Here is a 56,520-nt window from a genome sequence, read left to right as displayed (position 1 = left end):
ATTAATTTTTATTGAAAATCTTAGCAATTTGTTGTCAAAACTCTATCCCATTACAAATGATCAGGATTTGAAGTGTTTTTGGCGGATAGACTATCTAAAGATTTAGAGTATACTCTGTGCACCATTGAGTTAATCTCTCAGGGTTTAATTCCCCGAAGCTCTGCTTCGTGATATCATAAGAAACAACTAAAACTTTTTTAGATACCTCGTAGCTCTGCTGCGAGGAGCATCATTCTTCTCTATCAATGGTTTTTGCCATGGAGAATAAGGATTGCAAAAATATACTTTTCGTTCAGATTTTGGCAATAGTTGTTCATGATTGGTAAATTCTTTGCCATTATCTAACGTTATGCTTTTGATTATATGCGACAATTGTTTAAGTTTTTTATCATGTTACCAATCACATCTTGTGTTCTTTTTGAACGGTTTAAAGTGAGAAACACTTTTTGTGTTCTGATATCCACAAGAGCGCCTATATTACGACTTTGATTACCTTTGTTAAAAGTTAAATCACCTTCTAAATGACCTATTGCTGCTATCTTTCTATTTATCTCTGGTCTTTCAGTAATGGAAACTCGATTTGGTATTGTAATTCTTTTGTTTCTGATTCTTGTACCATGATGCAACCTATTTTTCCTTTTTCTTGCTAAAGATAAATATAATTTTTGCCTTTGTGCTATAGGAGATGTATAAATAAACTGGTATATACTCTCTGTAGAAATATTGACAGTATCTCGTGATAGTTTACGTCTACCTGAAATTATATCTGGTGAAATACCCTGTGTTAACTGCTTTATTATTTCTGCTCGTAAATTATTATCAATATCTAATTTTCTTTTTCTCTTACCTTGCCTTAAACTGCAAGCAAGTGTGTTAGCCCTATCTGGTCTATAATTATGCCTCATTCTCTTGAGTTCATAACATATAGTGCTTTTATCACGGCCAATCTTTGTCCCTATATATCGCGAGCTATAACCACTCTTATTCATTTCGTATATTTTAAATCTTTCATCTATCGTTAAATGAGCCATGATATATCTATATTTAAATGATGCTCCTCGCAGCAGAGCTACGAGGTATCTAAAAAAGTTTTAGTTGTTTCTTATGATATCACGAAGCAGAGCTTCGGGGAAGTAAACCCTGAGAGATTAAAAATTGATTATATCTGGCTTAATTAATTATAGAACTTTCCTATACTGATTTATTAATAATAAGTTTATCTTGTCTTACTTTCACTACTAAACAGTCAAAATATACTATAGGGTATACTGATTCAAGAGGTCTACTCTGCCAAATCTTGACCTCATCTATTACTTCATCTGTAATCCTGCTGATTAGGCTCTCACTGATCTCAGCTCCATATAATTCTTGCAATTGTGTTTTAATATCAGACACACTCATACCCTTCGCATATAAGGATATTATCTTTTGGTCTAAGCCATCTATTCTTGTTTGTTTCTTTGAGACTATTATAGGTTCAAATTTACCTTGTCTGTCTCTTGGAACATTTATCTCTATAGTACCATTCTCACTAATCAGATTCTTACTAAAACTACCATTCCTCGCATTCTCAGTTTCAGCTCTATCATACTTGCTATAACCTAAATGTTCTGACATCTCAGCATGCAGTGCTCGCTCTAAAATACCCTTGGTTAATCTCTCAGGGTTTAATTCCCCGAAGCTCTGCTTCGTGATATCATAAGAAACAACTAAAACTTTTTTAGATACCTCGTAGCTCTGCTGCGAGGAGCATCATTTCCATTCTGACTTAGTACTGTTTTTAAATCTACTCCGCCTTCTATCAGCAAATCTATTGCTTCATTTATTTTTTTATTCTTCTCTATTTGCATTTCTGTTACCTATATTTTTAATTACTTCTAATATAGGCTCAACAAAAATTTACACAATCATTGCAAAAGACTCGACATTTTTTGTAAACATTTGTTACCATAGTAAAGCTCTATTTCTTCAGAATAAATATAAGCTTTTAAAGTATAACCTATTAAGCGACTAGGCACAGAATAAGCTACAGATAAAATACTAACTGTACTGCTTGGATTAACACGTACTGATAATATTGTAGGTGCATTCCATTTCCTGATTGGTAACTCTTTTAAATGAACTAATTCTTCAGCTAATTTTTCTTTTCTACAGCTATTTCGCTTTTCTTTAATTTGTGTAAGGAATAATTCATAAGCTTTTAAATCAACAAAATTACGTGATCCACGTAATAGCAGATGTTGATTCACTGCTTGCTTAAATGTATCATGACTTTTTTCAACAGAACCATTTTCATGACTGACGCCTGGATTATTTCGCGATGGTACAACATTGTAATAACCAAGCAATTCTTGCCATCTTTCTGTAAATTGTCTACTATTACCACATTGCTTGGTAGCTGCACTTAAATTATCTGTACGATGCTCTGGTAAAACTCCACCTAACTCCCATACAGCTTTTTCAAACCCTGATGCTAATGTATCAAAACTTTCACTATGGCATATGCTAAAAGTTTCCCAACATGAATAAGGCAACATAAAATGAAATAGTAAGTGAGGATATGGTTGCCCACCAATACAAATACCCAATTGATTCATATTGGTCCAATCAGACTGACTCTGTTTGCCAGGAAGAATATTTTGTAAAAAGATTACTGTCTTATCCTTACCATGTGCAGCTCTCCATTGTTTCAACCTTTTCTGCAAACAGCGTAATTGCTTCCCATTATAATTCCCATGATACTTTTCTGTCAAATATGCTAATATGGTAGTTGCTTGCAACTCCGGTGCTGATTCTAGCATTGATTCTATTTCATCCCAGTGCTTCACAAATGGATCCTTACGTGTCCTAATATTTACGTATTGTGCGTAATTCGCTTGGATACTTATTAATACGTAAATACTTACGTGCCGTTTTTACACTCATACCTGCTTTTGCAGCAGAAATTATCTGATTATATTTTTTGATCTTTTGCATTAAAATACCTACTTGGTTATTTGTACATGTCATCAGTAATTCTCGAATAATATTTAAATATTTAAAAATAAATTTTTATTCGATTTTACTGTCCATAGTTACTTCTTTTTTATAGGTAATTTTAATGTTCGTTGAGGGTAATTCTAATATTCGTTAGTCAAAAGGGGTTTTAGTGTGTATGATTATACAAGAAATGTTGCAAGAAATAAAAAATTTTTCCCTATAATCAAGATGTGGTTTTAGAATTAGTAGTACTATCACTAGTAACTAATGATAGCGTTAAAGCAAGATCTGTTGTTGAATTAACAACTAATAAATATTTTCAGCGTAGTTGGTCAAGTGTATACAGAGCTATAGAGAATTTTTACTGTGCTCGTGATGAATCATTAAATATAAGAGATAAGCAACGTTTTAAGACTCGAGAAGATATAGAAAAATACTTAATAAGTAAACTGATTAATTAGTCTATCCGCCAAAAACACTTCAAATCCTGATCATTTGTAATGGGATAGAGTTTTGACAACAAATTGCTAAGATTTTCAATAAAAATTAATAAGTTATGTTAATTTTTACTGATACATTTCTGTGTTGGTCTAATTTTGATATGGAGCTATTGTTAACGATTTTTTATCGTTCATCTAGTTTTTGCATGATGATATTTTTGATTTATGTGGAGTTAGACACGATTTGTAAATGATTTGCAATGCATCGTAAATTCAAACCAATAGCAGAGATTATTGGATTGATAATATCTCCTATCATACCTTTCAAGAAGTTTCTACCCATCCGACCATATTGCTTTAAGTGACCTATTATTGGTTCTATGGCACTGCGTCTCTTGATCATAGACTTGTCCTCTTGTAACAACTTCTTCCGCGTTTTTGGGGTATATACCTTACTCTTCTCCTTTACATTGCTACCACTATACCCAAGATCAACAAATGATTTCTTTATCTTGATTCCAGTGACACTCTCTACTGCTTCAAAGCTCTGATGCAATGTATGACCATCATAAGGATTATTATGAAACGATTTTGCGGATAAAACAAAATTTCTACGACCACTTACTACTACCGCTACTTTATTGCCAAACTCATATGGCTTGTTGCGTTTTCCCTTTCCTATACACTCTACTTCAGGGGCATGAAAACTATATAATACTTTGTTATCTTCTTTATATTGCTTTTTAGCTTCTCTTTTTAAAACAGATTGGTTATGTATTTGTTTTATTTTTTGCAATACTTCTTGATTTTTGAGAGACAAGTTTAATTGCTTATTTTTGATCTCACGCTCACATACTCTAATCAAACGACCCAGTAATATTTTTAAATGCTTCATTATTTTCCAACGCTTCTTGGCTTTACTATGTTCTTTATATTTCCATAGCTTTACTATATCGCGTTTATAGGTTCTAGCGTATGTTTCATTCAAATGTATACCCAAACTGTTGCAAAGCTTTACTATGCTAAGCCTAGCTTTATCCATTAAATAAACATCGTGTGGGTGTTTGATATTCTTAATTTGTACAGTCGTATCAGCGATGATTAATTCCAAATCTTTTTTTTTAATTGTGTTAGTTTTTATCCCAACCCTGATCAACTCCGATAATATCTCATTATATCCAGCTTCACCTAATACACTACGAAACCGTCGTATACTAGTTTCCGAGATAGCTATGTCTTTTTCTATATATTCCCACCCGCAGAAATACTGCCAATACATATTCTCTTTTAGCTCTTCCTCTGATAATGAATCTGAAAAATTATACATTGCTTGTAGCATCGTTATGCCAAGCATCACTCTATGACATTTTCTATTTCTACCAAATTTCTTAATACAAACATTTTTTGATAACCACTCTTCGAGCCTAGACCAATTTATTAATTCTCTTAATTTATATAGCTTATTATTTGGGTTTAATTCTTCTTTTAATTTATAACCAAACAGTTTCCCTTGTTCTTGCGATTTGATAATGTTGTCTATTGGCATTGACTGAAATCCATAAGGTTTATGACCATATTTTATCATTTTCTTACGGATTGTTGTATTACTTCTTGTCTTAAAACCATATTATCTATAAGGCTTGTAGAGTTTTGGCGGACGGACTAATTAGAGTAAAAACTTACTACAAATAGATACTACAGTGAGTAGCAAGAAAGATTCCAAGAAAGCAATTGATCGTACATATATTAGACAGAATGCTAATAACCGACCAGTTGCGGGTTATGAATATAGTGTAGTTTGCATCGGTGCTCAGCCTAAATGGGCTGTACCAATATCTATAAATAGAGTAAAATCAGATGAGAATAAGTATAGCAAAGGTAGCAACTGAAGTTTTGACAAAAATTCTAATTTTTCTGACTAAAGTAAAAATTTATATTTAAAGTTAAATATTTAGTGCTTTTATCAGTTTAAAAGCGATATTTCTACAATTTAAAGTAAATTATTGGATATATAATACAAATTATAGATTGATACACTCGCCACTTTTTTTAATAAAAATTTTTTGTCAAAACTTCAGTTGTAAGCAATTTTGACTTAATGTTTTAGCAATTCTTAAGGTAGGTTCTACCATGTGACAAAAAACAATTTTTCCGTTAGGTAATTTGCACCTTGTATTAAAGTTTATTTTTTTCATATTAACTAAACTTAATTGAAAATATCCAATAAATTTCAACTGTGTAATAAAATATTTAAACTTCTTTTGAAAGGATTACAAAATACTATTTTTCAAAGAGAAGAAATATACTTATCCAAATTGCTCGTCATTTCTATGTAATTAACTTGACCATTTGCAAGTAGCGGTATCTCAGGTAAAGTAATAACTATTTTCGGTGCATAGAGTAAAGAAACTTGTGCTTTGTGTACGTTATTTGTAAAATTTTCTCTATTTATGATAGTACTGGTAGTAAATAAAATAATCTTTTCCCCTTGTGTAGAAATTGCAGCATGCAAGGAGCTAGGATCAATCTCACTTGCAAGCTCCTCGACTTTTGTAAGCGAAATCATCTCGCCAGCTATTTTAGCAAATCTTTTTAAACGTCCTAAAATGGTTATATAACCTTCTCCATCGATGTTAACTATATCACCTGTATCGTGCCATTCTTTATAAATATAGTTACCATTTTCGTCTAAATAACCAAGCATGACATTAGGACCGCGAATTAGTAAACGTCCACCTTCGTCTATCCCCTCAACCTTTTCAAGTTTGTATTCAATCTTTGACAACAACCTCCCAACAGTACCAGCTTTACTATGCATAGGAGTATTGCAAGCAATGATAGGGGAACTTTCCGTTATACCATATCCTTCAAAAATACGTATGCCATATTTATTAAGCCAGAATTGTCTGGTAGTTTCTTTTAGTTTTTCACTACCTGCAAATATATAACGTAATGAATAAAAGTCATATGGATGAGCATAATTGGCATAGCCATTTAAAAATGTATCAGTTGAAATTAATATGGTTGCTCCGACATCATATATCATTTCTGGTATACTGCGGTAATTTAAAGGTGAGGGGTATAAAAATAGCTTAATGCCGTTTAGGGTTGTAATAATTGCTCCGCCAAGCCCAAAGCAGTGGAATAATGGCAGTGAGTTAAATACTATATCATCAGGGCTAAAAGGTATTTTAGCAGTTGCTTGATATCTATTAGCTTGTAAGTTTCCGTGAGATAACATTACAGCTTTAGGCTCCCCTTCGGTGCCTGAAGTAAAAATTATTACTGCTGGCTTTTCATCATCACGATTACGACAAAAATACTTATAATAAGTTTTAGAAAAACGGATGCCCATTGAGGCTTTTAATTTTAGAGCTAGATTGATTTGGTTTTTAAAATCTTCTAAATATATTACTTTAATACCAAAATCTAATAAATTAGTTATTAATTCGTGTAACTCTGCTTTTTCTATAAATTGCTTTGAAGTATAAATTACTTTTAGTTGTGCAGTTTTACATGAGTTAATAATAGTATTTATTCCGCTACCCCAATTAATTATAGCTGGAACAAATCCGCTAAATTGCATGGCATAAAAGGTAATTAGTGTATTTGTCGTGTTAGGTAGCATTAAACCTAGATGCTTGCCAAAAATATTATTTCTTTTGATTAAATCACCAAGAATAAAAGATTTGAGTATTAAATCCCGATAAGTAGCTTTGTTATTTTCAAAATCATTAACAATTTTTTTCTTAAATCCATGAATTTTAGCAGCTTCTATCAGTGATGCAAATAAAGTATTCTTATAGTCTGAACTCTCAAACATCATATCAGCCATAATATCATATAGAGTTCTTGCTATATATTGGCGTCTTTCTTGACCGGATGCAGCACCAATATCAGCAAATTTTACCGGTGGTAGAACAGTAACAGTAATTTTAGGAAATATTTTTCTCTTTAATATATTTTGTAGTTTTGAGAAATGAGTAAATTGTGTGCCATCTATTCTAACTGGTAAAATAGTTGCGTTTGCTTTATCGGCAATCATTCCAGGACCTTCATAAATCTTCATTAAAGAGCCGGTAACACTTATTCTACCCTCCGGAAAAATAGCTATTTTTCGGTCATTTTGTACTTCTTTTACTAAGGTCTTAATTGCCATTGGGTTGTTTGGACCAACAGGCAAAGTATTAGCCATACGCAAGAATGGTCTAATCCACCATATTTTGCGTATATCAGGGCTTATTGCAAAGGTCATTTCTTCCTTTAGGTAAGTAGCAATTAGCGGTGGATCGAGATATGAAATATGGTTGGCAATTACTACTACTTTGTTGCCTGCTTTCTGTAAATTCTCAAGTCCTTTAACTTCAACCTTATACATTAAATCAAACCAAAATTGGAATATTCTACGCAAGACAGGATAAGGAATAATTTTAACTTCAGGAATTAGGCGATAAATATAGATGGTAACGATGATATTAGATAGGCTGATAAATAATATTATCCAAGGTATCGTAAAATTTAAATAAAATAATAATGATAGGATAATAGTTGATCCCACCATAAAGATAGAATTAATTAGGTTATTTACGGCAATAATACGGCTGCGGTGAGCGGGATTTACGTAATGCTGTAATATAGCAAAAAGAGGCACGATATATAAGCCGCCAATTGCTGCTAAAAAAAATAGATCGATAACTATTCGCCAATTATGCCTTTTGGATAAAAATACGAAAATACTTTTTAGTTGAGCTGGTTCATAAGCAACCGCACTAATTCTACTAGCAAAAAATAAATCGATGCCAAAAATACTAATGCCAAGTGCTGAAATAAAGAGGTATTTAACAGTGATTTCATCTTCAAATATTTTGCTACATAAAAATGAGCCGACACCAACGCCAAGCGAGAAAACTGCTAAAAATAAATTAGCAACATTCTCATCAGCTTTAAACGTTATTTTAGCAAGTAAAGGTATCTGAGAAATTATAGCAGCTCCAATAAACCAAAACCATGAAATACCTAGTATTGCTAAGTATATTTGCTTTTTGGTTTGAGCATATCTGATCATATTTAGGCTTTCGCTTATGATGTTAAAATTTATCTTAATATCACGATTTGCGTTATTTGATTTTGGTGTAGTAAGGCTTGAAATAAAGCCAATAGCTGCAATTGTAACTAAGGAATAAATTATGAAATTATTACTGATTGTGTAATAACTGCCGATTATAGTACCAATGAAAATAGCGATGAAAGTTCCAGCCTCAACAAAGCCGTTAGCTCCAAGCAATTCCTCTTTACTCAAATGATCAGGAAGAACGCTATATTTAATTGGACCAAAGAAAGTGGAATGAATACACATTAGGCAAATAGAGCAGAGCAGCACTATAATATTATTATGATGAAAGCCGTAAATAGCAAAAGCGATTATAGCAATCTCGCAAGCTTTTATGATTTTAATTAGGGTAGAGCGTTCATATTTATCAGCGATTTGCCCGGCTATACTTGCAAATATTATAAAAGGTAAGACAAAAATAGCATTGGTAACTAAAACGAGTAAGTTATTATATTTGCTTAGAGAACCAACAACTCCATAAGTAATTAAAATTACAAGAGCATTTTGCAAGATGTTATCGTTAAGACAACCACATAATTGTACTATAAAATTCGGTAAGAATCGCCTATCCTTAAAGAGATATAATTTATTTGAATCCATAGTATATAGTAGTTTATTAGTTTTGCTTCTAATTCCTGCGTAAGGTTGGCGAGGTTTTATAGTTAGGAAAATGCGTCCGATGTGTCATCCCGTGGCTTGGGAACTAGCTCCAGCATAAAGCGAGTTTTTTATATCTGTATTTTTATTGCTGGATCCCGTGAATAAATCACGGGATGACAGGGGATACATGATTTTAATCATTACCCTAGGTTTGAATTATTGTCAAATATATTATGCAATTTATATTAACATGTCAAATTGTATTGGCTTTTTCGTGATTTTGGTTTATTTGTTATATTAGGTTTTTGTAATAACATTTTTTCTTTTTCTGATAAATTTGGCATTTTAGACAATTTATTTAAAATTTCATCTACATCGCCTTTAATTACTGGTGATATTTGTGGCTTTCTATTTATATTAGATTTATTTTTACTGAAGTTTTGACAAAAATTCTAATTTTTCTGACTAAAGTAAAAAATTATATTTAAAGTTAAATATTTAGTGCTTTTATCAGCTTAAAGGCGATATTTCTACAATTTAAAGTAAATTATTGGATATATAATACAAATTATAGATTGATACACTCGCCACTTTTTTTAATAAAAATTTTTTGTCAAAACTTCAGATTTTTAGTAAGTCCTATTTTTTCTGGTACTTTGTTGGTTATTGTCAATAAATTTTCTTCATTAAAATTTTTGAATTTATTAAGAATGATGCTCCTCGCAGCAGAGCTACGAGGTATCTAAAAAAGTTTTAGTTGTTTCTTATGATATCACGAAGCAGAGCTTCGGGGAATTAAACCCTGAGAGATTAAAAATTGATTATATCTGGCTTAATTAATTATAGAACTTTCCGGTGATTTAACTTTTAACAAAGGTAATCAAAGTCGTAATATAGGCGCTCTTGTGGATATCAGAACACAAAAAGTGTTTCTCACTTTAAACCGTTCAAAAAGAACACAAGATGTGATTGGTAACATGAATAAAAAACTTAAACAATTGTCGCATATAATCAAAAGCATAACGTTAGATAATGGCAAAGAATTTACCAATCATGAACAACTATTGCCAAAATCTGAACGAAAAGTATATTTTTGCAATCCTTATTCTCCATGGCAAAAACCATTGATAGAGAAGATTAACTCAATGGTGCACAGAGTATACTCTAAATCTTTAGATATAAAAAAATTAACAATAAAGCAATTACAAGAAATTGAGGATTTTTTAAATAATTTACCAAGAAAAGTGCTCGGTTATAAAACACCCAATGAGGTATGGGAAGAAAATATAAATCTGGCTTAATTAATACTGGAATTTACCCTATTTTTTCTGTAGTTATACCTAAATTATTACCGTAAAGATAGTGGACTAATGGTATGGACCTCCTGATATAGAGAATGAAAAGCAGTTGCTAATCTTCTAGGGTTAATATTTAACATATTAAAACAACAATTAAGGAGGTCCATATGGAGGTTACTACAATTGGTATAGATATTGCAAAAAGAATTTTTCAAATTCATGGTGTAGATAAAAATGGCAAGACAGTATTAAAGAAAAAATTGATGAGAGATCAGGTTTTGACATTTATGGCTAATTTACCACAATGTTTAGTAGGGATGGAAGCTTGTGGTGGTTCTAGTTATTGGGCAAGAGAAATAACTAAATTAGGGCATGAAGTAAAACTAATGGCACCGCAATTTGTCAAACCATATGTTAAAACTAATAAAAATGATCAAGCAGATGCTGAAGCGATATGTGAAGCCGTGACAAGACCTAATATGAGATTTGTTGCAATTAAAACTATAGAGCAACAAGAAATTTTATCAATACATAGGGTAAGAGAGAGATTGGTAAAAAATCGTACAGCACTTGCTAATGAAATTAGGGGGCTACTACATGAGTTTGGTTTTATTGTTCCTCAAGGCATTAATAAGGTTATCACAAAATTAATTGAGATTTTAGATGCAGGGAAACTAAACAACCCTCAGCTATAAGCTGAGGGGTTATAAAGTGGAATCGATTAGAAATCGATCATCATTCACAGGTTCACCTTCCTGTTCATCAATATAGTGCTGTATCATTTCATCAGTTATATTACCTGAACTGACTGCCATATAGCCCCTAGCCCACAAATGATTGCCCCAAAATTGTTTTCGTAAATGAGTAAATTCTTGCAATAAAATTCTTGAGCTAATGCCTTTTAAATACTGTACTAACTTGCTAAGAGATATTTGCGGCTTATATGAGATAAACATATGTACGTGATCACAGGATATTTTCCCTGAAATTATATGTACTTCATGTTCCATGCAAATCTGCCTCAGTAAATCTCTAGTCCTTTCCGATACTTTGCCTATCAATATTCTCTTCCTATATTTTGGTATCCATATAAGATGCACTTTTAAATCATACTGACTATGACTATTCTTTCTATAACTTCTCATATTTCTTGATATAAATTCATTGCTAAAGCAATTTCATTATATCTTCCCTTCGCCTAAAGGCGAGGGATTTTTGATCCCCGAAGGGGGACATTAAGCCAGTTAAGTTATCAAACATTTAGTGAACTAAAAGAAGAATTCTTAGATAATAACAGAAAAATAAAAGAGATAGAAAAACGATTAACAATGATAGCAAGTAACCTAACTCAATATCAACGATTAAGAGCTATACCTGGTCTTGGTTTAATTACTGCTACTGCTTTAATAGCATCAATAGGTAATGCTACAAGTTTTGAGAATGGCAGGCAATTATCGGCATGGCTAGGATTAGTGCCAAGACAACATTCAAGTGGTGGGAAGGATAAGCTGCTGGGAATTAGCAAGCGAGGTGATGTATACTTACGCACTTTATTAATTCAAGGGGCTAGAGCTGTACTAAATGCCAAGATAAGATTTACATCGGAAGAACAGAAATCTAAAAAAGATTTTAGCCAATTTACGAAATGGATGTTTAACAGGAGTTTCGCACTTAGCAAATAATATGCTAATCTAGAGAAAAATAGTTTTAGATAAAAATGACAAGATCAAAATGTAGCAAAGATTTATATAAATCATTCTTACAAGCAAGTAGTGTAAGATATACTAGCAAAGCATTATCTGAAGTAAGTCCATTAGATCTATCGCACGATAGTGCAAGTCGATGGTTAAAGAGTAAGGATTTTCGCCCTAGCGAAATCTATAGCAAAGTGTCAAAATATATTGATCTGGAAGATCCTTGTTTATTAGTGGGAGATGACACCTTATTGTCAAAGCAATACAGTAAGAGGATCGAGCTTGTAAATTATCAATATTCTGGGGCTGTACATGATGTTATACCTGGTATAGGAATGGTAAACTTACTGCATTACAATACTCAAATTGATCAATCTACTCCTGTAGATTATAGAATATATGATAAAGAAACTGATGGTAAAACAAAGAACGAGCATTTTTGTGATATGCTTACTTTAGCTAAAGAAAGAGGTATCAAGCCTGATGCTATAGTTATGGATGCTTGGTATAGTGGTTTGGATAATTTAAAACATATACGTAATTTAGGTTGGATATGGGTTACCAACCTAAGAAAAAATAGAAAAGTTAATCGTAATGTTAGCTTGGAAACTTTAGAGATTCCCGATGAAGGGCTAAAAATTCACCTACGTGGATACGGTTGGGTTACGGTATTTAAGTTTGTGGCAAAAAATGGTCGCATTGATTACATAACAACTAATTTAGAGAATCCTACACGTGAGCAAATAGAGAAAATTGTTAAGGCGCGTTGGTCTATAGAAGTTTATCATCGAGAATTGAAACAAACTTGTGGTATTGAATGCTGTCAGGCACGCACGGGTCGAGCTCAAAGAAATCATATTTGCCTTGCTGTATTGGCCTGGCTTGATATGAACAAAAGGAGGATAAATGAAAACATTACTTTATATCAACAAACTTGGGAAGTTATAAAAACATCAATTCAGAACAACATTAAATGGCTTCTAACTAATACACAATTTTGCTAAGTGCGAAACTCCTGTTTAATTTATCTGAGCGAAGTAGCCATAATAAAACGACAGTTGCCATAGCTAATAAGTTGGCAAGAGTGGTGTTTGCTGTACTAAGATCAGGAGATGATTATGTAGAGAGTAAAGTTTGTAGCTAAAGAGTGTGTAGCATAGCACTTATAAGTAAAATAAATGGTGATTTATATAATGAATAGGTAAAAGCAAAACAATATGTAAGAGATTCCAACCCGAAATATGCTTGAGATAATTAATATTGATGGTAAATAAGACAAACCTTAGCTTACAAAAAAACTGCGTTTTTCAGTGGCTCTTTTAGAAGCCGATGGACTGATAAGTATATAGTTTGTAAGCCAGCGAATTCCATCAGGGCTGTAGAATAAATTAGGTTGATTTATCAGCTATAAGCCGGATACATGACTGCATTTGTTTGTTTTTATTATTGATGTTATTTTTTTCTTGCATTCTACAGGAGGTCCATACATGAAAAATCAAGACAAAAAAATGAGTAGTATGTTTTCCTAATTTTTCGATTATCAGGCAGCAATTTGCTGATAATTTTGCATATAATTCAGATATACATTCATAGGCTTTTTATAACCAATACTTGAATGAAATCTGTGATTGATGAACGAACATTAGAATTACCCATGACGAATATTAAAATTACCCATTTTTGAGTAAAAAATATTGTCTAAAGTGTTACATTATTATCCTCCGATTTTATAGTTAATTTTTTGCCTTTAGCTGTAGCGATTCTATAACTTTCAGTATTGAGTTCAAGAATTGAAGAATGGTGAACCAATCTGTCAATAACTGCTGACGTAGTCATTTCATCTTTAAAAATATAGCTAACACGGAAATGTTTCTACCATAGATTAGGAAAAACTTAGGCATTGATCAATAATTTTATGTAAACAGTTTTTAAAGTTAGTCCAGCAATGTTTAATAGGATTTAGATCTGGTGAATATGTGAGTAAATACAAAAACTATGGTAAAAACCTTTTCGCGTTAGCTATAGTATTCCATTTTGCAAAAACTAAATTGCTAGTAATTAATACACTACGCATTTCATAACGTTCAGCTAATAAGGTAAATAAAACATCAGTTTCTTCACGATTATATGGTACATATGATATATCATCAATTATCAATATTTCAAAATAATCGAATTTTTTAATAATTTGCTTAAGTTTTAAACTAAGCTTTGCTTCTAGTAATTGTTGAACCAAATTAGCTGCTGTTGTATATAATAACGTCTACCAGCAAGACACCACTCACGTGCTAAACCTATACTAAGATGACTTTTGCCAGTGCCAGGATTACCAAAAATAAGTATATTTTCATAGCGATCCATAAATTCTCCTTGTGCAAGATATTGGATCTTAGTTGGCGATAATCCTGGGATACGCTTAATATCAAAGTTGCTTAATAACTTATCTCGAGAGAGTTTTGCTTGCTTCAGCAATCTGGCAATACGTTGTTGTTGTCTATGTTCTAACTCACGTATGGCTAACTCCTGTAGATAATCTATATATGTTTTCTTTTCTTGCTCAAAGCTTTCTGCAACTGATTTATAGCACGATGCAAAAGTAGGTAAGCAAAGGTTCTTGAGTAAATTATTTAGCGGTTGCGGAGTTATTATCTGTTTACTCATGCAACCTCCATTGTTTTAAAGCAATGTAATTGATCATATTCAGACAGTATTGGTTGATTAATTTTTACTGAACAAACAGTTTGAGTCTGGCTATTTAGTAAATCTGTAATATGATCAATTATTGGCTCAATCTTCTTTTCTAATAGCACTTCTAATGCAGTAACTACATTCAATTCTCCATACATTTTTGCTAATTGTAATATTTTAAGATATATTTTATGCCCTTTATATGGATATATAGAGATAAGCTGGTCATATACCTGACGAAATATAGCACGTGGGAATAAAGCTTCATAATATTGATATTGAACAAATGCTCCAGGTTTACGTACTAAACTATCAATAATATGTCTATAATCAATAACATAGCCATTGCTGATTCTAGACATTTTTTGTAAACATTTGTTACCATAGTAAAGCTCTATTTCTTCAGAATAAATATAAGCTTTTAAAGTATAACCTATTAAGCGACTAGGCACAGAATAAGCTACAGATAAAATACTAACTGTACTGCTTGGATTAACACGTACTGATAATATTGTAGGTGCATTCCATTTCCTGATTGGTAACTCTTTTAAATGAACTAATTCTTCAGCTAATTTTTCTTTTCTACAGCTATTTCGCTTTTCTTTAATTTGTGTAAGGAATAATTCATAAGCTTTTAAATCAACAAAATTACGTGATCCACGTAATAGCAGATGTTGATTCACTGCTTGCTTAAATGTATCATGACTTTTTTCAACAGAACCATTTTCATGACTGACGCCTGGATTATTTCGCGATGGTGCAACATTGTAATAACCAAGCAATTCTTGCCATCTTTCTGTAAATTGTCTACTATTACCACATTGCTTGGTAGCTGCACTTAAATTATCTGTACGATGCTCTGGTAAAACTCCACCTAACTCCCATACAGCTTTTTCAAACCCTGATGCTAATGTATCAAAACTTTCACTATGGCATATGCTAAAAGTTTCCCAACATGAATAAGGCAACATAAAATGAAATAGTAAGTGAGGATATGGTTGCCCACCAATACAAATACCCAATTGATTCATATTGGTCTAATCAGACTGACTCTGTTTGCCAGGAAGAATATTTTGTAAAAAGATTACTGTCTTATCCTTACCATGTGCAGCTCTCCATTGTTTCAACCTTTTCTGCAAACAGCGTAATTGCTTCCCATTATAATTCCCATGATACTTTTCTGTCAAATATGCTAATATCTGAAGTTTTGACAAAAAGATAACCAAACTTATAAAGTATGATATAAATACGCTCAAATACAAAATGGTTTTTAGTGTGTATGATTATGCAAGAAATGTTGCAAGAAATAAAAAATTTTCCCCTATAATCAAGATGTGGTTTTAGAATTAATACTATCACTAGTAACTAATGATAGCGTTAAAGCAAGATCTGTTGTTGAATTAACAACTAATAAATATTTTCAGCGTAGTTGGTCAAGTGTATACAGAGCTATAGAGAATTTTTACTGTGCTCGTGATGAATCATTAAATATAAGAGATGAGCAACGTTTTAAGACTCGAGAAGATATAGAAAAATACTTAATAAGTAAACTGATTAATGAGGGTAAAAACTTACTGCAAATAGATACTACAGTGAGTAGCAAGAAAGATTCCAAGAAAGCAATTGATCGTACATATATTAGACAGAATGCTAATAACCGACCAGTTGCGGGTTATGAATATAGTGTAGTTTGCATCGGTGCTCAGCCTAAATGGTCTGTACCAATATCTATAAATAGAGTAAAATCAGATGAGAATAAGTATAGCAAAGGTAGCAAACAAATAATGAAAATTGTTAAGCAAATACCACAAAAGGCTCTAAATATAACAGTAGGTGATGCAGGTTATAGCGCTCTATCTTTCATTCACCCGCTGCACAATGAAGCAAATACGGTAACAATAACCCGCCAAAGAATTAATCGCAGTATTTACAAAATATATATAGAGGAGCAAAAAACAAGAGGTCGTAAAAGATCTTATGGAGCTAAGATTTCTTGTAGTAGTTCTGATAATTTACTGATTCCAGATACAGAAGAAACTGTAGTAAAGGCTACAAAAAATGGTGACATATCAATTAGTATTTCACTATTTAAGAATTATCTAATCAAGGGCAAGAAACAGCATATCATGTCTGATAAACCGCTGAATTTTATTCAGGTTAAGGTGTTAGATGCATCAGGAAATAGGAAATATAACAGAGATTTATGGTTATGTGTTTCTGGCCAACAAAAAGATAAAATCAGTGGTAAAGAAGTATATGAATACTATAGACAAAGGTTTGATATTGAGCATTTTTTTAAATTTGGTAAGTCAAAATTATTGATGGATAAATTTCAAACGAATGATCCAAATAAAGATGAGGATTATATGTTATTCGTAATGCTAGCGTACAACATATTGTATCATGCACAATCTTCAGTTAAGGCAAGAAAAGTAAGGGCATGGGATAAAAAAATCAATAGCAATATGTTGTCTCCAAGTGAAGTTTATAGATCTATGCCACAAATTGCCCTTGAAGAAATATTAGAAAAGTCTATATCCAGAGGGATACCAGATCATAGAAATATTAGAAATAATCATCAGGTCAAACCATTTGCACCAGTAATACGCAAAAGTAATAAACACGGTAAGTTGGAAATTACAATAAAATCAAGTTTTGATGGAAGTAACCAAATTACCAAAACCTCATTTAATAAAAAGCTAGAATTACCAAATAATATTAGTAAGTATAAACCAGCAATATTAGACAAAATTGCTACAGTTTTTGACACATTATGTACCCAAATAGAATAAATAAATTTTGTTATTACTAAAAAAGTATAAAAAAATTGGAATACATTTCTCCTTATGGAAAGGATTTTGTCAAAACTTCAGTAATATGGTAGTTGCTTGCAACTCCGGTGCTGATTCTAGCATTGATTCTATTTCATCCCAGTGCTTCACAAATGGATCCTTACGTGTCCTATATTTACGTATTGTGCGTAATTCGCTTGGATACTTATTAATACGTAAATACTTACGTGCCGTTTTTACACTCATACCTGCTTTTGCAGCAGAAATTATCTGATTATATTTTTTGATCTTTTGCATTAAAATACCTACTTGGTTATTTGTACATGTCATCAGTAATTCTCGAATAATATTTAAATATTTAAAAATAAATTTTTATTCGATTTTACTGTCCATAGTTACTTCTTTTTTATAGGTAATTTTAATGTTCGTTGAGGGTAATTCTAATATTCGTTAGTCATCATATTACAGATTTACTAAATAGCCAGACTCAAACTGTTTGTTCAGTAAAAATTAATCAACCAATACTGTCTGAATATGATCAATTACATTGCTTGAAAACAATGGAGGTTGCATGAGTAAACAGATAATAACTCCGCAACCGCTAAATAATTTACTCAAGAACCTTTGCTTACCTACTTTTGCATCGTGCTATAAATCAGTTGCAGAAAGCTTTGAGCAAGAAAAGAAAACATATACAGGAGTTTCGCACTTAGCAAAATTGTGTATTAGTTAGAAGCCATTTAATGTTGTTCTGAATTGATGTTTTTATAACTTCCCAAGTTTGTTGATATAAAGTAATGTTTTCATTTATCCTCCTTTTGTTCATATCAAGCCAGGCCAATACAGCAAGGCAAATATGATTTCTTTGAGCTCGACCCGTGCGTGCCTGACAGCATTCAATACCACAAGTTTGTTTCAATTCTCGATGATAAACTTCTATAGACCAACGCGCCTTAACAATTTTCTCTATTTGCTCACGTGTAGGATTCTCTAAATTAGTTGTTATGTAATCAATGCGACCATTTTTTGCCACAAACTTAAATACCGTAACCCAACCGTATCCACGTAGGTGAATTTTTAGCCCTTCATCGGGAATCTCTAAAGTTTCCAAGCTAACATTACGATTAACTTTTCTATTTTTTCTTAGGTTGGTAACCCATATCCAACCTAAATTACGTATATGTTTTAAATTATCCAAACCACTATACCAAGCATCCATAACTATAGCATCAGGCTTGATACCTCTTTCTTTAGCTAGTCTATCCGCCAAAAACACTTCAAATCCTGATCATTTGTAATGGGATAGAGTTTTGACAACAAATTGCTAAGATTTTCAATAAAAATTAATAAGTTATGTTAATTTTTACTGATACATTTCTGTGTTGGTCTAATTTTGATATGGAGCTATTGTTAACGATTTTTTATCGTTCATCTAGTTTTTGCATGATGATATTTTTGATTTATGTGGAGTTAGACACGATTTGTAAATGATTTGCAATGCATCGTAAATTCAAACCAATAGCAGAGATTATTGGATTGATAATATCTCCTATCATACCTTTCAAGAAGTTTCTACCCATCCGACCATATTGCTTTAAGTGACCTATTATTGGTTCTATGGCACTGCGTCTCTTGATCATAGACTTGTCCTCTTGTAACAACTTCTTCCGCGTTTTTGGGGTATATACCTTACTCTTCTCCTTTACATTGCTACCACTATACCCAAGATCAACAAATGATTTCTTTATCTTGATTCCAGTGACACTCTCTACTGCTTCAAAGCTCTGATGCAATGTATGACCATCATAAGGATTATTATGAAACGATTTTGCGGATAAAACAAAATTTCTACGACCACTTACTACTACCGCTACTTTATTGCCAAACTCATATGGCTTGTTGCGTTTTCCCTTTCCTATACACTCTACTTCAGGGGCATGAAAACTATATAATACTTTGTTATCTTCTTTATATTGCTTTTTAGCTTCTCTTTTTAAAACAGATTGGTTATGTATTTGTTTTATTTTTTGCAATACTTCTTGATTTTTGAGAGACAAGTTTAATTGCTTATTTTTGATCTCACGCTCACATACTCTAATCAAACGACCCAGTAATATTTTTAAATGCTTCATTATTTTCCAACGCTTCTTGGCTTTACTATGTTCTTTATATTTCCATAGCTTTACTATATCGCGTTTATAGGTTCTAGCGTATGTTTCATTCAAATGTATACCCAAACTGTTGCAAAGCTTTACTATGCTAAGCCTAGCTTTATCCATTAAATAAACATCGTGTGGGTGTTTGATATTCTTAATTTGTACAGTCGTATCAGCGATGATTAATCTCTCAGGGTTTAATTCCCCGAAGCTCTGCTTCGTGATATCATAAGAAACAACTAAAACTTTTTTAGATACCTCGTAGCTCTGCTGCGAGGAGCATCATTTCCAAATCTTTTTTTTTAATTGTGTTAGTTTTTATCCCAACCCTGATCAACTCCGATAATATCTCATTATATCCAGCTTCACCTAATACACTACGAAACCGTCGTATACTAGTTTCCGAGATAGCTATGTCTTTTTCTATATATTCCCACCCGCAGAAATACTGCCAATACATATTCTCTTTTAGCTCTTCCTCTGATAATGAATCTGAAAAATTATACATTGCTTGTAGCATCGTTATGCCAAGCATCACTCTATGACATTTTCTATTTCTACCAAATTTCTTAATACAAACATTTTTTGATAACCACTCTTCGAGCCTAGACCAATTTATTAATTCTCTTAATTTATATAGCTTATTATTTGGGTTTAATTCTTCTTTTAATTTATAACCAAACAGTTTCCCTTGTTCTTGCGATTTGATAATGTTGTCTATTGGCATTGACTGAAATCCATAAGGTTTATGACCATATTTTATCATTTTCTTACGGATTGTTGTATTACTTCTTGTCTTAAAACCATATTATCTATAAGGCTTGTAGAGTTTTGGCGGACGGACTAGCTAAAGTAAGCATATCACAAAAATGCTCGTTCTTTGTTTTACCATCAGTTTCTTTATCATATATTCTATAATCTACAGGAGTAGATTGATCAATTTGAGTATTGTAATGCAGTAAGTTTACCATTCCTATACCAGGTATAACATCATGTACAGCCCCAGAATATTGATAATTTACAAGCTCGATCCTCTTACTGTATTGCTTTGACAATAAGGTGTCATCTCCCACTAATAAACAAGGATCTTCCAGATCAATATATTTTGACACTTTGCTATAGATTTCGCTAGGGCGAAAATCCTTACTCTTTAACCATCGACTTGCACTATCGTGCGATAGATCTAATGGACTTACTTCAGATAATGCTTTGCTAGTATATCTTACACTACTTGCTTGTAAGAATGATTTATATAAATCTTTGCTACATTTTGATCTTGTCATTTTTATCTAAAACTATTTTTCTCTAGATTAGCATATTATTTGCTAAGTGCGAAACTCCTGATATATAGATTATCTACAGGAGTTAGCCATACGTGAGTTAGAACATAGACAACAACAACGTATTGCCAGATTGCTGAAGCAAGCAAAACTCTCTCGAGATAAGTTATTAAGCAACTTTGATATTAAGCGTATCCCAGGATTATCGCCAACTAAGATCCAATATCTTGCACAAGGAGAATTTATGGATCGCTATGAAAATATACTTATTTTTGGTAATCCTGGCACTGGCAAAAGTCATCTTAGTATAGGTTTAGCACGTGAGTGGTGTCTTGCTGGTAGACGTGTATTATATACAACAGCAGCTAATTTGGTTCAACAATTACTAGAAGCAAAGCTTAGTTTAAAACTTAAGCAAATTATTAAAAAATTCGATTATTGTGAAATATTGATAATTGATGATATATCATATGTACCATATAATCGTGAAGAAACTGATGTTTTATTTACCTTATTAGCTGAACGTTATGAAATGCGTAGTGTATTAATTACTAGCAATTTAGTTTTTGCAAAATGGAATACTATTTTTAAAGATGAAATGACTACGTCAGCAGTTATTGACAGATTGGTTCACCATTCTTCAATTCTTGAACTCAATACTGAAAGTTATAGAATCGCTACAGCTAAAGGCAAAAAATTAACTATAAAATCGGAGGATAATAATGTAACACTTTAGACAATATTTTTTACTCAAAAATGGGTAATTTTAATATTCGTCATGGGTAATTCTAATGTTCGTTCATCACCCTTTTGTATTTGAGCGTATTTATATCATAACTTATAAGTTTGGCTATCTTTTTGTCAAAATTTCAGTAATTCTAGTAAACCTAATTTTGGCTTTATTATTTTTTGATTTAAGTGCATTGTGACCTTCCATTTTTTTATCTGTATTTTTAATACATTATTTTTAAATAACTGAAGTTTTGACAAAAATTCTAATTTTTCTGACTAAAGTAAAAATTTATATTTAAAGTTAAATATTTAGTGCTTTTATCAGCTTAAAAGCGATATTTCTACAATTTAAAGTAAATTATTGGATATATAATACAAATTATAGATTGATACACTCGCCACTTTTTTTAGTTAATCTCTCAGGGTTTAATTCCCCGAAGCTCTGCTTCGTGATATACTACTTGAATGGAAGAAAGCAGTTATATACATAAGAGTCATAATGTCACAGTACTCATATATCATTTAGTAACGCCGGCAAAGTATAGAAGAGTAATATTCAATCAAGAACTAGATGATTATTTGTGTAAAATTTGTGAGCACATAGAAGATCGTTATGAAATTATAGCTAACGCGGAAAGGTTTTTACCATAGTTTTTGTATTTACTCACATATTCACCAGATCTAAATCCTATTAAACATTGCTGGACTAACTTTAAAAACTGTTTACGTAAAATTATTGATCAATGCCTAAGTTTTTCCTAATCTGTGGTAGAAACATTTCCGTGTTAGCTATAGATTTTTAGAAATAGGAGTAGATAAAGATCACGTACATTTTTTATTACAGTCAATACCAATGTATAGCCCAACAAAAATAACTCAAATCATAAAAAGTATTACTTCTCAGAAAATGTTTGAGAAATATCCAAATCTTAAAGAAAAATTATGGGGAAGTGAGTTTTGGAGTAAAGGATATTTTATGAGCACAGTAGGTAAACATGGTGATGAGCAGAAATTACGTAGTCCGTCCGCCAAAACTCTAAAAGCCTTATAGGCAATAGGGTTTTAAGGCAAAAATGCATAGTAAAATCCATAAGAAAATGAAAGGTTTTATATCAAAAGCTTATGGAAATACAAAAAAATGACAATAAAAAAATGAATGCATTTTGGGAAATAGTGTGGTTTTTAATACAAAAATTTAAAATCAGCCCTCAAAATTAGAGTAATTTGCTCTAAAATCGCACTATTTTTGGAAATTAGTGACACAAGTGATATTTTTTAGAGTTTTGGCGGAGGGACTACGTAATTATGTACAGAATCAAGGTTCAGGCAAACCTTCTTATAAAGTCTATCCGCCAAAAACACTTCAAATCCTGATCATTTGTAATGGGATAGAGTTTTGACAACAAATTGCTAAGATTTTCAATAAAAATTAATAAGTTATGTTAATTTTTACTGATACATTTCTGTGTTGGTCTAATTTTGATATGGAGCTATTGTTAACGATTTTTTATCGTTCATCTAGTTTTTGCATGATGATATTTTTGATTTATGTGGAGTTAGACACGATTTGTAAATGATTTGCAATGCATCGTAAATTCAAACCAATAGCAGAGATTATTGGATTGATAATATCTCCTATCATACCTTTCAAGAAGTTTCTACCCATCCGACCATATTGCTTTAAGTGACCTATTATTGGTTCTATGGCACTGCGTCTCTTGATCATAGACTTGTCCTCTTGTAACAACTTCTTCCGCGTTTTTGGGGTATATACCTTACTCTTCTCCTTTACATTGCTACCACTATACCCAAGATCAACAAATGATTTCTTTATCTTGATTCCAGTGACACTCTCTACTGCTTCAAAGCTCTGATGCAATGTATGACCATCATAAGGATTATTATGAAACGATTTTGCGGATAAAACAAAATTTCTACGACCACTTACTACTACCGCTACTTTATTGCCAAACTCATATGGCTTGTTGCGTTTTCCCTTTCCTATACACTCTACTTCAGGGGCATGAAAACTATATAATACTTTGTTATCTTCTTTATATTGCTTTTTAGCTTCTCTTTTTAAAACAGATTGGTTATGTATTTGTTTTATTTTTTGCAATACTTCTTGATTTTTGAGAGACAAGTTTAATTGCTTATTTTTGATCTCACGCTCACATACTCTAATCAAACGACCCAGTAATATTTTTAAATGCTTCATTATTTTCCAACGCTTCTTGGCTTTACTATGTTCTTTATATTTCCATAGCTTTACTATATCGCGTTTATAGGTTCTAGCGTATGTTTCATTCAAATGTATACCCAAACTGTTGCAAAGCTTTACTATGCTAAGCCTAGCTTTATCCATTAAATAAACATCGTGTGGGTGTTTGATATTCTTAATTTGTACAGTCGTATCAGCGATGATTAATTCCAAATCTTTTTTTTTAATTGTGTTAGTTTTTATCCCAACCCTGATCAACTCCGATAATATCTCATTATATCCAGCTTCACCTAATACACTACGAAACCGTCGTATACTAGTTTCCGAGATAGCTATGTCTTTTTCTATATATTCCCACCCGCAGAAATACTGCCAATACATATTCTCTTTTAGCTCTTCCTCTGATAATGAATCTGAAAAATTATACATTGCTTGTAGCATCGTTATGCCAAGCATCACTCTATGACATTTTCTATTTCTACCAAATTTCTTAATACAAACATTTTTTGATAACCACTCTTCGAGCCTAGACCAATTTATTAATTCTCTTAATTTATATAGCTTATTATTTGGGTTTAATTCTTCTTTTAATTTATAACCAAACAGTTTCCCTTGTTCTTGCGATTTGATAATGTTGTCTATTGGCATTGACTGAAATCCATAAGGTTTATGACCATATTTTATCATTTTCTTACGGATTGTTATATTACTTCTTGTCTTAAAACCATATTATCTATAAGGCTTGTAGAGTTTTGGCGGACGGACTATAAAGCATTTCAACAAAAACAGTTAAAGCTTTTTGGATAGATACCTCGTAGCTCTGCTGCGAGGAGCATCATTACTTCTAATATAGGCTCAACAAAAATTTACACAATCATTGCAAAAGACTCAAATGATGACGCAGTATTTAAGGTTTTATATCTGACAATTGATTATATTACCAAAAAATGGTCTATGCCTATCCCCAATTGGAATGAAGCTATGGCTCATTTTATGATCAAATTTGATGGTAGAATTTAATGGTTCACGAAATTTACACAATTGATGAGACAGAGCCAAATTAGAATTTTTGTCAAAACTTCAGTGATAAAAGTTCTGCTTTATTATCAGAATTTTTAAAACCAAGTTTTTCTGCTTTAAACTGTAATCTTCTAATTTCTAATCTTTCTTTTGCTAACTCTTTGCTTGTTTTATTCTGAGATTCTTTCAATAGTGTACGTTTACCCATATGAACCCTTTATATATCTGAAAGCTTCTTAGCCTCATCATTTGCAATTAAAGCCTCAATAAATTCATCTAACTGTCCGTTAATTACTTCATCTATTTTATAAAGAGTAAGATTTATTCGATGATCTGATACACGTCCTTGTGGAAAATTATAAGTACGTATACGCTCCGAACGATCCCCAGAGCCTATTTGCTCACGTCTATTATTGGCTCTTTCTTGATCTTTTTTCCTACGTTCTTCTTCATATATTCTAGCACGTAAGATCTTTAATGCTTTAGCTTTGTTTTTATGTTGGGATTTTTCATCTTGTAGTGCTACAGTAATACCGGTAGGTATATGTGTTATTCGGACAGCAGAATCAGTTGTATTAACGTGCTGCCCTCCTGCTCCTGAAGCTCTATAAGTATCAATTCTTAAATCTTTTTCTTCAAGTTTAATATCAACATCTTCTACTTCCGGAAGTACAGCAACAGTAGCAGCCGAGGTATGAATACGCCCCTGCGATTCAGTTTCCGGAACACGCTGCACTCTATGGACTCCTGATTCAAATTTGAGCTTAGAGAATACATCTTTACCTTTTATAGATGCTGAAACTTCTTTGTATCCCCCTATGCCTGTCTCATCAATAGATAATATCTCAAAACGCCAGCCTTTTAATTCCGCATACCTTTGATACATATTAAACAGCTTAGCAGCAAAAAGTGCTGCCTCTTCACCGCCTGTGCCTGCTCTAATTTCAATAATAGCACTTTTACTATCTGCTTCATCTTTTGGTAGTAAAGCTATTTTTACAGAACGCTCAAGAGGTGGCAAGGAATCTTCAAGATTGCGTATTTCTTCCTCAATCATTTCTAGAGTTGCCTTATCTAAACTAGGCTCTTGCTTAAAATTATTTGCCTCTTCAAGTTCAGCCTTAGCTTTGTTATATTCTTTAATTTTTTGGACAATATCTTCAAGGTCAGCATATTCCTTGGAAGCTTTAACAAATTCTTCCCCTCCAATTCCTGAGGATAGTTTTTCACTTAAATCCTCATATTTACCTAAAATTTTTGTCAGATTGTCCGAAAAGCTTGAAATGTTCATATTATTTTATTTGTGATGAGGTATCGTCATTGCGAACGACCGCAGGGAGTGCGGCAATCTCATGAAACAATATTAGGACTCCTGAGATTGCTTCGTCGAAACTTTCAGTTTCTTCTCGCAATGACATTGAATGAGACTATAATAACATTAAAGCAGGGCTTTCTATAAACCTCTTAAATGCAGCTAAGAATTCTGCTCCAACTGCTCCATCTACTACTCTGTGGTCAGCAGAAAGAGTTACGTCCATAATTGTTGCTATACTTATTTGATCATTTTTGACTATAGCACGTTTTGAGCTACTGCCAACGCCCATTATACAACTTTGTGGTGGGTTAATTATAGCATTGAAATTTTTAATACCATACATACCAAGATTTGAAATAGTAAACCCTCCGCCTTGGAATTCTTCGGGAGTTAATTTATTTTCTCTAGCTTTCTTGATTAGCCCTTTCATTTCACTAGACAGCTCTACAATATTTTTCTGGTCAGCATTTCTAATTATCGGAGTAACAAGTCCATTTTCAATCGCTACCGCTACTGAAATATCAACATTATTGTAGTATCTAATAGCATCATCCCCCCACGATGCATTAGCGTTCGGTACTTCTTGCAAAGCTTTAGCAGCAGCTAGGATAATAAAGTCATTTACTGATATTTTTGCGGATTTATCATCACCAAAAGACTTATTAATATCTTCTCTTATATCTAGTAACTTATCAACATTACATTCTATTGATAAATAAAAATGTGGAACTGTTTGTTTTGATTCAAGAAGACGCTTAGCTATAATTTTACGTATATTGTTATTAGGTGCTAAACGATATTCTTCAGAATTTCTACTAACTATCTTATTACTTAAGGCTTTTGAGCCGCCTTTATGCGATAATACATCTTGTTTGATTATTCTGCCATGCGGTCCACTACCTTTAATTTCTTTAAGTCTGACATTTTGAATTTTTGTGAGTCTTTTAGCAAGCGGTGAAGCAAACACCTTAATATTGTTTTGATCTGAAGCGGTCGTAATATTCTCTTCCTTAACGTTCTGAGGAGCTATAGTTTCAGCAGGTTTTGATATTTCTTCTTTTTTAGGTGAGTTACTGTTATTTTTCGCTATAAATTCTTCAATTCCAGATAATTCTTCCCCCTCTTCGATTAATACCGCTATTAACGAATTCACAGGCACGTTTTGACTACCTTGAGGAATAATTATTTTAGCAAGAATTCCTTCATCTACCGCCTCCACTTCCATAGTTGCTTTATCGGTTTCAATCTCAGCGATCACTTCTCCGGGATTGATTTTATCCCCTTCTTTTTTTAACCACCTTGCTAAATTCCCTTCCGTCATAGTTGGAGATAAAGCAGGCATTAAAAGTTTGATTGGCATAATTTATTATAGTTTTGATTGTTTTTGATTTTGGCGATTGTCATTGCGAGGAGATGCAACGCATCGACGTGGCAATCTCAGGAGGCTTAATAAGATTGCCGCGTCGGTTATTAAAATAACTTCCTGGCAATGACGTATTACACCTTATTGTCAAGGCTAACTATCATTATCATTTGTTTGCCTTCCATTTTAGCTTGCTGATCGATCTTAGCAAGCCCCTCTAATCCTACTTCTATACGTTTAAATAATTCCTCACCAACATCCTTATGAAGAATTTCTCTACCTTTAAACCATAAAGAGATTTTTACTTTATCACCATCTTTTAGAAATTCTTTTATTTTCCTTAGTTTAGTTTCAAAGTCACCTATACTAATATTAGGTTTGAATTTCATTTCTTTAAGTACGACTATTTTTTGCTTTTTACGTGCTTCATGTAAACGCTTTTTGCTTTCGTACTTAAATTTACCGAAATCTAAAATTTTACATACAGGAGGCTCAGCATTAGGCGATATCTCAACCAAATCAAGACCAACTCTTTCAGCCATATCAAGTGCTTGCCTAATATTTACGATGCCATGCACCTCGCCATTTTCGCCTACTAAACGAACCTCTCTAGCTCTGATTTCTCTATTAGCTTTAGGAAAATTATTTTTAGAAATAAAACTACTCCGTCTTACGTTGTTTTATATTGCATTTAACTTATTTTACTCTAAATTACAAGTAAATAAAATATTTTATCTTTATTTTTATATATTCTATTAAAAAAATGGGAAAGATATAATTAAACAAATACCGAATACCAATACAGCAACAATACCAAATATTGTTAGATAAATTCTAGTTAATTTAGCAACTTTTTCCTTTATTTTTAAATTTTGTAATTCTATCTCATGTTTATGAGCTTGCTCTTTTTGTGCCATATTCACTAACTTTTCTAAAGTACCTGGATAAATATTTTCATATTCGGTAACTGTATCAATTGGTGGCAATATATGCTCAAACTTTTTACGATAAAAATTTTTATCTATTTCATTAGAATGACAATTCTTAGCATAGCCTTTGTTTAATCTATTATTTTTTGTAAAAAAACTTTTAGTCTCTTTCATATTCTCTTATTATTTTTTGAAACGCACATGCTAAATTATCTCTTACTATCTCAAAATAGTCAAACAATGCTACTTCTTTCTTTTGCTCTATATTGTTGCTTGTTTTGAATATAGTCTTTAATTCATTAAAAATCACTTTTATAAAGCTTTGTTTCATTATTATATTAAATGTGAATTTATAAAATCTTTCTCGGGTATTACTGAAGTTTTGACAAAAATTCTAATTGTTCTGACTAAAGTAAAAATTTATATTTAAAGTTAAATATTGAGTGCTTTTATCAGCTTAAAAGCGATATTTCTACAATTTAAAGTAAATTATTTGATATATAATACAAATTATAGATTGATACACTCGCCACTTTTTTTAATCTCTCAGGGTTTAATTCCCCGAAGCTCTGCTTCGTGATATCATAAGAAACAACTAAAACTTTTTTAGATACCTCGTAGCTCTGCTGCGAGGAGCATCATTAAAAATTTTTTGTCAAAACTTCAGGTATTAGTGGTTCGCCCCTAAAATTTATAGCATTATTAAATTTATTGCAACAAGTTATAAAATTTTTATCACATCCTGATATAATTTTTATTCTCTAGCACCCTTAGCATAATCAGGTATAACGTCTTCTAATATAAACAAATCACCGAAACTACTTAAAACTTTTTACTACTAAAATTATTATCACAAAATATCATTTGACCACCGTTATAATAGCCATTTTCTTGATCTAAATTTTCTATTCTTAAACTTTCTTTTAGAATTTCTTTAATCTTATAGACCTGAATTCTGGATTAATCTAGGTTTGGAAGTAAGTATTTACAAGGGATAGAAGATACTCTATATAATTTTTAGCAAAAAAACAAGAGTATCCCCATGAAGAAAGATATTACTGCATTATTTTGTTTTGTCGATGATTTTTGTAAAATTAGCGAGCAGTGGATTAATAAAAATTTTTTGTCAAAACTTCAGTTTTTATGATTTGAGTTATTTTTGTTGGGCTATACATTGGTATTGACTGTAATAAAAAATGTACGTGATCTTTATCTACTCCTATTTCTAAAAATCTAATTTCATAACGATCTTCTATGTGCTCACAAATTTTACACAAATAATCATCTAGTTCTTGATTGAATATTACTCTTCTATACTTTGCCGGCGTTACTAAATGATATATTAGTACTGTGACATTATGACTCTTATGTATATAACTGCTTTCTTCCATTCAAGTAGTATATCACGAAGCAGAGCTTCGGGGAATTAAACCCTGAGAGATTAAGCTATAGCTAATAAAGAGGAATTTGTAGGAGACACGAAGCACAGCACCGCAGCGTACACTTTAGTACGTGAGGATGCGGGCATCGGATCGACGCCCAAATTACCTTTAGAAGCAAGTTAGGCAATAGGTCTATTAGTAACGGCTAAAAATTCAAGGTTTTTAATTATCAAATTTGTCTCTTCTAAAACTTCTCTAATGATGCACTCTTCAAAAGTTTCACCAAATTCTAAATGCCCACCTGGATTGCCATAAGTAGATTCGCCATGCGAGCTAATACGTTTACCAAGCAAAATCTCATTTTTACTATTAAATAGGATAATACCTATACCAACACGCGGGTAGTTAGTCATAAATCCACTTCCTTATAAATAGTGCGATAGAGATTGGAGGTTTTTAATAAATGAGCGTGCGTTCCCTCGGCTTCTATTGCTCCTTTATCTATTATCAAAATATTGTCGGCTGATTCTATGCTGCTGATGCGGTGGGCGATTGATATAACAATTCTTCCTTTCATTATATCCCTAATAGAGCTTAATAGCTTCTGCTCGCTTTGACTATCTAAAGCATTCATTGCTTCATCGAGAAGTAGAATCTGCGGTTTGCGTAGTAAAGCCCTTGCTAAGGCTATTCTTTGCTTCTGTCCGCCTGATAGCCTAACACCTTTTTCACCGATTTTAGCATTAATCCCATCAGGAATTTTATCAGCAAAATCAGCTATACCGGTAATTTTTATTATTTCGGTTATTTCCTCTTCGCTAGAATCATTACCAAACATAATATTTGATTTAATAGTACCAGAAAAAATACTAGCCTCTTGTGGAACATAAGCAATTAATTTACGGATTTCGTTAGGGTTTAAAAGAGCAATATCTTGGTTATTTACCAGAATTGTACCGCTTTCTTGGATATAAAAGCGTAATAGTAGCTGCATCAAGGTACTTTTACCTGAGCCTGATCTGCCAACGATGCCAATAAACTGAGTAGAATCTATTTTAAAAGATATATTGTTGATGATCTTTAAATTAGGTCTTGATGGGTATGAAAAATTTACATTTTTAAACTCTAGCGATATAGAATTAACGGGCTTTAAATTCGAATAATTATTATGATTAACTATAGGGGATTTATCAATGATGGTAACTATTCGCTCTAAAGCAGCAAGCGGCAAGTGCATCTCGCTTAATAGCTCAAAAATACCACCACTACTAAAGCCGGCAATAATTGCATAATAAATGAATGATATAATTTGACCGGAGGATAAATTACCTTTTACTATATCCAAAGCCCCAATCCAAATAACCAGCGTAACCCCAAGAAATATAAAAGCCATTGAGAATGCAAAAAACAAAGCACGAATTTTTAAACGAGCTGCCGAATAGGTCAAATAATCTTGCAGCAGATTATTAAACTCAGTAATTTTAGCTGCCTGACCTCCAAAAGCATGGATGGTTTTGATATTACTAAAACTTTCGTTAATATCAGATGCTAAAAGTGATTGAGATTCTAAGGTTTTTTTGGATAAAGCTTTAACGTGCTTACCAAATTTGATTATGGGAATTAGCAGCAAAGGAATGGTAATAATTACTATCGATGCTAGTTTAAAACTTTCAAAAAACATTAAAATAATGCTACCAACTAACATCACTGAATTGCGAATAAAAAAAGATAGGAAATTAATAATAAGCTTAGATATTTGCTCTATATCATTCGTTAGGCGTGAGATTATATCGCCGATTTTTAGCTCTTCAAATTCAGTAATTTCATAATTAATTAGATTGCTATAGGCTTCTTTTCTTATTTGACTCGAGACTTTCTCAGCAACATTATTAATAAAATACGAACGGAAAAAACTAGCAATACTTAGGATAATAATAAGCAGGCAGATATATAATATGGATTTATCAACTGCCGCAGTGCGATCTAAAACCAAACCCTGATCAACTAAATTTCTGAAAACATTCCCGATTAGCAATAATGCAAGCGATACGCTAAGAAGAGAGATTATAACAATGATCAAATCTTTTTTATAGAATCTTAAGTTTCTAGCCAGTCTATATAAAAGTTTGGTGTTCATAATACTATGTTAAAGCAAAAGAAATAATAGAAAATGCTTCAAAATAAAGTTATTTAAGCAGATTTATTTTTGTAGGCTTGCCATTCGTTCCAGCAATTTTTAGGATTAATATCTTTATATCCTCTAGATATTTCAAGCTTTCTAGCTCTATCTTTACTGACTAATATACCAGTCGCATTATCACAAATATTTAAAACTTCTTCTTCAGCTAAAGGTAATCCTTTATTATTTTCTGATGATGCTCCTCGCAGCAGAGCTACGAGGTATCTATCCAAAAAGCTTTAACTGTTTTTGTTGAAATGCTTTATAAGAAGGTTTGCCTGAACCTTGATTCTGTACATAATTACGTAATTTCTGCTCATCACCATGTTTACCTACTGTGCTCATAAAATATCCTTTACTCCAAAACTCACTTCCCCATAATTTTTCTTTAAGATTTGGATATTTCTCAAACATTTTCTTAGAAGTAATACTTTTTATGATTTGAGTTATTTTTGTTGGGCTATACATTGGTATTGACTGTAATAAAAAATGTACGTGATCTTTATCTATTCCTATTTCTAAAAATCTAATTTCATAACGATCTTCTATGTGCTCACACATTTTACACAAATAATCATCTTTGAATATTACTCTTCTATACTGTGCCGGCGTTACTAAATGATATATTAGTACTGTGACATTATGACTCTTATGTATATAACTGCTTTCTTCCATTCAAGTTAGTATATCACGAAGCAGAGCTTCGGGGAATTAAACCCTGAGAGATTAATAACTGTAGTAAAAAAGACAACCTCAAGTTCTGAATCTGTCACCGTGTTTATGGAATTAATAAATATATATGGGGCGAGTGACGGGAATCGAACCCGCGACCCTCAGAACCACAACCTGATGCTCTAACCAACTGAGCTACACCCGCCATAAGTTATAAAAGTAACAGCGTGACTTTAAATTATTATCACTATTTAGTCAAGAATATTTAGGAGTAATAAGATTTATTTTAGGAAAGTAAGTTTTATAACGACTTATATCTCTTATTAATAAGTCTATCTTTAATATACTTGCATGAGCACCGATAAAAAAATCTGGTAATATTGAATTTTTAATCCCACCATTTAATTTATATTTTTGAAAAGCTTTTCCTGCTAAAAATAACACCTCTTTAGACATAGGAGTAAGTCTAAAATCATCTATTATAACTTCTAATTCTTCTATTCTTTTAAACCCAATGGATATTTCAACCTGAATTCTGGATTAGCTAATTTTGAGATATAGCAGGTTTGTTAGGTTTCATACAGTATGCAATTAGGGCGGATAAGATATGTACAAAGGCATTCCAAATTGATCTATGTCTTGTATGTTCGATCTCGAAAGCACCCTTCAGCACACTAAATATTGTTTCGATAATTGAGCGTTTGCGTAATAATATTTTTTCAAATCATGGCATAAGTTTATTCTTCATTTTCTTCTTTATGCCAGTTACTAACTTGATTCCTTTGCTGTATAGATCATCAAAGAGCTCCTGTTTGATATAACCCTTATCGCCAAACAATAATCCCGTGATATGTTTGGTGATTATCGAAACCGGCGCTCTATCATCTACATTACCAGGCGTTAGTTTTAGACCTTGAATCTCACCTTTTTCGTTAATAACCAAATGTAATTTTAGACCCAAAAACCAACTTTTTGTTGTTTTACCCAAAGCAGCAATACCGGCAAAGACTTTATTACGAGAGATTCTTTTTCGATGACAAACCTCTAAAGATGTGGCGTCAATATAAGAAACTCCCGTAGATTGAGCTGCCTGCATATACCATTCAAGTAATAAAACTAAATAACTCAGAACTCTTGGTTTTAGAGCTATAAAACGAGTATATGATGGAAGAGTTACAAAGTCTGATTTATATAATTGTAGATAGGACATATAAAAATATTTAAAGTTTTTACAAGGTGATTGATGGTATAAAAGCACTATTGTTAACAGCTCAGAATAGCTTATTTCAGGCTTTCTTGTAGGGTTTTTATTAATCTCTCAGGGTTTAATTCCCCGAAGCTCTGCTTCGTGATATCATAAGAAACAACTAAAACTTTTTTAGATACCTCGTAGCTCTGCTGCGAGGAGCATCATTTAATGGTAGAAATGATTTATTAATCCACTGCTCGCTAATTTTACAAAAATCATCGACAAAACAAAATAATGCAGTAATATCTTTCTTCATGGGGATACTCTTGTTTTTTTGCTAAAAATTATATAGAGTATCTTCTATCCCTTGTAAATACTTACTTCCAAACCTAGATTAATTATGGGCAGCATAACAATGCTGAACTACGGAAAGTTACGGAGCTAGTAAAAGAGTATAATGTCAAGCAACATAAAATTGTCAATATAGACTTAAGAGCTTTCGGTGGTTCTGCTCTTACTGATGATGATATAAAAGTTCCTCATTATCACGACACGAAAGAGCTACCTGAAGATGTGCCGGTTACCTATGTACCTGCCCGTAATACAATTTTTTTAAGTTACGCATTAGGGTTTGCCGAAATAATATGCTAAGGATATTTTCATAGGCGTTACTAGCGATTCAGCAAATTATCCTGATTGCCGCCCTGAATATATCACATCTTTTGAAGCAATGGCAAATCTAGCAACCAATATAGGCGGAGTTACTATTCATACTCCTTTGATTAATATGACTAAAGATCAGATAATTAAAACAGGGCTTAGGCTTGGAGTAGATTATAAAAATACCATATCTATGTTATGATCCTAGCGAAGATGATCTATCTTGCGGCACTTGCCTTGCTTGCACAATAAGGCTTGATGCTTTTAAAAAGAATAATGTACAAGACCCTGCAAAATATTTATGATTGATAGAAAATATTTATACTCCCCCTTTCCTACGCTTGATTTAGATGATATAATATTAAGAGAGTTAACGGGCATGGATGCTGAAGATTATTTTAGTTATATGAATAAGCCTGAAATGGCTCTTTATATAACAGAAAGTAACAGACCAAAAACTTTAGAGGAAGCTAAGGAAGAAATTCGTTATTGGTCTAGTTTATATAAGAATCACAGAAGTTTTTACTGGGGTATTGCACTTAAAAGTGATAATAAACTTATTGGTACTGCCGGTTTTAACATAATAAATTTAGAGCATCATAAAGCAGAAATCAGTTATGATTTGGATTATAGCTTTTGGGGGCAGGGTATAATGTTAAAATCCATAAAAAATGTTTTGAAAATTGCCGATCATATTGGAATTGTCAGAGTTCAAGCAACAGTAATTACAGATAATTTACGCTCAATTAATTTACTTGAGAGATGCGGCTTTGCACGTGAGGGAATACTTAAAAAATACGAAATAGTTGCAAATGAGCATAAGGACTATTATATGTATGGTAGGGTTTTGTAACAAAAATGTCATTGCAAGCCACTGAAAGTGGCGTGGCAATCTTATGAAAATGTCCTTAAGATTGCATCAAAGCTATGCTCCTCGCAAGGCATTGTTGTGTGGATCGGTTTTCCAGTTGTCATCCCGCGACTTGATCGCGGGATCCAACTTAAAATACTAAAATTATTAGTACTTTTTACTGTTTTCTGGATCCCGTGGACAAGCCACGGGATGACACCGAGAACGCTTTTTGATCCACGCAACCAATGACGGGAAATTGATCCATACATAGCATAACAATTAGTATAAACATAAAAAAAGGAAAATTGATGGTAGTAGAAGCTAATAAAAAAGAATTAATTTGTTCATTCTGTAGCAAAAAGCAGCATGAGGTGAAAAAGTTAATAGCAGGTCCTGCGGTATTTATTTGTGATGAATGTATAAATTTATGCATGGACATAATGGAAGAAGAAAGTAAAATAGCGTTAAAGCAGATTACTTCCACTATTCCAACTCCGCAAAAAATATGTTCAGTTGTAAATGATTATGTAGTTGGTCAAGAACAAGCTAAGAAAGTTTTAGCAGTAGCGGTATATAATCATTATAAAAGGCTTGAATATGTCCAATCAGGCAATAATGATGTTGAGCTTAATAAGTCTAATATTTTGTTAATTGGTCCTACCGGTTCTGGTAAAACTTTACTTGCTCAAACACTTGCTAAAATTTTAGACGTACCTTTTACTATGGCTGATGCTACCTCTTTAACGGAAGCTGGTTATGTTGGTGAGGATGTGGAAAATATTTTACTTAGATTACTTCAGGCTGCCGAGTTTAATGTGGCTAAAGCACAAAAAGGTATAATATATATTGATGAGGTTGATAAGCTTGCTAGAAAGTCCGAAAACCCTTCAATTACTAGAGATGTGTCAGGGGAGGGCGTACAACAAGCACTACTTAAAATTATGGAAGGCACTGTTGCTTCTGTTCCTCCGCAAGGTGGTCGAAAACATCCACAGCAAGATTTTGTGCAGCTCGATACCTCAAATATTTTGTTTATTTGCGGTGGTGCTTTTATAGGAATGGATAGCATCATAACTTCTAGAACAAATAATAGTTCTATAGGTTTTGCAGCAAATGTAAATATTGACAAAGAAAAAATTAACAGAGAGATTCTTAAATCTTTAGAGATTGAGGATCTAACAAAATTTGGATTAATTCCTGAATTTATCGGAAGATTACCAATCGTTACAACCTTAGATGATTTAGATAAAGAAGCTTTAGTTACAATTTTAACTAAGCCAAAAAATGCTATAGTAAAGCAGTTTAAAAAACAATTTGAGCTTGATGAAGCTGAGTTAATAGTTGAGGATTCTGCATTGGAAGCTATTGCTGAAAAAGCTTTAGCTAAAAAAACTGGAGCAAGAGGTCTTCGTTCGATAATTGAGCATCTTTTACTTGATAGCATGTATAAAGTGGCTGAGCTGAAGAAACAGCGTGTTACTATTACAGAAGATGTAGTTAAAGGACTAATAGAGCCAATAATTACTTCTATTATTACCCCAACAGCAAAAACAAGTAAAAAGCAAGCAGCTGTTGAAGACATACCGGCTTAAGGTGGGTGTAAGTGTAGAAGTCAAGATTTGATCTTACAGACACTATAAATTTCGCACCTGATTGTCAGTTAAATTTTGACTGTCAGATACACATTCAAGATACAAGATTTCATTATTCTTGTCAACAGCTAATTTCTTACTATCCTGAAAAGTTTGCATAGGAGTTTTACCATAACAATATTTACCAGAATGAGGTCTTTCATTATTGAAATGCTCTAACCAAATATCAAGATCTAATTGTAAATCATCAAGATCTGTATAAATCTTTTTTCGCATAGCCGTATCAAAGAATTCTTGTTTCATGGTTTTATTAAAACGCTCACACATACCATTTGTTTGGGAAGAATATGCCTTAGTTGTAGTATGTTCTATACCTTCTATGCTAAGAAATAACTCAAAAGCATGATGCTCTATATTCCCCTTATATTCTGACCCATGATCTGTAACTGAAGTTTTGACAAAAAATTTTTATTAAAAAAAGTGGCGAGTGTATCAATCTATAATTTGTATTATATATCCAATAATTTACTTTAAATTGTAGAAATATCGCTTTTAAGCTGATAAAAGCATTAAATATTTAACCGCATAGCGAAAATCTAGGGAGTTTGCTCCCTAGATGGATAGCGTTATAATATAAGCGTTGGCATATTATAATTTAGTAGAATGGAATTGAGGCGTAATAGTCATCATGTTTTTAGAATAATGTATCACTTTGTGTGGATACCAAAATATCGTCATAAAGTGTTTATTGAACCTTATAGAGAAAGCTTAAGGTTAATCTCTCAGGGTTTAATTCCCCGAAGCTCTGCTTCGTGATATCATAAGAAACAACTAAAACTTTTTTAGATACCTCGTAGCTCTGCTGCGAGGAGCATCATTAGACGAGGTTTAATTACTCTTCTCTTACTACTAAGACTGATATACTAGAGTGACGAACGATTTTAGAGGCATTAGGACCAAGCATATAATCTCTTAGCTGCGGTCTAACTGCTGAGATTATTATTAAATCAGCTTTGATATCATTGGAACGCTTAATTATTTCATCATAAACAGCACCGCTACCTATGTAATAATCAGCTTCAATTTCATCTGGTACATATTGTTTTATAAGCTCTTTTACTTGAGTTTGATATTTTGCTTTTTTTTCTGCAATCCAATTTTTAGGTAAATAATCTTCGACCATTTTCATACCAAAATCAGAAATCACATATATAAAATGTAGCTTTGCTTGAGAAGCGGTTGCAAACATTAAAGCTTTAGAAAGAAGAGCTTTCACAGACTTTTTATCTGCTAAGTCCATAGGTATAAGTATATTTTTAAACATAGTATTTCTATATAATACTCTAATAAATAGTTATTCTCTATTTCTGACCGAATCATGTTTTGGTAAAACAAAGTTTTGAGTATCGGCAAAATAGTTAATGTTAATATTGTTCAATAAATAATTAGAAAGTTTAAAACTTGCAACATTTCTATGAAAAGCACCAATAAATTTATCTAGCATATTAGAATCTACATCATTTCTAGTTACTAAAATTGCTGATACTTTTACAGTTGTTTGATCATCTGTAATACCTGGATATAAGCCTTTATGAAGCTCCGCTTTGCGAAAAGCTCTATTTTGTTGTATTAATTCTGCTATTTTATCGTTTTCAATTGAAACAAAATCAATTTCACATCTATTAGCAATTAAATTCACTAAAGGATTTGGATGTCCAACCATCATGATTATAGCATCTATTTCTTTTTGGCAGAATTTATCGATAGAATCTTCGTAATTAATATCAGTATTTATTGGTTCTTTAGCAAATTTATATAGAGAACACATTGCATCATAAGTAATATTGCTGCTGGAATATTCTGGACCACTAGTTATTCTTTTTCCATTAATATCAGCAAAAAACTTTATCTTATCCTCATCTTTTACGATAACTGTAAAAAATTCATCATGTAAATTTAGTAGCTGACGTAGATTTTGCATTTTTTCTTTATCGCTATAATAACCTATCCCATCATATGCTTCTACTGCAATATTTGCCTGTACTAAAGCTAAATCGATTTTACCTCGTTGCAATAATTTTAAATTTTCAATACTACCGTTTGTTGCTACAACTTCGCATACTATATTTTCATTATTTTTTTCATATCCTATAATTGTTTTGCATAAATCAAGACCTATAGAATAATAACCTTGCAAAATAGAGCCAGTACCAATCTTAAAAACTTTTTGCTTTTGATCAGCATAAATATCACTACATGTAAGAATTATACTAAAAACAAAGCTATATAATACTAATTTAAGGTTATTCATATAATTAATTTGCATGATTTTCAGGCTGCTGTTCTTCTTTACTATCGCCAAGTTTTAACTCAAGTAAATTAATAGAGCCGATATTTATTCCTTTTTCAGAAAATTCAACATCAAACTTAGCTTTTTCTATATTAGAATAATCAGGATTTAAGTTATCTGATGCTTTAACTACAGCTTCATCGGAAGCTTTATTAACTGCTTTAGCAATAAGTGTTTTAATAAACTTTTTAGAAAACATAATATTATTAGGTAATAACTTATCAATCATAGAGTGATAATTTTCAAGCTCAAACGATAACTTACCTTGCGGTAATTTATTAGCAAAAAATTGTAAAGCACCATTTAGATTGATTTTAGAGCTATGATCACAACTAAAAACAAATTTTTCTATATTAAAATTTTGTAAAATAGCAGAATTTTCACCATCTGGGGTAAATTTTAATAAAGCAGCAATATCTAAAGTAGCATTTTTAAAATTAGCTATATTCTTTTCAGAATCATAATTCATATTTAAAATCAATGAAATATCTTCGCTATCTGCTAGATTTTTCTTAGCAATAAAGAAAGCTAAATCATTAATTTTAAAAATCTCTTCATCATCTTTGAATATTAATAATGATTTATTATTAAGCTGAATCGATTTTATTACTTCTTTTAGATCATCATCTTTCGATATTTTATATAAAGGTTTATTAAATTTCCCTATTCCTTTTATATCCTCTTTACTACGCATATCATAGGTGAATGTTTTATCGCCGTAATTATCCACTTCTTTAATAAATGGTCCAAAATTCAAAGTAGCTTTTTTAGTACTAAACTTAATATTTAAAACAATATTTTCACTTGAAAGCTCTTTAGAATTTACATGATCTATTAATTTTACTTTTGGATCTGTTATAGTAATTTTCCAGTGAAACGGATATCCTGAAAATTTAACTGTATTATAGGATATTTTAAGATTATCCGATTCAGAATTCTTAATTAAATTTATCACATTATTTTTTAAAGTATAAGCAGCAGCAAACCATACTATAGTAAAGGCTAAGAAAACAAAAATAAGTATTTTACGTATCACTTTTTTAATCCATCATTTTATGTTACGAGTAGCAGACGGGATAGGTACTTTTATACCGTCTAATTTTTCAGTTAAAATAATCTGACACCCTAATCTAGAAGTATCCGTAAGACCAAAGGCTAAGTCAAGCATATCTTCTTCTTCTTCCTTAGGTTTTTCTAATTTGTTGTAAAATTCTTCCTCTAAAATAACATGACAAGTAGCACAGGCAAGAGAACCTTCACAAGCACCCTCAAGATCTATGCCATTACTATGAGCAACTTCTAAAATAGAAAGCCCTAGCGGTGCCTCTATTATTTTCTCTTCCCCATTATTTATAACAAATATAACTTTTATTGTTTTTGACATTATCCTCTTTCTTCCTTAGATTTTTCATATAACTTATCTTATAAAGAGGAATTTGCAGGAAACACGGAACGCAGCACCGCAGCGTACATAAACGTACGTGAGGATGCGAGTAACGGATTGACATACCAATTACCTTTAGAAGTAAGTTATTTAATTTGATTGATATTTTTACCTTTCAACAAATCACTAATTACTACATTAATCTTTGTATTTAAAGATTTTTTTGTTTTAGATTTAAAATCTTTAACAGCATTATTAATTAAAGCACGATCTCGTGTATCTATTGCGTGCTTTATGTTATTTAATAAACTACTGATTATATGCTTTTCGTTTTCTGATAGCAAATCTACTAATTCTTTAATAGCATGTTCTATATTAAAAATCAAAGATTCAGCTTCAATAACTGTTTCTTGTAATAATCTTGCAGCATGATCTAGTTTAGCATTGTTATAAGCATTTTCTAAAACCTTATCAACTTCACTTGTATCAATCCCGTAATCTGGCTTCACTTCTATGATATGTGAGGTATTACTTATTTTTTCGTAAGCAGAAACAGATAATATACCATCAGCATCAATAGAAAAAGTAATTTCCGCTCTAATACTTCCTGCTTTCATGGGAGGAAGCCCCTTTAGCTCAAACCTAGCCAAAGTACGGCAATCTGCTACCATTTCACGTTCACCTTGTAGTATATGAAATTGTATGCCGGTTTGATTATCAGCATAAGTTGTGAATTCTTTTACCACAGAAATAGGGATCGGAGTATTTCGCATGATAATTTTTTCAACGATGCCGCCATACAATTCCATACCTAAAGATAAAGGTACTACATCAATCAATAATGAATCGATGTTCGGTGTTGTTAGATTCTCTGCTTGCAGTGCAGCCCCGTATACAATAGCTTTATCAGGATCAATATCTGAAAGAATATTTACTTTAAAAGCTTTATATAATTCATCCTTAATTAACGGAATACGAGTTACACCACCTACTAAAATAATGCCATCTATGTTCGGATTTCCTGCTATTTCCAAACATTCTTTGGCTATATTGATTGTACGAACTATTATAGGGGTAATTAACTGTTCAAATGTTTGTTTATCAAGCGATATATTATTGAACTCAAAATTATCTTGGTTCGATAATGTTTCTTTTGCCTTTTTAGCAAGCCGTAGAGTATCTAAATTATCAGGTAAACTAAATTTATTACAAAAATAATCAGCAATGATTTTATCTATATCATCGCCGCCAAGCATATTATCACCATTTGTTGCTATAACTTGAAAAATACCCTCTGTAATATTTAAAATTGATACGTCAAAAGTACCACCACCTAAATCATATACAAGATAACAACCTGTTTGGTTTTTATTTAATCCGTAAGCATAAGCAGCTGCAGTAGGCTCTGCAATCAGCCTTAGAACTTCTAAGCCTGCAAGCCTTGCTGCAAGCATCACCTGCCCTCTTGCCGCATCATTAAAATGAGCTGGAACAGTAATAACAGCTTGAGTTACTTCAGTTGTAAGCTCTTTTTCTGCCTGTTGTTTTAGATATATAAAAACTTCTGCTGCAATTTCAGCAATCCGCATTTGCTTATTGGCAAAATTTAATTTAAGTTCCTGATTATTTACCTCTATATAATCTTTAATTAAAGAAAAAAGAGCAGGAGTATTTAGAATTTCATTTAATGTTTTGCCGAATAACCTTTTAATTGAACGTACACCTTTATTACTACCTACTATAATATTGTTATTCGTAAATTCTATAGTAGTTGGGATTAATTCTTTATTATCTTCAGTTTGTATAATTTTAACTTTTCTACCAGCTGAAATAGCTATTAGCGAGTTAGTAGTGCCAAAATCTATACCTACAGCTATTTTAGCTTCTTGTTTAGATTCTGCTTGCCCTGGTTCTCTAATTTCTATTATTTGCATAATTTCATTTTTTCCTGAAGCTTACTCAGCAATGTATGAATATATTTAAGTTTACTAGTTTTGATAGTCGCATCTGATAAATCTTGCTTTTTGAAAGACTTAGCTAAAAAATTTACTTCTGCTTGCTCCATTAATTCATATTTACTTTTTATTTCTTCTAAACTTTTATATGAGCTAGTATTTTCTATCAGCTCCATTTCATCCCAGAATATACTTAACTCAAGAGCAGAAAGCTTACTGCGTACTTTCTCATCATTTAAGTTTACACCATATAAAAGCAGCATATATTCAGCACGCTTTAAACTATCTTTAAGCGTAGAATAAGCTCTATTTAGGTTTGATGCTATAATAAGATTTTGCTCTTTTTCTTGCAAATTTTTGGCTTTATCAGGATGATATTTTATCTGCATAGCAAAATATTGCTTTTCTAATATCTTCAAATCAATATTATAAATTTGCTCTAACCCTAGCAATTCAAAATAATTTTGCACTTTATTTGTAACTCATAAACTGCTTTATCATATATTAGAAATATAAAAAATACAATTATGGAAATAGATATATTACATTTTGAAAAAAAATACCCAAACTTTATTCTAGCTGGCATAGATGAAGCTGGCAGAGGACCATTAGCCGGACCAGTAGTAGCTGCCGCTGTAATAGTGGATCAAAACAATATTATAGCTGGTATTAAGGATTCTAAAAAACTTTCTAAAAAGAAGAGAGAGTTATTATATGAACAGATAACTGCTAGTTACAATTGGGCAACCGGTATTATCTCACATACTGAGATTGATAAGATTAATATATTAGAAGCAACAAAAAAAGCTTGTATTCTTGCTGCGGAAAACCTTAGTACTAAGCCAGAAATAGTTTTAGTTGATGGTAACATGCAATTCAGCGATAAAAGATTTATCAGCATCATAGACGGTGATAATTTATCACTATCAATTGCTGCGGCTTCTATTATAGCAAAAGTTACTAGAGACCGATTAATGCTAGAATTAAGTAATGAATTCCCGCAATATTTATGGCACAAAAATTCAGGCTATGGCACAAAAGAGCATGCTCAGGCTATAAAAGAATATGGCTTATCCCCTTATCATCGCCTAAGTTTTACTAAAGCCTTATATAAATAAAAAGTTTATTTATATTATTGATATTAAACTTTAAGTTTAAATAAATATAGACATCATATACAAATTAGGATAAAATACGCCGCAAAAAACGGTAAATTCCAGTATTAATTAAGCCAGATTTATATTTTCTTCCCATACCTCATTGGGTGTTTTATAACCGAGCACTTTTCTTGGTAAATTATTTAAAAAATCCTCAATTTCTTGTAATTGCTTTATTGTTAATTTTTTTATATCTAAAGATTTAGAGTATACTCTGTGCACCATTGAGTTAATCTTCTCTATCAATGGTTTTGGCCATGGAGAATAAGGATTGCAAAAATATACTTTTCGTTCAGATTTTGGCAATAGTTGTTCATGATTGGTAAATTCTTTGCCATTATCTAACGTTATGCTTTTGATTATATGCGACAATTGTTTAAGTTTTTTATTCATGTTACCAATCACATCTTGTGTTCTTTTTGAACGGTTTAAAGTGAGAAACACTTTTTGTGTTCTGATATCCACAAGAGCGCCTATATTACGACTTTGATTACCTTTGTTAAAAGTTAAATCACCTTCTAAATGACCTATTGCTGCTATCTTTCTATTTATCTCTGGTCTTTCAGTAATGGAAACTCGATTTGGTATTGTAATTCTTTTGTTTCTGATTCTTGTACCATGATGCAACCTATTTTTCCTTTTTCTTGCTAAAGATAAATATAATTTTTGCCTTTGTGCTATAGGAGATGTATAAATAAACTGGTATATACTCTCTGTAGAAATATTGACAGTATCTCGTGATAGTTTACGTCTACCTGAAATTATATCTGGTGAAATACCCTGTGTTAACTGCTTTATTATTTCTGCTCGTAAATTATTATCAATATCTAATTTTCTTTTTCTCTTACCTTGCCTTAAACTGCAAGCAAGTGTGTTAGCCCTATCTGGTCTATAATTATGCCTCATTCTCTTGAGTTCATAACATATAGTGCTTTTATCACGGCCAATCTTTGTCCCTATATATCGCGAGCTATAGCTAACACGGAAATGTTTCTACCATAGATTAGGAAAAACTTAGGCATTGATCAATAATTTTATGTAAACAGTTTTTAAAGTTAGTCCAGCAATGTTTAATAGGATTTAGATCTGGTGAATATGTGAGTAAATACAAAAACTATGGTAAAAACCTTTTCGCGTTAGCTATATAACCACTCTTATTCATTTCGTATATTTTAAATCTTTCATCTATCGTTAAATGAGCCATGATATATCTATATTTAAATGATGCTCCTCGCAGCAGAGCTACGAGGTATCTAAAAAAGTTTTAGTTGTTTCTTATGATATCACGAAGCAGAGCTTCGGGGAATTAAACCCTGAGAGATTAAAAATTGATTATATCTGGCTTAATTAATTATAGAACTTTCCATCTAATTTCATAACGATCTTCTATGTGCTCACAAATTTTACACAAATAATCATCTAGTTCTTGATTGAATATTACTCTTCTATACTTTGCCGGCGTTACTAAATGATATATTAGTACTGTGACATTATGACTCTTATGTATATAACTGCTTTCTTCCATTCAAGTAGTATATCACGAAGCAGAGCTTCGGGGAATTAAACCCTGAGAGATTAATTGAATCAGTATTTAATATACTAAAAAATAGAATGAACCTAGAGCATACAAGGCATAGATCTCCTGTTAATTTCTTGGTGCATATTCTAGCTTGTGTTACTTCTTATGCTATCACTAAATCTCGTATAAAACTTGATGCTTTAGCTCCAGAACCACTTCTCTTATCCTAAATTGGCGTTTATAACGTGATTAAAATTTGCTAAAAATTGCTCCCATAATTGAATCATGCTTTAGTTTTTTGACCACAAAATCTAGTAGTTGGAAAGTTCTATAATTAATTAAGCCAGATATAATCAATTTTTAATCTCTCAGGGTTTAATTCCCCGAAGCTCTGCTTCGTGATATCATAAGAAACAACTAAAACTTTTTTAGATACCTCGTAGCTCTGCTGCGAGGAGCATCATTTAAATATAGATATATCATGGCTCATTTAACGATAGATGAAAGATTTAAAATATACGAAATGAATAAGAGTGGTTATAGCTCGCGATATATAGGGACAAAGATTGGCCGTGATAAAAGCACTATATGTTATGAACTCAAGAGAATGAGGCATAATTATAGACCAGATAGGGCTAACACACTTGCTTGCAGTTTAAGGCAAGGTAAGAGAAAAAGAAAATTAGATATTGATAATAATTTACGAGCAGAAATAATAAAGCAGTTAACACAGGGTATTTCACCAGATATAATTTCAGGTAGACGTAAACTATCACGAGATACTGTCAATATTTCTACAGAGAGTATATACCAGTTTATTTATACATCTCCTATAGCACAAAGGCAAAAATTATATTTATCTTTAGCAAGAAAAAGGAAAAATAGGTTGCATCATGGTACAAGAATCAGAAACAAAAGAATTACAATACCAAATCGAGTTTCCATTACTGAAAGACCAGAGATAAATAGAAAGATAGCAGCAATAGGTCATTTAGAAGGTGATTTAACTTTTAACAAAGGTAATCAAAGTCGTAATATAGGCGCTCTTGTGGATATCAGAACACAAAAAGTGTTTCTCACTTTAAACCGTTCAAAAAGAACACAAGATGTGATTGGTAACATGAATAAAAAACTTAAACAATTGTCGCATATAATCAAAAGCATAACGTTAGATAATGGCAAAGAATTTACCAATCATGAACAACTATTGCCAAAATCTGAACGAAAAGTATATTTTTGCAATCCTTATTCTCCATGGCAAAAACCATTGATAGAGAAGATTAACTCAATGGTGCACAGAGTATACTCTAAATCTTTAGATATAAAAAAATTAACAATAAAGCAATTACAAGAAATTGAGGATTTTTTAAATAATTTACCAAGAAAAGTGCTCGGTTATAAAACACCCAATGAGGTATGGGAAGAAAATATAAATCTGGCTTAATTAATACTGGAATTTACCCATTCTGACTTAGTACTGTTTTTAAATCTACTCCGCCTTCTATCAGCAAATCTATTGCTTCATTTATTTTTTTATTCTTCTCTATTTGCATTTCTGTTACCTATATTTTTAATTACTTCTAATATAGGCTCAACAAAAATTTACACAATCATTGCAAAAGACTCGCTTCAAGAGATAAATCGTATTTTCCTAAATCACTTAAGACTACCCCTTTACTATTATATAAATCTGAATCATTTGGATTTATTTCTATACCTTTATTAAATAATTTAAGAGCTAAGTCAAGTTTACCTGCTTGATAAAATTCGACACCTTTATTATAGTATTCTATATAATCGGCTTTATTTATTGTTTCAGCTTTGCCTGTTACCGGCAATATAAACGACAAAGCAGAAAATAAAAACCTAAAATATTTTTTCATATTATCTTACTTTCATATGCTGATAAAAATCAGAATTATCTTCCCATAGTTCACGCACTTTGACGAATAAAAACAAATGTACGGGGAAGCCGAAAAATTGTTGCATTTGCATGCGGGATTTCGCCCCTAGCTCTTTGATTTTTGAACCGTTTTTACCGAGTATTATAGTTTTGTAGCTGTCTCTTGATACCACTATAACCTGATTGATCTTCACAGATTTATCTTTAAGCTCTTCCCATTTTTCGGTTTGCACAGTTAGCCTATAAGGCAATTCCTGCTGTAAACCTAAAAATAACTGTTCTCTCGTAATTTCTGCGGCGATAAAACGCATCGGCAAATCGGTTATGTCGTCCTCTTCATAAAGCCAAGGAGCGATTTTTGCTTTACTCGTTATATATTCAAATAGCTTATCAACCTTCTCACCCGATATAGCAGAAATAGGAAAAAGTAAGCTGTCAGGATATTGCTCTGTTAAGAAAGCTTTAATGTCATTTAGATATTTTGACTCAATATCTATCTTGTTTAATAAAATTACTGGGACAATATTAAGTGAGCAAAGCTTATTTAAAATATCATGCGTTATGCTATCTAATGGCTTTAAGCTATCAATAATTAACATGACAATATCGGCACTATGCAGGCTAGACCAAGCACATCTAACCATTGCCTTTTCTAAAGTCCCTTTCGGCTCAAATATCCCTGGCGTATCGTATAAGATCACTTGCGTATCTTTTAGGGTAATAATGCCGGTAATGATCGACCTAGTTGTTTGGACTTTGGGGGTAACTATTGACAGCTTTTCACCAATTATTCTATTTAGCAAAGTGGACTTGCCGCTATTAGGTCTGCCGATAATACAAACTGAGACTGTTTTTTGCTTAATCATTTTTAAGCCTATGCAATAAACTTCTTGCGGCGTTTTTTTCAGCTTCTTTTATAGAGTGTCCTTTACCTGTTTGCTCGTAGCCATTTATTTTTACTGATACTGTAAAGGTTGACAAGTGAGCTACACCCTCTCTTTTAATTAGGCGGTATATAGGGATATGATGATCTTTGCTTTGTGCCCATTCTTGTAAGGCGGTTTTAGGGTCATAATCTGTTAAATCTTTGACTTTTATAAATTCTGCCCATAATTTCCCTATAATATTATGAATTGTAGTAATCTCACTATCGAGATATATAGCTGCGATTAAAGCTTCCGTAACATTTTCAATATTATTAGGATTATCACGCCCGCCGGCTATTTCTTCGCCATGAGTCATAATAATATAATCTTTTAAACCAAGCTTAGCTCCTACGACGCAAATTGTTTCTTTACAAACTAAGTATGATCTAATTTTAGCTAAGTTTCCCTCGTTATATTCTTTAAAATTATTAAATAAAATTTCTGTGATAATTAAATTTAATACCGCATCTCCTAGAAACTCTAGCCGCTCATAATCTTTATTAGCCTTATATTCATGATGTTGCCTTAAAGACGGATGACTTAAAGCTTCTGTTAAAAGCTCCTTATTTTTAAAACTATGACCAAGTAATTTTTCTAACTCCTTAAATGACTCCATCAATCCTCTATGCTGTATAGATTTCTAAATATCCTATTAAACCTGATAGACTCTACCCAAGGCTTTAACTTTAATATCAGGTTAACAACACCTATATCACTATCCCACCATGTTATTTTTGTTGAAAACCAAATAAATTGTGCTTTAGCAATAAAATTCTCAAACGGCACAAAACCTAAATCTATCCTACTATCATTTGACTGATCTCTATTATCCCCTAAAAAGAAATATTCCCCTTCCGGTACATAAAAAGCGTCTGTATTACCATATTTATCATTAGACATCATTCCTAAAACAGGAGCGAGCTTATAAGAACAATATGTTTTGCCATTTGGCAATGTTTCTTTAAATTTTAAATATTTTCTTCCCTCTTCACTAACATAAATTCCTGACTCTACACGCTCTATTTTTTCATCGTTAATATATATTATATCATCGATTAATTGTACTTTATCCCCAGGGAGCCCTATCAAACGCTTTATGTATCTAGTATTCATCTCATGAGGAGGACGAAAAATTATGATATCGCCACGCTCTGGCGTGCGAGCAAATATTCGCCCCTTAAATAAATGAATAAAGTCAAAAAAAGATAAAGAATAATTACTATATCCATAACTATATTTTGTACCGACAATCCGATCATTTTCAAGTATAGTATCTTTCATTGATCCAGTTGGAACAACAAAAGATTCTATTATTAATATTCTAATCATTAGTGCAACAACTACTACTAAAATAAAAGATTTCCATTCTTGAGCAGTTGTTTTAGTGTGATTTGATTCGGTATTTGTTTGCATAAAGTTTTTTTTAGTTATTTGTTATCTTATTGCGTGAGCCAAAAAGCGTCATTGCGAGGAGATGCAACGCATCGACGCAGCAATCTCATGAGGCAAAGGCGATACTCCTGAGATTGCGTACGTACAAAACTTACAGTTTTTCCTCGCAATGACGATCAAGCCACAGCATAACATTTTATTGATACACTAGTATACGAAGATCAACTTGGAAAAGAGCAAGGAGTCTCGGAATTTTTGACCGCAGCGTATATATTAGTACGTGAGGATCAAAAATGAGAAACGACGTAGCCAATTTTTCAAGTTCATCGAGTATACATTCGCTCTTCAATCTCGCTTCTAAAATGTTTTATCAGCCCCTGAATTGGCCAAGCTGCAGCATCACCGAGTGCACAAATAGTATGCCCCTCTATTTCCTTTGTAACTTCAAGAAGTTGATCTATTTCGGATTTTTTGGCATCACCTTTAACGAGCCTCATCATAACACGCCACATCCATCCTGTACCCTCACGGCACGGCGTACACTGACCGCAAGACTCATGCATATAGAACTTACTAAGACGTGCTACTGCATAAATAATATCAGTCGATTTATCCATAACAATAATCCCGCCAGTACCTAAACTAGAGCCTGCTGCCTTTAAGCTATCAAAGTCCATATCAGCAGTTTCGCATAAGGATTTAGGAAGCAAAGGGACGGAAGAGCCGCCCGGTATTATGGCTTTGAGGTTATCCCAACCGCCACGAACACCACCTGCATGTTTTTCGATTATTTCTTTTAAAGGAATCCCCATTGCCTCTTCAACATTACAAGGCTTATTAACATGACCTGATATACAAAAAATCTTAGTACCGGTATTATTTGGCTTACCGATAGATGCAAACCAGCTAGCTCCTCGCCTTAAAATAGTTGGCACTACCGCAACAGATTCAACATTATTTATAGTGGTTGGACAGCCATACAATCCGAAGCCTGCCGGAAAAGGCGGCTTTAGCCTCGGCATACCTTTTTTACCCTCTAAGCTTTCAAGCAGAGCTGTTTCTTCGCCGCAAATATAAGCTCCAGCTCCACGATGCAAATAAATATCACAATTAAAGCCTGAACCGCAAGCATTTTTTCCTATCAAACCATCTTTATATGCTTCATCTAGGGCACACTGAATATTGGAAGCTTCGTTGTAAAACTCCCCTCTAATATAGATATAACAGCTATTTGCTCCTATGGCAAAACTGGCAAGCAAACACCCTTCTATTAACTTATGTGGTTCATATCTTAATATATCCCGATCTTTGCAAGTGCCGGGTTCAGATTCATCAGCATTAACTACTAGATAAGATGGCTTTTTTGATTCTTTAGGCATAAACGACCATTTAGTGCCGGTAGAAAATCCTGCACCACCTCGCCCTCTAAGTCCTGATTTCTTAACTTCTTCAATAATCCACTCTTTGCCTTTATTAAGCCAAGCTTTAGTATTATCCCAATCACCACGCTTCTTGCTAGATTTCAAATCATGGCTCTGCTCACCATGTAAATTAGTAAAAATTCTATCTTCTTTTTTCAGCATAAATTACTCTTGTTTTGTCATTGCGAGGAGTGGCAAAGACTTACTAATGTCACCCCGTGATTTATTCACGGGGTCCAGTTAAAAAATACTAATGTTATTAGTATTTTTTATTGTTTTTCTGGATACCGTGGTCAAGCCACGGTATGACAGTGGTGGAACTCCTCGCAATGACAATTTTTATATTTTCTTCTCAAATTTTCTATTGGCAAATATCGTAAGTATCGGAGCGGAAATAAAAATAGACGAATAAGTCCCTGCTATTATTCCAAAAAATACAAGTACGCTAAAACTACGAATCGCTTCACCACCAAAAAGAACAAGTGCCAAATTAGCAAGTAGAGTAGTCACTACTGTTAAAATTGTTCTAGATAGAGTTTCATTAATACTTAAATTTATGATTTCTGTGATGCCTTTTTTATGATATTTACGTAAATTTTCCCTGATCCTATCATATATCACTACCGAATCATTAACAGAATATCCTATGATAGTTAACACTGCCGCAATGGTGCTTAAGTTAAAATCAAGTTTTGTTATACTCATAAATCCAAGTGCTAATATAACGTCATGCACTAAAGCAATAAGTATACCAAGCCCGAAATACCATTCAAAACGCACCCAAATATAAACCATAATCGCCGCAAACGAAAATAGCATTGCCATAGTCCCTGCCTCAATTAACTGCCTACCAACCTGCGGACCAACAAAATCCACCTTACGATACTCAAAATTATAAGGAAAATTATTTTGAAGCGTCGATTTAATTAGCTCAATATTTTTCATTAAATTATCTTCGCTACTACTACCAAATCTAATTGATAAGTCATGCTCACTACCAAAGTTTTGCAGCACTACTTCACCAATTCCAAGCTCACCTAAAACTTGACGCATTTTTGGTAAATCTGGCGTTTGGTCAAGCCTTACTTCTATAACTATACCTCCGGCAAAATCAATACCGCAATTAAATTTGTACATACCAATCCAAATAAAGCTAATGAGTGATAAAATAATTGAGAAAGTGTAGCTCACTTTTTTAAAATTCATAAAATCAAAATCGATTTTATTAGGCAAAAGCCTCAAAGGATAAATTTGCATTATTAATATTTTATTGAATAAGAATGATATTTGTATTATATAGTAAGTTCAAAAAGGTTAAATAATTTTTTATGTCTGAAGTAGTAGTAAAAGAACAATTAGAGCAATATTTAAGCAAAATAGAAAGGTTAGAGCAAGAAAAAGCTGATCTATCTGAAGAAATTAAGGATATTTTTCAAGATGCTTCTTCGCACGGATTTGATGTTAAAGCGATGAAAACTGTTTTAAAGCTAAAAAAACTTGATAAAGATAAGCTAGCTGAGCAGGACGCTATGCTTGAGTTATATAGAGATACTTTAGGAATATAAGCATACTCGTCTACTAATTTTTCGAGTCTTTTGCAATGATTGTGTAAATTTTTGTTGAGCCTATATTAGAAGTAATTAAAAATATAGGTAACAGAAATGCAAATAGAGAAGAATAAAAAAATAAATGAAGCAATAGATTTGCTGATAAAAGGCGGAGTAGATTTAAAAACAGTACTAAGTCAGAATGGCTTTGTTGCATAAATAAGCTTTTGAATATACTGCCCCTAACCCCGCAATGCTAGCCTAGCCAACAGGCACAGAGATAGGTTTACCAATTTCAAACATTTTGAGTCTTTTGCAATGATTGTGTAAATTTTTGTTGAGCCTATATTAGAAGTAATTAAAAATATAGGTAACAGAAATGCAAATAGAGAAGAATAAAAAAATAAATGAAGCAATAGATTTGCTGATAGAAGGCGGAGTAGATTTAAAAACAGTACTAAGTCAGAATGGATTAATTAAGGAAAATGATGCTCCTCGCAGCAGAGCTACGAGGTATCTAAAAAAGTTTTAGTTGTTTCTTATGATATCACGAAGCAGAGCTTCGGGGAATTAAACCCTGAGAGATTAAAATCTCGTTTAAATACCGAACAAGGAGAAAAACTTATGACTAGTCTTGCTCACCACTGGGAACAACAAGGTGTAGAAAAAGGTATACAACAAGGCATGCAGCTCGGTAAAGCTGAGGGCAGATATGAAGTAGCTAAAAATATGCTTTCCAATAATTATTCTATTGCTGAGGTATCTCGTATTACAGGACTTTCAATTGATGCAATCAATAAACTAAGATAATATAATCTTAATTAAAGTAGAGTAAAATAGATGTCAGATATAAGCAATATAAAACATGATATTAAGATAAATAATATACAACAATATCCAGAATTAAGAGAGGAACTCACGCAAATTGCAGGGAGTTGCTTAGAAGAATTACAAGCTATTAGGAAAGAATTAACTATGGCATATATAGTTAGTGGTACAATAGTAGTAGAAGAAAATGGACATTATGAAGTTAAAGATGAACGAGGAATAAGGCAAGATGGTAAGCAAACTCAAGATTTAGATCGAAAACAGCGTAAGGAGGAGCAAAACTTAAAAGACTTAATTTTACTATGTAATATTAAACATGATATCTCTGATCATACTGCAATAAATGATAAAACAGAAAATAAGGATAATAAAAAGGGTATAAAAAATAATTTTCTTAGGAAGATGTTTAAATTATTAGAAAAGATAGTAAAGGCACTACCCTTTTATAAGGATAAAAATAAATCACACACTGTTGAACAATCTGACGAACAGTTAGATCCTGTAGAATCAATACAACAGGGTATTAAAATACTGAAAGAATATAAGCAAGTATTAAAGCTAAGAACTGATAAGTTATCAGAATTAGAAACATTGCAATCTCACATACAGAATTACAAGAGCAGAATAGTACAAGATCCCCAAAAATATAATAAGGATAATTACATATCTAAATTGCAAGAAAAGACAATGATGCATAACAAAAATAGTATTGGACGTGGAATATAAATATATAATTTAATCTCTCAGGGTTTAATTCCCCGAAGCTCTGCTTCGTGATATACTACTTGAATGGAAGAAAGCAGTTATATACATAAGAGTCATAATGTCACAGTACTAATATATCATTTAGTAACGCCGGCAAAGTATAGAAGAGTAATATTCAATCAAGAACTAGATGATTATTTGTGTAAAATTTGTGAGCACATAGAAGATCGTTATGAAATTAGATTTTTAGAAATAGGAGTAGATAAAGATCACGTACATTTTTTATTACAGTCAATACCAATGTATAGCCCAACAAAAATAACTCAAATCATAAAAAGTATTACTTCTAAGAAAATGTTTGAGAAATATCCAAATCTTAAAGAAAAATTATGGGGAAGTGAGTTTTGGAGTAAAGGATATTTTATGAGCACAGTAGGTAAACATGGTGATGAGCAGAAATTACGTAATTATGTACAGAATCAAGGTTCAGGCAAACCTTCTTATAAAGCATTTCAACAAAAACAGTTAAAGCTTTTTGGATAGATACCTCGTAGCTCTGCTGCGAGGAGCATCATTAGAAAAAGCGGGTTGTACTCTTATTTATCTACCGGTCTATTCTCCAGATTTAAATTCTATTGAACACTGTTGGGCTAATTTTAAAAATTACTTGAGAAAAATTATTAAAAACTTTAAAGATTTTCGCGATGCAATAACGGCAGCAATGGTAAAAACCTTCCCGTGTTAGCTATAGGCATTACATCAAACATAGCGTAAGTTTTGTATAATTTAAAAAACTATAAATAATCGTGGCAAGCCACGGGGAATTTAACCCAACAGGGATTAATTTACTTATGAAGCATTTAAAGATCATTTTAGCGTTTATTATATTTACCTGCTCGCCTATTATATTTGCAGAAGAGTTAGATTCTATTACAACTACTGAAGATATTGAGAATGATATATTTAACCTTATTAACAATGATCCGCCAATTTTAAATTCTAATCAAGCCATTAGTGATAGTACAGAATTCAAAAATTGTGATAATTGTGAGATTACTGCCTTAAATAAAACTACTGCTAAATCTGAAAAACTCACGTTTAAAGTTGGTGAAGAACAATATTTCGGTAATATAAAAATCAAAATACATAAATGTGTTAAAAATCTTGATCCGTATAACGAAGATAATTATATATTGATGACTATAACGGAATATATAATGGACGAAGACCCTAAATTACTTTTTCAAGGGTGGATGACCTCCGGCAGCATTTCACTTTCTACATTCGAACACCCTATTTATGAAATCTTTGCTAAAGAATGTTTTTAAGTTAACATGATAAACTATTTTTTTATATTCTTAGTCCCTAGCCTCGGCATGGTTGCCGGCTTATCAGTTGCAGCTACTGTAACGGTGTTTTTACTCATATCATTACTACAAAATATTGCCGCATGGATACCTAATCGTCATTGCGAGGAGCAAAGCGACGTGGCAATCTCATTAAACATCCTGAGATTGCTTCGTCAATTACTTTGTAATTTCCTCGCAATGACGATAAAAACAGAACTACTATTCGCTGGTTGGTGCTTGATATCTTGTTTATTTGCGACCAAACCTATCAATAGCCTAATTAATTTTATTCAAGTTTTTACAATCTTATTTCTTGGCTTTGTTGTCAGTAATTTCAAGCCATTTCAAAATCGTCCTCAGCTTAAAAAAGCTTTAATATTTGGCACTCTTACAGCAATTTTACTATTCTTTGTTGAATATTTCTCTCATGGTTTCTTAACTAGAATATTTAAAGCAAATTTTAACCTTTATATGCTAGATCGTGGTTGTGCTTTATTGTCAATTACTACCTGGATAGTCGTGGCTATTTTAACTCATGATAAAAAATATTGCTCTGCTCTAATATTATATATCTTAGTGCTTTATTTATTAAGTATTTCTGATAGTTTAGCAAGTTTTCTAGGATTTAGCTTAGGCGGGATAGTATTTATTTTAGCAAGGTTCATAAAACCGATATTTTCTAAATTGATAATATTCGGTCTAATAACCGGCTCGTTATTATTTCCGATCATAGCCGGACAAATTAATCCTAAGGAGTTATCAGATAAATATTTATCTACCCATCCATCAGCGGCTCATCGTTTATTTATCTGGCATTTCGTTGCAAATAAAATTGCTGAAAAACCTCTTATGATCAACGGCCTTAATTCTTCTAAATATACCCAAGTTAAAGACAGTGAAATGATTGATTATAAAGATGAAAAATGGCATCCACTACCGC

General features: G+C 32.2%; 54 protein-coding genes, 1 tRNA gene and 23 pseudogenes (1 of these 78 running past the window's edge). 30 read left to right on the top strand and 48 right to left on the bottom strand.

Annotated elements, in window-relative coordinates:
• Positions 1-234 precede the first annotated feature (234 nt).
• From AAHI98_RS11335 to AAHI98_RS11315, 5 genes and pseudogenes are all read right to left on the bottom strand, one after another.
• Positions 235-1,031, bottom strand: a pseudogene (locus AAHI98_RS11335) (IS30 family transposase); the annotation flags it as partial.
• A 163-nt stretch (positions 1,032-1,194) separates the two neighbouring features.
• Positions 1,195-1,662: pseudogene (locus AAHI98_RS11330) on the bottom strand (IS256 family transposase); the annotation flags it as partial.
• Positions 1,663-1,709: 47 nt separating this feature from the next.
• On the bottom strand, positions 1,710-1,850 hold the full coding sequence (locus AAHI98_RS11325) for a hypothetical protein (RefSeq protein WP_342225907.1): 141 nt from the start codon (positions 1,848-1,850) through the stop codon (positions 1,710-1,712).
• Positions 1,851-1,907: 57 nt separating this feature from the next.
• Positions 1,908-2,801, bottom strand: a complete 894-nt coding sequence (locus tag AAHI98_RS11320) for a Mu transposase domain-containing protein (protein ID WP_342225906.1) — start codon at positions 2,799-2,801, stop codon at positions 1,908-1,910.
• Positions 2,802-2,847: 46 nt separating this feature from the next.
• Entirely contained in the window at positions 2,848-3,009 is a 162-nt protein-coding gene (locus AAHI98_RS11315) for a hypothetical protein (protein ID WP_342225905.1), read from the bottom strand.
• Positions 3,010-3,209: 200 nt separating this feature from the next.
• On the opposite strand from AAHI98_RS11315, the gene AAHI98_RS11310 reads away from it, so the two are divergent.
• Positions 3,210-3,440, top strand: a complete 231-nt coding sequence (locus tag AAHI98_RS11310; protein WP_342225904.1) for a hypothetical protein — start codon at positions 3,210-3,212, stop codon at positions 3,438-3,440.
• Between the two features lie 202 nt (positions 3,441-3,642).
• On the opposite strand, the gene AAHI98_RS11305 is transcribed toward AAHI98_RS11310, so the two are convergent.
• Positions 3,643-5,004, bottom strand: a complete 1,362-nt coding sequence (locus AAHI98_RS11305) for an IS5 family transposase (protein ID WP_342224717.1) — start codon at positions 5,002-5,004, stop codon at positions 3,643-3,645.
• A gap of 702 nt (positions 5,005-5,706) precedes the next feature.
• Positions 5,707-9,129: an acyl-[ACP]--phospholipid O-acyltransferase gene (locus tag AAHI98_RS11300; RefSeq protein ID WP_342225903.1), complete on the bottom strand. Its 3,423-nt coding sequence runs from the start codon at positions 9,127-9,129 to the stop codon at positions 5,707-5,709.
• An 848-nt stretch (positions 9,130-9,977) separates the two neighbouring features.
• Between AAHI98_RS11300 and AAHI98_RS11295 the strand changes: the two are divergent.
• Positions 9,978-10,430: pseudogene (locus AAHI98_RS11295) on the top strand (IS30 family transposase); the annotation flags it as partial.
• Positions 10,431-10,594: 164 nt separating this feature from the next.
• Positions 10,595-11,095: pseudogene (locus AAHI98_RS11290) on the top strand (IS110 family RNA-guided transposase); the annotation flags it as partial.
• Positions 11,096-11,131: 36 nt separating this feature from the next.
• Here AAHI98_RS11290 and tnpA (AAHI98_RS11285) read toward each other — a convergent pair.
• The gene (tnpA, locus tag AAHI98_RS11285; RefSeq protein WP_095568239.1) at positions 11,132-11,572 is read right to left on the bottom strand and encodes an IS200/IS605 family transposase; all 441 of its coding nucleotides are present in this window, start codon (positions 11,570-11,572) and stop codon (positions 11,132-11,134) included.
• Positions 11,573-11,788: 216 nt separating this feature from the next.
• Here tnpA (AAHI98_RS11285) and AAHI98_RS11280 point away from each other — a divergent pair.
• The 3 genes and pseudogenes from AAHI98_RS11280 to AAHI98_RS11270 form a co-directional block, all read left to right on the top strand.
• Positions 11,789-12,007: pseudogene (locus tag AAHI98_RS11280) on the top strand (transposase); the annotation flags it as partial.
• Positions 12,008-12,144: 137 nt separating this feature from the next.
• A complete protein-coding gene (locus AAHI98_RS11275) occupies positions 12,145-13,125 on the top strand; it encodes an IS701 family transposase (protein ID WP_342224656.1) in 981 nt (326 codons plus the stop codon).
• Entirely contained in the window at positions 13,119-13,265 is a 147-nt protein-coding gene (locus AAHI98_RS11270) for a hypothetical protein (protein WP_342225902.1), read from the top strand. The genes AAHI98_RS11275 and AAHI98_RS11270 overlap by 7 nt, the downstream gene beginning before the upstream one ends.
• Positions 13,266-13,819: 554 nt before the next feature.
• On the opposite strand, the gene AAHI98_RS11265 is transcribed toward AAHI98_RS11270, so the two are convergent.
• The 4 genes and pseudogenes from AAHI98_RS11265 to AAHI98_RS11250 form a co-directional block, all read right to left on the bottom strand.
• Positions 13,820-13,972, bottom strand: coding sequence for an ATP-binding protein (locus AAHI98_RS11265; protein ID WP_342226197.1), 153 nt, complete (start codon positions 13,970-13,972; stop codon positions 13,820-13,822).
• A 142-nt stretch (positions 13,973-14,114) separates the two neighbouring features.
• A pseudogene (locus tag AAHI98_RS11260) lies at positions 14,115-14,782 on the bottom strand (ATP-binding protein).
• Positions 14,779-15,840 carry a Mu transposase domain-containing protein gene (locus AAHI98_RS11255; protein ID WP_342225901.1) on the bottom strand — a complete coding sequence of 354 codons (1,062 nt, stop codon included), beginning with the start codon at positions 15,838-15,840 and terminating at the stop codon, positions 14,779-14,781. The pseudogene AAHI98_RS11260 and the gene AAHI98_RS11255 overlap by 4 nt, the downstream one beginning before the upstream one ends.
• 6 nt (positions 15,841-15,846) lie before the next feature.
• Positions 15,847-16,023 (bottom strand): hypothetical protein, encoded by a 177-nt coding sequence (locus AAHI98_RS11250; protein ID WP_342225900.1) that lies wholly within the window; start codon positions 16,021-16,023, stop codon positions 15,847-15,849.
• Positions 16,024-16,143: 120 nt separating this feature from the next.
• Here AAHI98_RS11250 and AAHI98_RS11245 point away from each other — a divergent pair, with 120 nt between their 5' ends.
• On the top strand, positions 16,144-17,601 hold the full coding sequence (locus tag AAHI98_RS11245) for a transposase (protein ID WP_342224664.1): 1,458 nt from the start codon (positions 16,144-16,146) through the stop codon (positions 17,599-17,601).
• A 69-nt stretch (positions 17,602-17,670) separates the two neighbouring features.
• Here the strand turns inward: AAHI98_RS11245 and AAHI98_RS11240 are convergent, their stop codons facing one another.
• Entirely contained in the window at positions 17,671-17,931 is a 261-nt protein-coding gene (locus AAHI98_RS11240) for a hypothetical protein (protein WP_342225899.1), read from the bottom strand.
• 241 nt (positions 17,932-18,172) lie between these two features.
• Here AAHI98_RS11240 and AAHI98_RS11235 point away from each other — a divergent pair, with 241 nt between their 5' ends.
• Positions 18,173-18,334 carry a hypothetical protein gene (locus AAHI98_RS11235; protein ID WP_342225898.1) on the top strand — a complete coding sequence of 54 codons (162 nt, stop codon included), beginning with the start codon at positions 18,173-18,175 and terminating at the stop codon, positions 18,332-18,334.
• Here AAHI98_RS11235 and AAHI98_RS11230 read toward each other — a convergent pair.
• The 4 genes and pseudogenes from AAHI98_RS11230 to AAHI98_RS11215 form a co-directional block, all read right to left on the bottom strand.
• Positions 18,311-18,859, bottom strand: a pseudogene (locus tag AAHI98_RS11230) (transposase); the annotation flags it as partial. The gene AAHI98_RS11235 and the pseudogene AAHI98_RS11230 overlap by 24 nt on opposite strands.
• Positions 18,860-19,061: 202 nt before the next feature.
• The gene (locus AAHI98_RS11225; RefSeq protein WP_342224702.1) at positions 19,062-19,880 is read right to left on the bottom strand and encodes a hypothetical protein; all 819 of its coding nucleotides are present in this window, start codon (positions 19,878-19,880) and stop codon (positions 19,062-19,064) included.
• Between the two features lie 127 nt (positions 19,881-20,007).
• On the bottom strand, positions 20,008-20,523 hold the full coding sequence (locus AAHI98_RS11220; protein ID WP_342224890.1) for a transposase: 516 nt from the start codon (positions 20,521-20,523) through the stop codon (positions 20,008-20,010).
• 79 nt (positions 20,524-20,602) lie between these two features.
• Positions 20,603-21,040, bottom strand: a pseudogene (locus tag AAHI98_RS11215) (IS701 family transposase); the annotation flags it as partial.
• A gap of 64 nt (positions 21,041-21,104) precedes the next feature.
• Here AAHI98_RS11215 and istB point away from each other — a divergent pair.
• The 3 genes and pseudogenes from istB to tnpA (AAHI98_RS11200) form a co-directional block, all read left to right on the top strand.
• Positions 21,105-21,773, top strand: coding sequence for an IS21-like element helper ATPase IstB (istB, locus tag AAHI98_RS11210; protein ID WP_342226196.1), 669 nt, complete (start codon positions 21,105-21,107; stop codon positions 21,771-21,773).
• Between the two features lie 461 nt (positions 21,774-22,234).
• A pseudogene (locus AAHI98_RS11205) lies at positions 22,235-22,390 on the top strand (transposase); the annotation flags it as partial.
• 178 nt (positions 22,391-22,568) lie between these two features.
• Positions 22,569-22,820, top strand: a pseudogene (gene tnpA, locus AAHI98_RS11200) (IS200/IS605 family transposase); the annotation flags it as partial.
• A gap of 495 nt (positions 22,821-23,315) precedes the next feature.
• On the opposite strand, the gene AAHI98_RS11195 reads toward tnpA (AAHI98_RS11200), so the two are convergent.
• Positions 23,316-24,677: an IS5 family transposase gene (locus AAHI98_RS11195; RefSeq protein WP_342224717.1), complete on the bottom strand. Its 1,362-nt coding sequence runs from the start codon at positions 24,675-24,677 to the stop codon at positions 23,316-23,318.
• Positions 24,678-24,881: 204 nt separating this feature from the next.
• On the opposite strand from AAHI98_RS11195, the pseudogene AAHI98_RS18700 reads away from it, so the two are divergent.
• Positions 24,882-25,010, top strand: a pseudogene (locus tag AAHI98_RS18700) (IS256 family transposase); the annotation flags it as partial.
• A 52-nt stretch (positions 25,011-25,062) separates the two neighbouring features.
• On the opposite strand, the gene AAHI98_RS11190 reads toward AAHI98_RS18700, so the two are convergent.
• The 7 genes and pseudogenes from AAHI98_RS11190 to AAHI98_RS11160 all read right to left on the bottom strand — a co-directional run bounded on the left by AAHI98_RS11190 (position 25,063) and on the right by AAHI98_RS11160 (position 29,425).
• Positions 25,063-25,218 (bottom strand): hypothetical protein, encoded by a 156-nt coding sequence (locus AAHI98_RS11190; protein ID WP_342225895.1) that lies wholly within the window; start codon positions 25,216-25,218, stop codon positions 25,063-25,065.
• 9 nt (positions 25,219-25,227) lie between these two features.
• Positions 25,228-26,301: a peptide chain release factor 1 gene (prfA, locus tag AAHI98_RS11185; protein WP_342225894.1), complete on the bottom strand. Its 1,074-nt coding sequence runs from the start codon at positions 26,299-26,301 to the stop codon at positions 25,228-25,230.
• 136 nt (positions 26,302-26,437) lie between these two features.
• The gene (locus AAHI98_RS11180) at positions 26,438-27,685 is read right to left on the bottom strand and encodes a pyruvate dehydrogenase complex dihydrolipoamide acetyltransferase (RefSeq protein ID WP_342225893.1); all 1,248 of its coding nucleotides are present in this window, start codon (positions 27,683-27,685) and stop codon (positions 26,438-26,440) included.
• A gap of 137 nt (positions 27,686-27,822) precedes the next feature.
• Positions 27,823-28,308, bottom strand: coding sequence for a translation initiation factor IF-3 (gene infC / locus AAHI98_RS11175; protein WP_342226195.1), 486 nt, complete (start codon positions 28,306-28,308; stop codon positions 27,823-27,825).
• Between the two features lie 135 nt (positions 28,309-28,443).
• Complete coding sequence (locus AAHI98_RS11170) at positions 28,444-28,791, bottom strand: DUF2335 domain-containing protein (RefSeq protein ID WP_342225892.1); 348 nt, start codon at positions 28,789-28,791, stop codon at positions 28,444-28,446.
• Positions 28,778-28,948 (bottom strand): hypothetical protein, encoded by a 171-nt coding sequence (locus AAHI98_RS11165; RefSeq protein ID WP_342225891.1) that lies wholly within the window; start codon positions 28,946-28,948, stop codon positions 28,778-28,780. The genes AAHI98_RS11170 and AAHI98_RS11165 overlap by 14 nt, the downstream gene beginning before the upstream one ends.
• A gap of 310 nt (positions 28,949-29,258) precedes the next feature.
• Positions 29,259-29,425 (bottom strand): annotated as a pseudogene (locus AAHI98_RS11160) (phage BR0599 family protein).
• Positions 29,426-29,659: 234 nt separating this feature from the next.
• On the opposite strand from AAHI98_RS11160, the pseudogene AAHI98_RS18695 reads away from it, so the two are divergent.
• Positions 29,660-29,752: pseudogene (locus tag AAHI98_RS18695) on the top strand (IS982 family transposase); the annotation flags it as partial.
• Between the two features lies 1 nt (position 29,753).
• On the opposite strand, the pseudogene tnpA (AAHI98_RS11155) reads toward AAHI98_RS18695, so the two are convergent.
• Positions 29,754-30,008: pseudogene (gene tnpA / locus AAHI98_RS11155) on the bottom strand (IS200/IS605 family transposase); the annotation flags it as partial.
• A 57-nt stretch (positions 30,009-30,065) separates the two neighbouring features.
• Between tnpA (AAHI98_RS11155) and AAHI98_RS11150 the strand changes: the two are divergent.
• Positions 30,066-30,179: pseudogene (locus AAHI98_RS11150) on the top strand (palindromic element RPE1 domain-containing protein); the annotation flags it as partial.
• A gap of 14 nt (positions 30,180-30,193) precedes the next feature.
• On the opposite strand, the pseudogene AAHI98_RS11145 reads toward AAHI98_RS11150, so the two are convergent.
• From AAHI98_RS11145 to AAHI98_RS11115, 7 genes and pseudogenes are all read right to left on the bottom strand, one after another.
• Positions 30,194-30,412 (bottom strand): annotated as a pseudogene (locus AAHI98_RS11145) (nucleotide triphosphate diphosphatase NUDT15); the annotation flags it as partial.
• Positions 30,409-32,136: an ABC transporter ATP-binding protein gene (locus AAHI98_RS11140; RefSeq protein WP_342225890.1), complete on the bottom strand. Its 1,728-nt coding sequence runs from the start codon at positions 32,134-32,136 to the stop codon at positions 30,409-30,411. The gene AAHI98_RS11140 and the pseudogene AAHI98_RS11145, both read right to left, overlap by 4 nt.
• A gap of 53 nt (positions 32,137-32,189) precedes the next feature.
• Complete coding sequence (locus AAHI98_RS11135; RefSeq protein WP_342225889.1) at positions 32,190-32,411, bottom strand: hypothetical protein; 222 nt, start codon at positions 32,409-32,411, stop codon at positions 32,190-32,192.
• Positions 32,404-32,853, bottom strand: coding sequence for an IS200/IS605 family transposase (gene tnpA / locus AAHI98_RS11130; protein WP_342225888.1), 450 nt, complete (start codon positions 32,851-32,853; stop codon positions 32,404-32,406). Before tnpA (AAHI98_RS11130) ends, AAHI98_RS11135 begins: the two co-directional genes overlap by 8 nt.
• 125 nt (positions 32,854-32,978) lie before the next feature.
• Positions 32,979-33,055: transfer RNA gene (locus AAHI98_RS11125), tRNA-His, on the bottom strand.
• A 50-nt stretch (positions 33,056-33,105) separates the two neighbouring features.
• The gene (locus AAHI98_RS11120; protein ID WP_342225887.1) at positions 33,106-33,306 is read right to left on the bottom strand and encodes a hypothetical protein; all 201 of its coding nucleotides are present in this window, start codon (positions 33,304-33,306) and stop codon (positions 33,106-33,108) included.
• A gap of 88 nt (positions 33,307-33,394) precedes the next feature.
• Positions 33,395-34,355: pseudogene (locus AAHI98_RS11115) on the bottom strand (IS982 family transposase).
• Positions 34,356-34,435: 80 nt separating this feature from the next.
• Here AAHI98_RS11115 and AAHI98_RS11110 point away from each other — a divergent pair.
• The 3 genes and pseudogenes from AAHI98_RS11110 to clpX all read left to right on the top strand — a co-directional run.
• Positions 34,436-35,004, top strand: a pseudogene (locus AAHI98_RS11110) (7-cyano-7-deazaguanine synthase); the annotation flags it as partial.
• Entirely contained in the window at positions 35,001-35,552 is a 552-nt protein-coding gene (locus AAHI98_RS11105; protein ID WP_342225886.1) for a GNAT family N-acetyltransferase, read from the top strand. The pseudogene AAHI98_RS11110 and the gene AAHI98_RS11105, both read left to right, overlap by 4 nt.
• Positions 35,553-35,860: 308 nt before the next feature.
• The gene (gene clpX, locus AAHI98_RS11100) at positions 35,861-37,144 is read left to right on the top strand and encodes an ATP-dependent Clp protease ATP-binding subunit ClpX (RefSeq protein WP_342225885.1); all 1,284 of its coding nucleotides are present in this window, start codon (positions 35,861-35,863) and stop codon (positions 37,142-37,144) included.
• A 42-nt stretch (positions 37,145-37,186) separates the two neighbouring features.
• On the opposite strand, the pseudogene AAHI98_RS11095 reads toward clpX, so the two are convergent.
• Positions 37,187-37,591, bottom strand: a pseudogene (locus tag AAHI98_RS11095) (integrase core domain-containing protein); the annotation flags it as partial.
• 216 nt (positions 37,592-37,807) lie between these two features.
• On the opposite strand from AAHI98_RS11095, the gene AAHI98_RS18195 reads away from it, so the two are divergent.
• Entirely contained in the window at positions 37,808-37,960 is a 153-nt protein-coding gene (locus AAHI98_RS18195) for a transposase (RefSeq protein ID WP_410526235.1), read from the top strand.
• Between the two features lie 76 nt (positions 37,961-38,036).
• On the opposite strand, the gene AAHI98_RS11090 is transcribed toward AAHI98_RS18195, so the two are convergent.
• The 4 genes from AAHI98_RS11090 to AAHI98_RS11075 are packed head-to-tail and all read right to left on the bottom strand — an operon-like array spanning position 38,037 to position 40,878.
• Entirely contained in the window at positions 38,037-38,468 is a 432-nt protein-coding gene (locus AAHI98_RS11090) for a universal stress protein (protein ID WP_342225884.1), read from the bottom strand.
• 30 nt (positions 38,469-38,498) lie between these two features.
• Positions 38,499-39,455 carry a TAXI family TRAP transporter solute-binding subunit gene (locus AAHI98_RS11085; RefSeq protein WP_342226194.1) on the bottom strand — a complete coding sequence of 319 codons (957 nt, stop codon included), beginning with the start codon at positions 39,453-39,455 and terminating at the stop codon, positions 38,499-38,501.
• A 4-nt stretch (positions 39,456-39,459) separates the two neighbouring features.
• Positions 39,460-40,530, bottom strand: coding sequence for an RP198 family tick cell line-upregulated protein (locus tag AAHI98_RS11080; protein WP_342225883.1), 1,071 nt, complete (start codon positions 40,528-40,530; stop codon positions 39,460-39,462).
• Between the two features lie 12 nt (positions 40,531-40,542).
• The gene (locus tag AAHI98_RS11075) at positions 40,543-40,878 is read right to left on the bottom strand and encodes a ferredoxin family 2Fe-2S iron-sulfur cluster binding protein (RefSeq protein WP_342225882.1); all 336 of its coding nucleotides are present in this window, start codon (positions 40,876-40,878) and stop codon (positions 40,543-40,545) included.
• Between the two features lie 12 nt (positions 40,879-40,890).
• On the opposite strand from AAHI98_RS11075, the pseudogene AAHI98_RS11070 reads away from it, so the two are divergent.
• Positions 40,891-41,031: pseudogene (locus AAHI98_RS11070) on the top strand (palindromic element RPE1 domain-containing protein); the annotation flags it as partial.
• Here AAHI98_RS11070 and hscA read toward each other — a convergent pair.
• Together hscA and hscB are read right to left on the bottom strand one after the other, a co-directional pair.
• Positions 41,025-42,812: a Fe-S protein assembly chaperone HscA gene (gene hscA, locus AAHI98_RS11065; protein ID WP_342225881.1), complete on the bottom strand. Its 1,788-nt coding sequence runs from the start codon at positions 42,810-42,812 to the stop codon at positions 41,025-41,027. The pseudogene AAHI98_RS11070 and the gene hscA overlap by 7 nt on opposite strands.
• Positions 42,803-43,303 carry a Fe-S protein assembly co-chaperone HscB gene (gene hscB / locus AAHI98_RS11060; protein WP_342225880.1) on the bottom strand — a complete coding sequence of 167 codons (501 nt, stop codon included), beginning with the start codon at positions 43,301-43,303 and terminating at the stop codon, positions 42,803-42,805. The genes hscA and hscB overlap by 10 nt, the downstream gene beginning before the upstream one ends.
• 57 nt (positions 43,304-43,360) lie before the next feature.
• On the opposite strand from hscB, the gene AAHI98_RS11055 reads away from it, so the two are divergent.
• Positions 43,361-43,951: a ribonuclease HII gene (locus AAHI98_RS11055; protein ID WP_342225879.1), complete on the top strand. Its 591-nt coding sequence runs from the start codon at positions 43,361-43,363 to the stop codon at positions 43,949-43,951.
• Positions 43,952-44,059: 108 nt separating this feature from the next.
• Here AAHI98_RS11055 and AAHI98_RS11050 read toward each other — a convergent pair.
• Positions 44,060-44,965, bottom strand: a pseudogene (locus AAHI98_RS11050) (IS30 family transposase); the annotation flags it as partial.
• 388 nt (positions 44,966-45,353) lie between these two features.
• Positions 45,354-45,515, bottom strand: a pseudogene (locus AAHI98_RS11045) (transposase); the annotation flags it as partial.
• A gap of 35 nt (positions 45,516-45,550) precedes the next feature.
• Here AAHI98_RS11045 and AAHI98_RS18690 point away from each other — a divergent pair.
• Together AAHI98_RS18690 and AAHI98_RS11040 are read left to right on the top strand one after the other, a co-directional pair.
• A pseudogene (locus AAHI98_RS18690) lies at positions 45,551-45,739 on the top strand (IS982 family transposase); the annotation flags it as partial.
• Positions 45,740-45,990: 251 nt separating this feature from the next.
• A complete protein-coding gene (locus AAHI98_RS11040; protein ID WP_342224646.1) occupies positions 45,991-46,953 on the top strand; it encodes an IS30 family transposase in 963 nt (320 codons plus the stop codon).
• A gap of 166 nt (positions 46,954-47,119) precedes the next feature.
• Here AAHI98_RS11040 and AAHI98_RS11035 read toward each other — a convergent pair whose 3' ends face one another.
• The 6 genes from AAHI98_RS11035 to secF all read right to left on the bottom strand — a co-directional run bounded on the left by AAHI98_RS11035 (position 47,120) and on the right by secF (position 52,408).
• Positions 47,120-47,392: a tetratricopeptide repeat protein gene (locus AAHI98_RS11035; protein ID WP_342225878.1), complete on the bottom strand. Its 273-nt coding sequence runs from the start codon at positions 47,390-47,392 to the stop codon at positions 47,120-47,122.
• A 1-nt stretch (position 47,393) separates the two neighbouring features.
• Positions 47,394-48,278 carry a GTPase Era gene (gene era, locus AAHI98_RS11030; RefSeq protein WP_342225877.1) on the bottom strand — a complete coding sequence of 295 codons (885 nt, stop codon included), beginning with the start codon at positions 48,276-48,278 and terminating at the stop codon, positions 47,394-47,396.
• On the bottom strand, positions 48,271-48,954 hold the full coding sequence (gene rnc, locus AAHI98_RS11025) for a ribonuclease III (protein WP_342225876.1): 684 nt from the start codon (positions 48,952-48,954) through the stop codon (positions 48,271-48,273). Before rnc ends, era begins: the two co-directional genes overlap by 8 nt.
• Complete coding sequence (gene lepB / locus AAHI98_RS11020) at positions 48,954-49,751, bottom strand: signal peptidase I (protein WP_342225875.1); 798 nt, start codon at positions 49,749-49,751, stop codon at positions 48,954-48,956. The genes rnc and lepB overlap by 1 nt, the downstream gene beginning before the upstream one ends.
• A gap of 302 nt (positions 49,752-50,053) precedes the next feature.
• The gene (gene nuoF / locus AAHI98_RS11015; protein ID WP_342225874.1) at positions 50,054-51,313 is read right to left on the bottom strand and encodes an NADH-quinone oxidoreductase subunit NuoF; all 1,260 of its coding nucleotides are present in this window, start codon (positions 51,311-51,313) and stop codon (positions 50,054-50,056) included.
• Positions 51,314-51,490: 177 nt separating this feature from the next.
• Positions 51,491-52,408: a protein translocase subunit SecF gene (gene secF, locus AAHI98_RS11005; RefSeq protein WP_342225872.1), complete on the bottom strand. Its 918-nt coding sequence runs from the start codon at positions 52,406-52,408 to the stop codon at positions 51,491-51,493.
• Positions 52,409-52,479: 71 nt separating this feature from the next.
• On the opposite strand from secF, the gene AAHI98_RS11000 reads away from it, so the two are divergent.
• From AAHI98_RS11000 to AAHI98_RS10970, 8 genes are all read left to right on the top strand, one after another.
• On the top strand, positions 52,480-52,716 hold the full coding sequence (locus AAHI98_RS11000; RefSeq protein WP_011477844.1) for a DUF2312 domain-containing protein: 237 nt from the start codon (positions 52,480-52,482) through the stop codon (positions 52,714-52,716).
• 361 nt (positions 52,717-53,077) lie between these two features.
• Positions 53,078-53,230 (top strand): hypothetical protein, encoded by a 153-nt coding sequence (locus AAHI98_RS10995; protein ID WP_342225871.1) that lies wholly within the window; start codon positions 53,078-53,080, stop codon positions 53,228-53,230.
• Positions 53,231-53,322: 92 nt separating this feature from the next.
• Entirely contained in the window at positions 53,323-53,508 is a 186-nt protein-coding gene (locus AAHI98_RS10990) for an RpnC/YadD family protein (protein WP_342225870.1), read from the top strand.
• A gap of 30 nt (positions 53,509-53,538) precedes the next feature.
• Positions 53,539-54,252 (top strand): hypothetical protein, encoded by a 714-nt coding sequence (locus tag AAHI98_RS10985; RefSeq protein WP_342225869.1) that lies wholly within the window; start codon positions 53,539-53,541, stop codon positions 54,250-54,252.
• A gap of 63 nt (positions 54,253-54,315) precedes the next feature.
• Positions 54,316-54,774, top strand: a complete 459-nt coding sequence (gene tnpA, locus AAHI98_RS10980; RefSeq protein ID WP_342224823.1) for an IS200/IS605 family transposase — start codon at positions 54,316-54,318, stop codon at positions 54,772-54,774.
• A complete protein-coding gene (locus tag AAHI98_RS18190) occupies positions 54,767-54,976 on the top strand; it encodes a transposase (protein WP_410526234.1) in 210 nt (69 codons plus the stop codon). The genes tnpA (AAHI98_RS10980) and AAHI98_RS18190 overlap by 8 nt, the downstream gene beginning before the upstream one ends.
• Positions 54,977-55,082: 106 nt before the next feature.
• Positions 55,083-55,559 (top strand): DUF2155 domain-containing protein, encoded by a 477-nt coding sequence (locus tag AAHI98_RS10975; protein WP_342225868.1) that lies wholly within the window; start codon positions 55,083-55,085, stop codon positions 55,557-55,559.
• A 6-nt stretch (positions 55,560-55,565) separates the two neighbouring features.
• Positions 55,566-56,520, top strand: partial view of an O-antigen ligase family protein gene (locus AAHI98_RS10970; protein ID WP_342225867.1) — the 5' portion only. The gene runs 272 nt beyond the window's last position; only the first 955 of its 1,227 coding nucleotides appear in the window; it begins with the start codon at positions 55,566-55,568; its stop codon lies beyond the right edge, outside the window.

This window comes from Rickettsia endosymbiont of Urophora cardui (assembly GCF_964030725.1).
Taxonomy (GTDB): Bacteria; Pseudomonadota; Alphaproteobacteria; order Rickettsiales; family Rickettsiaceae; genus Rickettsia.
Note: the sequence above shows the minus strand (reverse complement) of the source record. Positions and strands in the feature narration are given on the sequence as shown.

Coding starts and splice junctions, on each gene's coding strand:
- AAHI98_RS11325 (WP_342225907.1), bottom strand. CDS start 1,850: ATGCAAATAGAGAAGAATAAAAAAATAAATGAAGCAATAGATTTGCTG.
- AAHI98_RS11320 (WP_342225906.1), bottom strand. CDS start 2,801: ATGCTAGAATCAGCACCGGAGTTGCAAGCAACTACCATATTAGCATAT.
- AAHI98_RS11315 (WP_342225905.1), bottom strand. CDS start 3,009: ATGACATGTACAAATAACCAAGTAGGTATTTTAATGCAAAAGATCAAA.
- AAHI98_RS11305 (WP_342224717.1), bottom strand. CDS start 5,004: ATGATAAAATATGGTCATAAACCTTATGGATTTCAGTCAATGCCAATA.
- AAHI98_RS11300 (WP_342225903.1), bottom strand. CDS start 9,129: ATGGATTCAAATAAATTATATCTCTTTAAGGATAGGCGATTCTTACCG.
- tnpA (WP_095568239.1), bottom strand. CDS start 11,572: ATGAGAAGTTATAGAAAGAATAGTCATAGTCAGTATGATTTAAAAGTG.
- AAHI98_RS11275 (WP_342224656.1), top strand. CDS start 12,145: ATGACAAGATCAAAATGTAGCAAAGATTTATATAAATCATTCTTACAA.
- AAHI98_RS11255 (WP_342225901.1), bottom strand. CDS start 15,840: ATGAATCAATTGGGTATTTGTATTGGTGGGCAACCATATCCTCACTTA.
- AAHI98_RS11240 (WP_342225899.1), bottom strand. CDS start 17,931: ATGACATGTACAAATAACCAAGTAGGTATTTTAATGCAAAAGATCAAA.
- AAHI98_RS11235 (WP_342225898.1), top strand. CDS start 18,173: ATGAGTAAACAGATAATAACTCCGCAACCGCTAAATAATTTACTCAAG.
- AAHI98_RS11225 (WP_342224702.1), bottom strand. CDS start 19,880: ATGGATAAAGCTAGGCTTAGCATAGTAAAGCTTTGCAACAGTTTGGGT.
- AAHI98_RS11220 (WP_342224890.1), bottom strand. CDS start 20,523: ATGATAAAATATGGTCATAAACCTTATGGATTTCAGTCAATGCCAATA.
- AAHI98_RS11195 (WP_342224717.1), bottom strand. CDS start 24,677: ATGATAAAATATGGTCATAAACCTTATGGATTTCAGTCAATGCCAATA.
- AAHI98_RS11190 (WP_342225895.1), bottom strand. CDS start 25,218: ATGGGTAAACGTACACTATTGAAAGAATCTCAGAATAAAACAAGCAAA.
- prfA (WP_342225894.1), bottom strand. CDS start 26,301: ATGAACATTTCAAGCTTTTCGGACAATCTGACAAAAATTTTAGGTAAA.
- AAHI98_RS11180 (WP_342225893.1), bottom strand. CDS start 27,685: ATGCCAATCAAACTTTTAATGCCTGCTTTATCTCCAACTATGACGGAA.
- AAHI98_RS11170 (WP_342225892.1), bottom strand. CDS start 28,791: ATGAAAGAGACTAAAAGTTTTTTTACAAAAAATAATAGATTAAACAAA.
- AAHI98_RS11165 (WP_342225891.1), bottom strand. CDS start 28,948: ATGAAACAAAGCTTTATAAAAGTGATTTTTAATGAATTAAAGACTATA.
- AAHI98_RS11140 (WP_342225890.1), bottom strand. CDS start 32,136: ATGAACACCAAACTTTTATATAGACTGGCTAGAAACTTAAGATTCTAT.
- tnpA (WP_342225888.1), bottom strand. CDS start 32,853: ATGGAAGAAAGCAGTTATATACATAAGAGTCATAATGTCACAGTACTA.
- AAHI98_RS11120 (WP_342225887.1), bottom strand. CDS start 33,306: ATGTCTAAAGAGGTGTTATTTTTAGCAGGAAAAGCTTTTCAAAAATAT.
- AAHI98_RS11105 (WP_342225886.1), top strand. CDS start 35,001: ATGATTGATAGAAAATATTTATACTCCCCCTTTCCTACGCTTGATTTA.
- clpX (WP_342225885.1), top strand. CDS start 35,861: ATGGTAGTAGAAGCTAATAAAAAAGAATTAATTTGTTCATTCTGTAGC.
- AAHI98_RS18195 (WP_410526235.1), top strand. CDS start 37,808: ATGGAATTGAGGCGTAATAGTCATCATGTTTTTAGAATAATGTATCAC.
- AAHI98_RS11090 (WP_342225884.1), bottom strand. CDS start 38,468: ATGTTTAAAAATATACTTATACCTATGGACTTAGCAGATAAAAAGTCT.
- AAHI98_RS11085 (WP_342226194.1), bottom strand. CDS start 39,455: ATGAATAACCTTAAATTAGTATTATATAGCTTTGTTTTTAGTATAATT.
- AAHI98_RS11075 (WP_342225882.1), bottom strand. CDS start 40,878: ATGTCAAAAACAATAAAAGTTATATTTGTTATAAATAATGGGGAAGAG.
- hscA (WP_342225881.1), bottom strand. CDS start 42,812: ATGCAAATAATAGAAATTAGAGAACCAGGGCAAGCAGAATCTAAACAA.
- AAHI98_RS11055 (WP_342225879.1), top strand. CDS start 43,361: ATGGAAATAGATATATTACATTTTGAAAAAAAATACCCAAACTTTATT.
- AAHI98_RS11040 (WP_342224646.1), top strand. CDS start 45,991: ATGGCTCATTTAACGATAGATGAAAGATTTAAAATATACGAAATGAAT.
- AAHI98_RS11035 (WP_342225878.1), bottom strand. CDS start 47,392: ATGAAAAAATATTTTAGGTTTTTATTTTCTGCTTTGTCGTTTATATTG.
- era (WP_342225877.1), bottom strand. CDS start 48,278: ATGATTAAGCAAAAAACAGTCTCAGTTTGTATTATCGGCAGACCTAAT.
- rnc (WP_342225876.1), bottom strand. CDS start 48,954: ATGGAGTCATTTAAGGAGTTAGAAAAATTACTTGGTCATAGTTTTAAA.
- lepB (WP_342225875.1), bottom strand. CDS start 49,751: ATGCAAACAAATACCGAATCAAATCACACTAAAACAACTGCTCAAGAA.
- nuoF (WP_342225874.1), bottom strand. CDS start 51,313: ATGCTGAAAAAAGAAGATAGAATTTTTACTAATTTACATGGTGAGCAG.
- secF (WP_342225872.1), bottom strand. CDS start 52,408: ATGCAAATTTATCCTTTGAGGCTTTTGCCTAATAAAATCGATTTTGAT.
- AAHI98_RS11000 (WP_011477844.1), top strand. CDS start 52,480: ATGTCTGAAGTAGTAGTAAAAGAACAATTAGAGCAATATTTAAGCAAA.
- AAHI98_RS10995 (WP_342225871.1), top strand. CDS start 53,078: ATGCAAATAGAGAAGAATAAAAAAATAAATGAAGCAATAGATTTGCTG.
- AAHI98_RS10990 (WP_342225870.1), top strand. CDS start 53,323: ATGACTAGTCTTGCTCACCACTGGGAACAACAAGGTGTAGAAAAAGGT.
- AAHI98_RS10985 (WP_342225869.1), top strand. CDS start 53,539: ATGTCAGATATAAGCAATATAAAACATGATATTAAGATAAATAATATA.
- tnpA (WP_342224823.1), top strand. CDS start 54,316: ATGGAAGAAAGCAGTTATATACATAAGAGTCATAATGTCACAGTACTA.
- AAHI98_RS10975 (WP_342225868.1), top strand. CDS start 55,083: ATGAAGCATTTAAAGATCATTTTAGCGTTTATTATATTTACCTGCTCG.